Here is a 49,158-nt window from a genome sequence, read left to right on the forward strand (position 1 = left end):
TCGACCAACCCGGCGCGGCGCGCACTCGCCCGGGCGCTGGCCCGGGCGCTGGCCCGGGCGATTCCGGTACGGGCACCGGGCGGCGGCCCCTCGTGGTTCGCCGGGCCGCCGGACGGCCTGCGGCCCGGCGGCCGCGGGCGACCGACGCCACGCGCGTGCTGTTCGACGGCGACTGCCCCGGCACCCGGCCGGTCGCGCACGGGTGGCGGCCGCTGCCGCCGCCCTGGCCGCCGGCGTCCGCCTCCGGACTCGCCCCGGGCGGCGCGGCCCCCGGCTGCCCCCGCGGGACGCTGCCGGGGACCACGCACCGTCCCCGGCACGGCCCCGCGCCGTCACGGCTGCAGACGGACCGCGCTCCAGCCGTCCGCAGTACGGTCGTAGCGCAGCCTCTCGTGCAGCCGCTGGGTGCCGTTGGCCCAGAACTCGACGGATTCGCAAGCGATTTCGAAGCCGACGTAGGCGGCGGGGCGCGGTTGGGGGCCCTGGCTGCCGACCGTCTCGGCACGGGCCCGCAGCCGCGCCACGTCCGTCGGATCACCGAGCGGCTCGCTCTGCCGGGAGGAGACGGTCATGGCGTGGGTGAACACGGGGCGGGCGGCCCACAGGGCGTCGCACTCGGGATCGGGGAGCCTGCGGACGGGGCCCGCCAGGCTGATCTGCTGTCCGGTCTCACGCCAGTACAGCAGGCCGGAGGCCCAGGGGTTGGCCCGGAGTTCGCGGCCCTTGCGGCTGCCCTCGTGGGTGGCGACGACGACACCGGTGGCGGTCACCCGGTTCAGGACGACGGTCCGCAGCGAGGAGCGGCCCCGGGCGTCGGCGGTGGCCAGCGCCAGGGCCCGCGGTTCGCGTACGCCGTGCGCCTCCGCGGACTCCAGCCAGCCGCGCAGAAGCCCCAGCGGCTCGGCGGGCGGCGAGAGGTACTCGGGAAAGGTGACGTCGATTCCCGCGGTCAGGGTCTCCGACCGGCCGGTGTCCATGCGGTTCCTCTTCCGTGTCCGCCGCGCGGTCGTCGCGCGGATGTCGTCGGGGCGGGCTGTCTCCGCGCCGCGGTCATACATGGAGGCTGCCCTCCGCCACCAGCACCCCGGCGCCGCCCACTTCCACCGACTCGGGGGAGCCGGCGGACTCCGCCGGCTCCTCGGCCCGGGCCAGCATCAGCGAGGGGCGGCCCATTTCGACGCCCTGGGTGATCCGGATCCGCCGGCCGTACGGGGCCATGCCGTGCCGGGCCAGATGGACGGCCAACGGGCCGGCGGCGGACCCGGTGGCGGCGTCCTCGGTGACGCCGTAGGCGGGCGAGAACATCCGGGTGCGCCAGGAACTCGCGCCCTCCTCGTCCGGCGCCGGAGTCCTCTTCTCCGTGTCCGGCGCGGGGGCGAAGCAGTTGGCGGCCAGGTCCTCGAAACCGGCCAGGGCGCGGTGGTCGGGGTGGAGGGCGGACAGCGCGGCGACGCTCTCCAGACCGACGAAGACGTGCCGGGGGCCGTTGTGGTAGATCTCCACGGGCAGTGTGGACTTCTCCACGCCGAGTGCGGCCAGCAGCTCTCCGGCACGCTCGAAGGGGCGCCAGGTCGGGACCGGTTGCCGCATCCGGGCGGCGACCACCCTGCCCTGCTCCCTTGTGAGGTCGAACGGGACGACCCCCATGGCCGTCTCCAGCCGCAGCCGGTCCCCGGGACCGCGGGCGCCCAGGGCGATGGCTGTGCCCAGCAGCGGGTGTCCGGCGAAAGGCAGCTCGTTGACCGGGGTGAAGATCCGGATCCGGGCGTCGCCGCCGTGCCGGGGCCGGAGCACGAAGGTGGTCTCCGACAGGTTCATCTCCCGCGCGATGCGCTGCATCGTGCGGGGGGAGAGATCGTCGCTGCCGAAGAACACGGCCACGGGGTTGCCGAGCAGCGGCCGGTGGGCGAACGCGTCCACGACGACGTACGTGTGCATCGGGGCCTCCGAGTGGTGGGCGAAGAGGAGTGGCGCGGGCCGTGTCGCCCGGGCTCCGGGCCGGAAGCCGAGGTGATGGCCCCGGCCGGAAGCCGAGTGCCGGATCCCGGCCGGACCGTGGTGCCGGATCACCGCCCGAGTGCGGCCTGCAGGGCGCGGCCCACGATGCGCGGACCGTTCCGGGTGAGCACCGACTCGGCGTGGAACTGCATCGACGCGAACCGCGGCCCGCGCAGCGCGTGGATCTCCTGCGTCCCGGGATCCCGCGCCGCCTCCACCACGCCCACACCGTCGACATCCGTCTTGTCGTGCCGGGCGTGGGCGGCGAACGTGTTGTAGAAGCCGACCCGCTCTCGGACCCCGAACAGGTCGATCTCCCGCTGCACCCCCTGGTCGGGAGCGTCCCGGCGGAAGAGCGGGAATCCGAGCCGGCGGCAGAGGGCCTGGTGGCTGAGGCAGACGGCGACGAACGGACGCTGCCGCTCGAGCAGGAAGTCGATCGCCGCATGCAGACGGGCCATCCTGGGGCACGCCAGATCCCGGGGGTCGCCGGGGCCCGGTCCCATCACCACCAGGTCGCAGGCGTCGAACGCGATCTCCTCGTCGTAGCGGCGCACCCTCACCCGCAGGCCGAGAGCGCGCAGCTGAAGGGCGATCATCGCCGTGAAGGTGTCCTCCATGTCGACGACCAGGACGCTCCGGCCGGCCAGCTCGGCAGCACCCTCGAAGCCGTGGGCGTCGGCGAGACCCGCGGCTCCGGGGGCTGCGGGGAGACCGGGGACGCCCGCGGAGCGACGGACGCCGTCCGGTCCAGACGGGTGCGGCCCGCGCACCGGTGTCGGGCCGGCTGCCGCCGCGTCCAGCCAGAAGGCCGCGAGCGGCTCGTTGCGCCGGGCCAGCGCACCGCGCACGCTCGGATGGGCGGCGAAGGAGCCGGAAGAACCAGGCTCCAGGGCCGCGAGGAGGCCCGCCGCCTTGGCACGGGTCTCGGCCGCCTCGGACGCCGGATCCGAGTGGCGGACGAGTGTGGCACCGACGCCGATGCGGACCTCCCCGGTGGCGTCGATGTCGGCCGTCCGGATGAGGATCGCGGAGTCCAGCGTCCTGCCGCCGCGCGCGTCCCGGCCGATCAGGGCCGCGACGCCGCCGTAGTAGCCGCGGCCCTGCCGCTCGTACTGGGAGATGACCCGGGCCGCGCTCTCCAGGGGACTCCCGGTCACGGTCGGCGCGAACAGCGTCTCGCGCAGGATCTCGCGCACGCCCCGCGCCGTGTGCCCCTCGATGAAGTACTCGGTGTGGGCCAGCCGGGCCATCTCCTTCAGGTACGGTCCGGCGAGGCGACCGCCCTCTTCGCAGACCCGCGCCATCATCTTCAGCTCTTCGTCGACGACCATGTACAGCTCCTCGGCCTCCTTGCGGTCGGCGAGGAAGTCCAGGACCCCGGTGAGTTCCGGGCCGCCGGCCGGATAACGGTAGGTGCCGCTGATCGGGTTCATCACCGCTGTGCCGTCGCGCAGGCTGATGTGCCGCTCCGGACTCGACCCCACCAGCGTGCGCTCCCCGGTGTGCACCAGGAAGGTCCAGTAGGCCCCCGACTCGCTCTCCAGGAGCCGGCGGAAGAAGGCCAGGGCGAGCTCGCCGGAGTAGTCGGTGAGGTCGGCGACGAAGTCGCGCCTGACGACGAAGTTGGCCCCTTCTCCGCGCCCGATCACCTCGGTGACGATGCGGCGCACGGTGTCCGCGTACTCGGCGTCTCCGGGGACGAAGTGCTGGTTGACCAGTGTGGTCGCCGTGCGCGGCAGTCGGGGCAGCGCCTCGGCGAGGGGAAGCGATTCCTGGCCGGTGACCGTCAGCGCGACGAGCGGAGTGGCGTCGTCGACGCAGGCGTAGCCGCGTTCGGTGAGCTGGCGGTAGGGGATGAGTACGAGCGTCTCGTGGCGGTGTCCTCCGCTCCCGGGTGCCGTGGCGGCCGCGGTGTCGCCGGACCGCCCGGCGCTGGGGCTCTCTTGGTCCGGGGGTTCGGCAAGCGGGATCTGCGCCAGCGTCGGGTGCGTGGAGACCGGCCCGGCGAGGACCTCAAGGCGGTCGGCGCCGGTGCCGGGCACACGGTGCGGCCGGTGGAGGAGAGCGAACGGCGCGGACGGGTCGTCGAGCACCCGCTCGAGCAGCCGGCCGCTCATGGCGCGACCTCCGCGAGCAGCCGGTCGGCGGAGACGACCATGGCGCAGCGCTCCGCCGCGTAGGTGAGGGCCATCCGGTGCCGGTCCTGCGAGAAGTCGGCGACGGCGTCGCCGACCAGGAACGTCCGGATGTCGTTCGCGTACGCCTCCAGTGCCGTCGCCAGCACACCCACGTGCGCGTACACGCCGCACAGGATGAGCTGGTCGCGACCGGCCTCGCGCATCCGCCGCAGCAGGGGCGAGCGGAAGAACGCGCTGTAGCGCCATTTGGTGAGCAGCCAGTCGCCCTCGGTGGGGGCCAGTTCCTCGGCCACCTGGCGCTCGTCGGCCGAAGCGGGCATCCCGGGGCCCCAGAAGTCCCTCAGCAGGCCGCGGTCCCTGGCGCTCATCGCGCCGGGCTGGACGGAGTAGGCGACGGGCACGCCGCGGGCGGCGCAGCGTGCGCGCAACCGTCCGGCGTTGCCGAGGAGTTCCGCGCGCACGGCGCCGGGGAACGGCGCCAGGAAGTACCGCTGCATGTCGTGCACGAGCAGCACTGCCCGGTCCGGGTCCACGCTCCAGTCGACCGTGTTGGCCGGCAGCTCGTGGGAGGAGGGAAGCGGGTAGGACGCGATGGGCGGGATGCCTGGCATGGGCGCGGTGCCTTTCTGTCGTGCGGTGGAACTCCCCGGGGCTGCCGGGCCGGGGCGCCGGGCGGCGTTGCCCGCGGTGGACCGGTGGCGCTCAAGCGGCCTGTGGGGGCGGGCGGACGTGCAGGATCACGTCGGCGTGGGTGGGGTATGGGCAGAAGCCCCGAGGGACTCTTGGCGAGTTCACGGGGGGCTCCCGAGCGGGCGGGACGGTCAGGTGGGGATGCCGTCCCGCCGGACCGTCGGCACCGGGATGCCGAGCGCGCGCAGTTGCTCGAACGGGTTCATGAACTCCCGGTTCTGCAGGATCTTCCCCTGGTCGTCGAAGCGGAAGGAGTGGAGGAAGTGGTTCTCGTAGTACCCCTCCGGATAGCCCGGGAAGTTGATCTTCCCGTGCCCGTCGCACTCGACCCAGAAGAAGCGCGGGTCCTGCGTCTCGAAGACCTGGATGTTGTACCACTCCCAGTCCGGGAAGCACTTCAGCGACCAGACGGCGTGCTCGGCCAGGCGGGCGCGTCCCGTGATCTCGATGGGGGCGCCGGTGTCGTTGGTCCACAGCCCCCCGCTGCCGTCCTCGGCGAACAGTTCGTGGCGGCGCAGCCGGTTCTGGCCCTTGGTGTACTCCAGATACGTCTCGACTGTGGCGCGGTTGGCGCGGCGCTGCTCGGCCGCGTCGGCGAAGCCCTGTGCCGCAGTACGGGCGGATGCGTCGGCCATGGAATGCCTCCTTGCGGAACCCGTGGGAGTGAAGCGGTTACGGAGTGGCCGATCGTCCGCGAACGGACTCGTCCGATGCTTGACGTAAGCATGACGAGCAGTCGACGACGAGCGGGGCCCGATCCGCCGCGGTGCCCCTCATGTGCCCCTCGACCACCGCACGACCCACCCTCCGCACACTGGCCCGAACCGTGCGAGGACCGACCGCACCACGTCGAGAGGCCGCACCTCACACGTCACACCACACACGCCGCACCACGGCCGAGCAGCGCTCGGCCTACGGCCACTCCGCCCGCAGCGGTCGCGGCATTCCCGGAAGGACGAACCGTCGAGACGGCATCGCGCGAGCACGAGCAGACATGCGACCCGCGCGACGAGAGGGGATCCAGCTGATGACCAGTGCCGCCCGTCCGGACGCCCAGCACACCCCGGCGGCTTCAGCGGACCCGGCCGGCCAGTTGCTGGAGCTGTCCTTCGGCTACCTCTACTCGGCCGCCCTCCACACGGCGGCCCGCCTGGGAATCGCCGACCACCTGGCCGACGGCCCGCGCACCGCGGAGCAGCTCGCCCAGTCGGCGCAGGCGCACGGCCCGCACCTGCGGCGGCTGTTGCGCTTCCTCGCGACGAAGGGCGTCTTCCGCCAGGACGGGGCCGGCCGCTTCCACCTCACCCCGCTCGCCGAACCGTTGCGCACCGGGATCGACGGGTCGCTGCGCGACTACGTCATGATGCGCGGAGAGGACATCTTCTGGCTCCCGGCGGCCCGGCTGCCGGACGCGGTACGTACCGGTGGCACCGCGTTCGAGCAGGTCTACGGCGTCCCCTTCTACGACCATCTCGCCGCGCACCCCGAGGTGGGGGCGGCCTTCCACGCCAGCATGGCGGCGTTCTCGCAGACGCTGAGCGACGATGTCGCCGACGCCTGCGACTTCTCCTCCGTGCGCAGCGTGGTCGATGTGGGCGGCGGGCGCGGCGGGCTGCTGAAGGCGATCCTGCTGCGCAACCCCACCGTGACGGGCGTCCTGTTCGACCGGGAGCCGGTGGTCGCCTCGCACGTGCTCGACGTCCCGGAACTGGCCGGACGGTGGCAGGCGGAGGCCGGCGACTTCTTCTCCTCGGTCCCGGCCGGCGCGGATGTCTATCTGCTGAAGCATGTGCTGGCCAGCTGGCCGGACGAGGAGTGCGTGCGGATCCTGCGCGCATGCGGCCGCGCGGCTCCGGCCGGCGGCCGGCTGCTGGTCGTCAACGGTCTGATCCCGGAAGGGAACGAGCCGCATCCCGGCAAGACCCACGACATGCTGATGATGACCGTACTCAACGGAAAAGGGCGCACGCGCCGGGAGTACGAGGACCTTCTGGCGCGGGCAGGACTGACCGTGCGCCGGGTGGACACCCTCTCCGCGCACGCGTCGGTCATCGAGGCCGTAGCCGACGGCTGTTGACCGGGCCGTCGCCGACGGCACCGGAAATCGGCAGCCGGCAGCCGGCAGCCGGAAAGGACGTCATGACCGAGACGATGGACGCGGTGGGACGCACAGCGCTGCTGACCGCCGCCATGCGTGCGCTGGAGAGCCAACGCCCGGACCGGCTCTACACGGACCCGTACGCGCAGGATCTGTGCGGCGACGAGGGGCCGAAACTGCTGGACGAGGTGTGGGGCGCGACCTTCCCCCCGCACCGGCGGCGCGCGATGCCCGACAGCCTCGATGTCAACGCCATCCGCACCCGCTTCTTCGACGACCTCCTGCAACGCGTCTCCCGGGGCCGTCACTCCCAGATCGTGTCCGCCGCGTCCGGGGTCGACTCCCGTCCCTTCCGGCTGGAGTGGGCACAGGAGGTGCGCTACTTCGAGATCGACCGCCCGTCGGTGCTGGACTACAAGCAGCGCCGGCTCGCCGGAGCGCGCCCCCGGGCGGCGCATCGGATGATCGCCGCCGATCTGACCGCTCCCGGCTGGGAGCGCCGTCTGGAAGAGGCCGGTTACGACGCGACGGCGCCTTCCGTGTGGCTCCTGGAGGGCGTGCTTCCCTACCTGCACGAGGACGAGGTGCATCGGTTGCTGCAACGCATCCGCACCGTCACCGCCACCGGCAGTCTGGTCGCGGGGGATCTGGTCAACGCCGAGGCGCTGACCTCGGCCCACGCGCGCGGTCAGCTGGATGTCTTCGCACGGTGGGGCTGCCCCTGGCGGTTCGGCACCGACGATCCGGAAGCCCTCTTCGAGAGGCACCGCTTCACCGCCGAGGTCGTCCAGCCCGGGGACGAGGGCGCCCACTACGGCCGCTGGCAGGACCCGGTCTCCCCGCGGGGTGTCCCCGGCGTCCGCAGGATCTTCCTCGTGTGCGCCGAGCGGCGCTGAGCCCGCGGTTCCCCGGTGCGACAGCGGGGGCACCGCGCCGAGGCGCGGCTCTCCCGCGCCTCGGCCCCACCCGGAACGGGCGGGTGCCCCCGGACAGCCGGGCCCTCCGCGCCGTCCCCGGCCCGGAGGGCGGCCCCGGACCGGAGGGCGGCCCCGGACCGGCGGCAGGCGCGGACGCCCGCCGCAGCCGTCACCCGAAGGGCGTCAGCGTGAGCGTCAGCTCGGTCGCGGCACCGTCCTCGATGTAGGAGGCGAAACCGCCCACGTCGTCGAAGGCGAAGCCGTACGCCTTGCCGTCCTCCGTGGCTGCGTGCATGGCCTTGGCGTAGTGGTGCGTGAGGTCGCCCTGATAGAAGGCGGCGGGGTCGGTGGTGGGCTGGTGGGCGGCGGAGAGCAGGGTGGTGCGGTTGAAGGCGGCGCCGAGGATGGCGGCGACGGGCCCGGTGGTGCCGTCGTTGGGTGCGGCGAGCGCACCGTCGCAGAAGAGGACGTCCTTGGTGGAGGGCTTGCCGAAGGACACCTCGGCCGGGCCGGAGAAGGACAGCCGGTCGCCGGCGACCCGGCCGGTGAACATTCCGGCGTTGGTGGTGACCTTCAGGTCCTTGCTCTGGTAGGCGGCCCAGACCTGGTCGATGTACGGCGCGAAGTAGTCCTCCGCGAAGCGGCCGGCGCCCAGGCCGTGGCCCGGGGCTATGACGCGCTTGTCGTCGATGACGAGTTGCGAGAACGCCTCCACGGAACGCACCGAGTCGAAGATCCGGTCGCGGGCGCCGGGCTTGAGCGTGCCGGTGGTCTGCTGCTTGGCGCCCTTGAGCCCGATGGCCAGCGGCACACTGAACATGTCGACCATGGTGGTGTTGCAGTACATCGCGCCGCCCTTGTACGTGAACTCCGCACAGTCGTGCACGACCGGGTAGTTGGGGTCGGACTCGACCCAGGCGGCGGGGTACGCGAGGGCAGCGCCGGTGTCGGCCTCGACGGCCTTGAACTTGAGCTTCTCGCCGCAGGCGACATAGATGCGGCCGGACATCTCGGGCAGCGAGACCGTGGTCTCGGTGCCGGTGAGGGGGATGGCGTAGTCGGTGTAGCCGTCCGGGCCGTTGTCGGACAGCTGCACCGGCTTGAGTTCGCCTTCGGGAGTGACGTGGCACTGGTTCGTGCCGTCGTTGCCCACGATGTAGAGGTGGATCGACCCGTTGTCGTAGGCGCCGCTGTTGTTGACGATCTTCAACGACAGTCCGGCGGCGGCGGTCGGCCGGAAGAGGCTGCCGGCGGTCGCCTGCTGTGCGACGAGCCCGGCGGCGGGGACGGTGACGGCGGCGGCTGCGGCGCCGCGGAACAGCGCGCGGCGGCTGACGGGACTCATCGGACAGAACCTCCGTTGACGGCTGCGGTGGGGGGAACAGCGGGGCCGACATCGTTGTCGGCCAGCGGTGCGGCGCCGTGCGCGGCACTCGTGGACGCGGCCGGGGCCCCGGCGGGAGAGGGGCTTCGCCGACGGCTGCTTTGTGCGGAGCGGTTCCGCACAGGCGTGATCGACGGACTCATGATGCGCTCCTTCAGTGTGGGGGGTGGGTGAGCGCTCTCACGTCACGGCAGAGAACGGTGCCGAAGGTATGGACCTTCGTCAAGGGTTCGCGGAAACCGGTCGCTCCCCAGACGTGCGGCGACCACCACCCGGCGTGCCGAGGGGATGTGACGTCCTCACAGGTCACCACGGGAGGAGCGGGAGCCCGGTTCACCGCGGGGCCGGCCTGGAGCGCTATTTTGCCTGTGAGGCAAAACTTTTGCCTCACAGGCGAAGGGTGTCTTTAATCGGAGCATGAGTCCGAACCCTCCCCATGATGGGGCACCCGGGCCGGAGGCGGGAGAAGCGCCCGCGTTCGCACCCCGCATGCGCCTGCTGAGACGGCGCAGCGGGCTGAGCCTGGAGGCGTCGGCGCGCAGGGCGGGCCTCTCCCCCGCGCACCTCTCCCGGCTGGAGACCGGAAAGCGGCAACCCTCGCTGCCGCTTCTGCTCACCCTCGCCCGCGTCTACGGCACGACCGTCGGTGAGCTGCTGGGCGAGACGACCACGGCCGCCGAAGCGATCGTCCGGAGCGACGAGACACCGACCGTCGACGCCGGGGGATGGCACTACCGGCAGGCGGGACAGGCCGGACGGGCGATGCAGGCCCTCCAGGTCCACGTGCCGCGCGGACCGCAGCGGGACCTCGTCCGCGTCCATCCGGGCGAGGAGTGGATCCATGTGCGCCGCGGCGCGCTGCGGCTGACGCTCGGCCAGGTCACCGAGACGCTGACGGCGGGGGACTCGGCGCACTTCGACTCGCTCACTCCGCACCGCCTGGAGGCCGTCTCGGCCGACGGCGCGGACCTGCTCTTCGTCCACACTCTCCTGCAGTCCCCGACCGCCGAGCTGTGTGTGACCGGTCCCGCCGGTCCCGCCGCGCCCGGCGGCACCCCTCGGCACTGAGCCGCGGACCGTCCGGTCCCGCCGCCGGGTGGGCGCCCGGCACACCAGCCGCCCCGTACCACCGCAGCACACCGCAGCACCCTCCCCGTTCCCGCGTGCGCACAGAAGGGCCCGCCATGACCTCCTCCCAGCAGGCACCGGAACCGCAGTCCCCCGCGTCCGCGCCGGCCTCCCGGCAGTCGCCTCCCCGGCGCGAGCGCCGCTACGAACCGGGCGAGGAGCGCGGCGACGGCCGCTTCCCGCGCGGTCTGGCGCTGCGGCTGTTCGTGTACGTGGTGGCCGGTCATCTGCTGGCGGGGTTCCTGTTCCTCCTCTTCGAGCTGGGCGGCAGCAAGTAGCCGCCCAGCGCCCGCGCGGCGTCACACCAGCGGCACCTCCGACGGCGCGCCGTCCAGCGACAGCTCGGCCCAGATGGTCTTCCCCTCTGCGGTGTAGCGGGTCCCCCAGTGCTGGGCGAGCTGCGCGATCAGGAACAGCCCCCGGCCGCCCTCGTCCACGGTGGTGGCGCGCCGAAGGTGCGGTGCGGTACTGCTGCTGTCCGAGACCTCGCAGGTCAGATAGCGGTCGCAGAGGAGCCGCACCGTGACGGGGGGCGCGCCGTAGCGGATGGCGTTGGTGATCAGCTCGCTGAGGATGAGCTCCGCGGTGAAGGCCGTCTCCTCCAGGCCCCACTCGACCAGCCGGGCCGCGCAGGCGGCCCGCACCGGGGCGACGGCCTCCGGGTCGCTGGGTACCTCCCACCGGGCGATCCGGGAGGACGGCAGCAGCCGGGTCTCGGCGACGAGCAGCGCGATGTCGTCGCGGTCCTCGCTGGTCCGGTCGGGCAGCATGGCCTCCAGCACGGCACCGCACGTCTCCTCGGGCCCCTGTCCGGGGCCCGCGAGCGCGGCGCGCAACATCTCCAGCCGCTCGTCGAGATCGCGGCTGCGGACCTGGACCAGCCCGTTGGTGTACAGCGCCAGCCGGCTGCCTTCGGGCAACGTCAGGGTGCGGGTCTCGAACGGCGAGGTGCCCAGTCCGAGCGGCAGGTTCTCGGGGGCTTCCAGGACGGCGGTGGTGCCATCCGGGTAGGCCAGCGCGGGTGGTGGATGGCCCGCCCCGGAGAACTGGCAGCGGCCGGAGGCGGGGTCGTAGATGGCGTACAGCACGGTCGCTCCGGTGACCGCCGCGGTGTCCGGGCTGAGCGTGGGGTCCTGGTCGATGCGCGTGACCAACTCGTCCAGATGGGCGAGCAGTTCCTCCGGGGGAAGATCCAGGGAGGAGAAGTTGTGCACCGCGGTGCGCAGCCGCCCCATGGTGGCGGCCGCGTGCAGCCCGTGGCCCACCACGTCCCCCACCACCAGCGCCACCCGGGCACCGGGCAGCGGAATGACGTCGAACCAGTCCCCACCCACCCCAGCCCGCGCCGGCAGATAGCGGTAGGCGGCGGAGACGGCGTTCTGTTCGGGCAGTCCGCCGGGCAGCAGGCTGCGCTGGAGTGTGACGGCGAGACCGTGCTCGCGTGCGTAGCGCCGGGCGTTGTCGACGCAGACCGCGGTGCGCGTGACCAGTTCCTCGGCCGAGGCCAGGTCCTCGGCCTGGAACGCGCGCTGGTCCCGGCGCCAGAAACAGGCCCGGCCCAGCACGGTGCCGCGGGCCCGCAGCGGCACCATGATCAACGAGTGGAAGCCCTCGCGGAGCATGCGCTCGGCACGCTCGGGATCGGCGGCACGCCAGTCGGTCGCGGCGGCCAGATCCGGCTCCAGAACCGACTCGGCCAGGTCTCCGGCGGCTCCGGCGTCCCCGTCGCCCCCACCGCCCCCGGTGTCCTCCCCGTCCCCGTCACCCCCACCGCTTCCGTCGGCCCCCCGGGGGCCCGAGAGGGGCGGGCCCGAGGGGCTGCTGTCCACCGGTTGCAGCGGCGGGACGGCGCCGCCCTCGAAGCGCAGCGCGACCCGGCGGACGGCGGCGGCGGACGGACCGGGCAGCGGCTCCTGCCCGCCGATGACCGGTTCGAGCAGGTCGACCGTGGCCGCGTCCGCGAACCGGGGGACCGCGACCTCGGTCAGTTCCTCGGCGGTGCGCACCACATCGAGCGTGGTCCCGATCCGCAGGCCCGCGGTGTAGAGCAGCTCCAGGCGCTGCGCGGCGACCTGGGCCTGTCCGGCGACCTCGCGCAGTTCGGTGGTGTCCCGCAGGGTCGCCACGCTCCCGGCCGGGCCGCCGTCGGAACCGGTGGGGCGCTGGTTGACGGCGAGCATCCGGTCGCCGACCGCGTACACCTCGTCGCTGGCGGAGCGGCCGGAGGTCAGCAGCCCTGCGATGCCCGGTTCCAGCCGCAGGTCGTCGATGTGCTGCCCCTGCGCGTGGTCCGGCAGCCGCAGGAGCCGGTGCGCCTCGTCGTTGGCGAGCACCAGCCGGCCGGCGCCGTCCAGGACGAGCACACCCTCCCGTACGGCGTGCAGCACCGCGTCGTGGTGCTCGTACATGCGGGTCACCTCCGCCGGGCCCAGGCCGCGGGTCTGGCGGTTGAGCCGCCTGCTGACCAGACCGGCGCCCAGGGTCGCGAGGAGGAGGGCGCCCGCGGCGCCGGCTCCCACCCAGGGCAGCTCGCGGTCCAGCTTGGCCGAGACGGTTGCCAGGTCGACGCCCGCCGTGACCAGCCCGACCACCGTGCCGTCCCGGTCCTGCACGGGTGCGACCGCGCGGACCGAGTCCTGGGGGCGGCCTTCGAACTGCTCGGTGTAGGAGTGGCCGGCCAGCGCCCGACTGAAGTCGCCCGAGGCCCGTTTGCCGATCAGCTTCGGTAGGGGGTCGCTGAGCCGGACGCCCCCGCGGTCGAGGACCGCGACGAAGTCGATCCCGCACTCGCGGCCGGCCCGTACACTCACCGGCTGCAGCTTCCCGGTCGGACGGGACGAGCGCAGGGCCGCGGCGGTCGAGGGAGAGAGAGCCAGCGTGGCGGCGCACGTCCGGGAGCGCTCCCGGGCGCTGCGGACGTCCGCCAGGCGGGCCTGCCAGGCCAGGCCCGCGGCGGCGGCGAGCACCAGCAGCAGCACGATCGCCAGCTGCAGTACGAAAACCTGCCCGGCAACACTCCGCACCGCAATCCGGGAACCACGCTCCCCGCCGCCAGGACGCTTTTGAGTCATGCAGCATGGTCTACCGCCCTTTGCCCTGAATTGTGCGGACGCACAACCCGGCCGTGGGCACCGCAACACCTGCGAGGCATACCGGAGCGGCCAAGCGCACGGAACCGCCGAGGCGGGGAGCGGCACAGGGCACCGGGGATCCGCCGGAGGGCGCATCCGCCGGAAGAGGCGGCTCCGTCCGGCGGCGCTGGTCACCGTGCCGTGCCGCCGGGCCCCTGCTGCCTCCGGTGGGGCACGGCTGGGGCGGCATGCCGGGGCATGGCGGACGGGCGACACCACGGTCCCGAACCGGAGGACGCACCGCGGAGGTGCCGACCCGGCGACTTCGGCCGGGGCGGCCCCGATCCCGCGGGCCGCACCTCAGGGCGCGTGGGCCCCGGGCAGCGGAACGGAGCCGTTCGTCCGACTATGCGAACGGCATGTGCGTACGAAGATCAGAAAGGGCTATCCTGCGAAAGGTTCTGCGAGTTGACGCCACAACGACCAGGCCGCGGCCAGAGTCCTTGCCCCGCAACGGGGTTCCGCGTACGGCGGGTCGGCAGTCGTGCCGCCTGGTGCCACGCGTCGCTGGTCGGGATGTCGATCTTATGCTGTTGAGAGGGTGCTGATGGTCCGTCGCGAAGTGTCGTCCGGAAGTCGAAAGCCCGCTTCCAGAACGATGTGGTGGGTTCCCACCGTCCTCGTGGTCCTGGCCACCGTGCTCGGCGCGGCACTCGTCCCGCCCGCCTCCCGCGTCGCGGTCCTGGTGTGCGGCGCCGTGGCGACCGCAGTTCTCGCGGGCGTGACGGCGGAACTCGTCCGGCGCGGGGCCGAGTCGGAACGTTTCCGCGCCGAGGCCGCAGCACGCGAGGCGGATCTGCGCAGGTACCTGGAGGAGCAGGAGGCCGCCACCGTACGGCTGGCCGAGGAGGTGCTGCCGCGCGCCGTGGCGAGGCTGGAGGAGGGCGAGTTCTCCCAGGACGTACTGCGCTCCTACCCCGTCGACGGCGGACTCGGCCCCCGGTTCCGCGCGGCCCACGAGGCCCTGCTGCGCTCCGTCGTGGAAGCCGTGCAGTCCGAGGAGACGATGCGCGACTCTGCACAGCGCGGTGTCGTCAACGTCGCCCGCCGCGTCCAGGCCATCGTGCACCAGCAGGCGACCGACCTGCGCACCATGGAGGACCGGCACGGCAACGAGCCCAAGTTCTTCACCGACCTCCTCCGGCTCGACCACGGCACCGCGCTCATCGGCCGTCTCGCCGACAGCATCGCCGTACTCGGCGGGGCCCGGCCCGGCCGCCAGTGGAACCGGGCCGTCCCGCTGTACAGCGTGCTGCGCGGCGCGATGTCCCGGATCCTCGAGTACCAGCGGGTGGAGCTGCACTCCGTCGCGGAGGTGGCCGTCGTCGGCCCCGCCGTCGAACCGCTGATCCACGCGCTGGCCGAACTCCTCGACAACGCCACCCGCTACTCGCCCCCCAAGACCCGCGTCCATCTCACCGCCGTCGAGGTGCACATGGGCATCGCGGTCGAGATCGAGGACGGCGGGGTCGGACTGAGCGAGGAGGCCCGCGCCCGCGCCGAGCGCATGCTGAAGGAGGCTCGGGCCGGTATCGACCTGAACGACCTGGGTGAGTCGCCGCGGCTGGGGCTGGCCGTGGTCGGCCGGCTGGCGCAGGCCTGCGACTTCCAGGTCTCGCTGCCGCCCTCCGCCTACGGGGGCGTCCGCGCGGTGCTGACCGTGCCGCAGCGCCTCATCACCACCGCCCCGGCCGAGGGCCGCGCACACGGCATCGGCGCCGCCTCCGGACTCCGGCCGCTGTCCTCCGACGGACCGCGGTCGGAGCCGGGAGAACACCACGCTGCGGCCGACACGGTTCCGCGCCGGGAGGCGGCAGCCCCCGCCCCTGCCCCCGCCGGTACCGGAACCGCTCCCGCGGGGCATCCGGCGGCACCGGAGCCGGACGGCACCGCCGCCGCGGCGGGCCCGGGTGCCGGAGCCGCGGCCGACGGACAGCAGGACGAGGTGCCCGAGCGGACGCCGAGCGGCCTGCCGCAGCGCAGGCGCCGCCGGCCGCGCGGAGACGGACGACCAGCAGCACCCCCGCGCCCGGCGCGCCCGGGCCCCGCTGCCACCGCACACGAGGAACCCGCACCCGGCGTATGGATGGCCGAACTCCACAGCGGGCTGCACGGCGACAGACCGGCGCCGGACCCGGCTCGCGGCAACAGCGACACGTCAGACAAGGATGAGTAGCCGATGGATCACCGCGCGGACATGGACTGGATGCTTAAGGACCTTGCCGAGAGCGTCCCGCAGACCCGTCACATAGTGGTGCTGTCCTCGGACGGCCTGTGCATGGCCCGGTACGACACCGACGTCGACACCGCGGACCGGATCGCGGCGATCGGCTCGGGTCTGCAGAGCCTCTCCGGCGCGGTGGCCGCCGAGTTCCCGCAGAGCGACGGTCGGATGCGGATGGTGGTGATCGAGGTGAGCGGCGGCTTCATGTACCTGATGGCCGCCGGCTCCGGCGCACACCTCGCCGTACTCGCGGACGAGGGGGTGGACGCCGGGCTGGTCGGCCAGTGCATGCGCGATCTGGTGGCCCGCATCGGTGCTCATCTGACCAGCCCGCCACGGACCGACGGGCAGGTGCCGTGAGCGGAAACGGCCATGACTGGGAGGAGAGCGGCCCGGAGCGGCTGTATGTGATCACCGGGGGGCGGGAGGCGGACTCCGCGCGGTCCCGGCTCGACCTGGTGACGCTGATCGTCTCGCGGGAGGAGCCCGGGGTGGGGATGCAGCCGGAACTGGCCGCCATTCTGCGGATCTGCCGCTCACCGCTCTCCGTCGCCGAGATCTCCGCGTATCTGGCCCTGCCCTCCAGTGCGACCGGTGTGCTGCTCGACGACTTGCTGGCCGACGGGCGGGTCGAGGCACGCGAACCCGCCAGCTCTCTTCCCGACATCGCATTGATTGAGGCGGTAATCGATGGACTCCAAAAGCTCTGACACGGTCATGGAGCCACGGGAGGCCGACCGGCTCCCCTCCTCCGCTTCGTCCGCGGTAAAGATCGTCATCGTCGGCGGATTCGGCGTCGGCAAGACGACGCTGGTCCGCTCGGTCAGCGAGATCAGGCCGCTGACGACCGAGGAGACGATGACCCGGGCGAGCACCGGCATCGACGACCTCGCCGGGGTCGAACACAAGTCCGCGACGACCGTGGCGATGGACTTCGGCCGGATCAGCCTCAACGAGGAACTGGTGCTCTACCTCTTCGGCACGCCGGGGCAGCAGCGCTTCTGGTTCCTGTGGAACGGGCTGTTCGAAGGCGCGCTGGGTGCCGTGGTGCTGGTCGACACCCGGCGGCTGGAGGTCAGCTTCGACGTGATCGGAAGGCTGGAGGAGGCGGGGGTGCCGTTCGTCATCGCCGTCAACGCCTTCCCGGACGCGGCCAGTTACCAGACCGAGGAGCTGCGGTCCGCACTCGACCTGCCGACGAGTGTGCCGATCGTGGTCTGCGACGCCCGGCGCCGCGAATCCAGCCGGGATGTCCTCATCTCGCTGATGCACCACCTGCGCGACCACACCCTGACAGCGGAACCGGGCTGACGGCGCAGCCGAGTCCGCGGGCCCCGTCCCCGGTGAGCCCCGCGCCGGTCGTGCGCCGCCCCGCACCGACACCCGGCGCGGGGCGTCCGCGAGCGGATCAGGCCGAGCGGTCGTCGATCTCCCGCACGGCGGTGAGCCGGGCGAGCGGGGCCGTGCCCTCGGCCGCCTCCCGGAACGCCCTGAGCCCTTCGTAGAGCACGGTGCGCGCCGTGGGCGGCATCGCCTCCAGCGTCGCCGTCAGCGCTTCCTCGCGGCGGAGCCGCAGATCGCTGAGGTACGTGCGGCCCTGGTGGGTCAGATGCAGTTCCAGCTCCCGTCGGCTGATCTGACTGGGCAGCCGCTCCAGGAAGCCGAGCGCCTGGAGACGGTCGCACAGCCGGCTGACCGACGAGGGAGCCGATCCCAGCATCTCCCCCAACATGCGCAGATTCATCCCCTCCTCCCGGTCCAGGCAGTAGAGGACCCGCAGTTGGGAGGCGGAGACCGGGGAGGAGGAGACCGCGTCGCGGCCGTGCTCCCACAGGACTTCCAGCAGCTCGATGACCTCCCCCACCGTCCCGGCCGTCCCGGCGCGCGCCGACCTGCTGCGGCCACCGGGAGGCTCACCCGTCACTGCGCCGCTCCGCACCGGCGCAACCGGTCTGGGGCGGGGGTCGAAGCCACGTTTCACTCCACAAGTTCGGCACTCTTACCGCCCGGCTCCGCGAGGCTCGCTCGCCGCCGTCAAGGGCCGGTACGAGTTTATCCTTCCCCACCCGCCCCGGACAGACCCGCCTCACCCGCCCCGCGCGGTGCGGGCACGCCGGAACCCGCCACACGCGGCGCCGGAGCGGCACTCACAGCCGCCGCACAGGTCCAGCACAGGTGGATGACAGGGCCGTTCGCGAGGTTCGGACCCATGCTCGCCGAGACCCGACCGCTCGCGCCGCCGGACACGCGGCCCGGCTCGCCGCCGACGGGACGGTGGCCCTTCCGGCCCGCGGCCCGGCGCGGAGCCGAGCGGCCGTGCCTCTCGTCCCGAGCCGCACGGGCAGCAGCGGCCACGCGCCCCTCGCGTCACAACGGAACTGAAAGAAGGCGGACTCCAGTATGACCACCCTCCATCCTTCCGGCAGCGCGGCGGAGGCGCCGCGCCCCGGCCCCGGCTCCACCGCCGGGCGCCGGGGCGGCCTCGGCGAGCGGATCCGGGCCCGGGCACGGCACCGGCGGGCCGGGCGGCCGCGCTGGGAGTCCCCCGCGTTCTGGGCGCTGCTGACGGTCACCGCCGTGCTGTATCTGTACGGCCTCGGCTCCTCGGGCTACGCCAACTCCTTCTACTCGGCCGCCGCCCAGGCGGGCGGCGCGAGCTGGAAGGCGTTCCTGTTCGGTTCGCTCGACGCGGGCAACGCCATCACCGTCGACAAACCACCGGCCGCGCTGTGGCCGATGGGCCTCTCCGTCCGGCTCTTCGGCCTGGGGTCCTGGCAGATCCTGGTACCGCAGGCGCTGCTGGGCGTCGCCTCCGTCGGCGTGCTGTACTCGGCCGTGCGCCGCCGCACCGGGCCCGCCTCCGGTCTGCTCGCCGGGGCGCTGCTGGCCCTCACCCCGGTGGCGGCGCTGATGTTCCGCTTCAACAATCCGGACGCGCTGCTGTGCCTGCTCATGGTGGCAGCACTGTGGTGCATGGGCCGGGCCGTGGAGGACGGCCGCACCAGGTGGCTGGTCCTGGCCGGAGCCTGCTTCGGAGCGGGCTTCCTGGCCAAGGCGCTGCAGGCGTGGCTGATCCTGCCGGTCGCGGCGCTGGTCTACCTGGTCTGCGGACCGACCCGGCTGCGGAACCGGATCGGACAGCTGCTGTGCAGCGGGCTGACCACCCTGGTCACCGCGGGCTGGTGGGTCGCCCTCGTGGAGCTGTGGCCCGCCTCCTCCCGGCCCTACATCGGCGGCTCGCAGGAGAACAGCTTCCTGGAGCTGACCTTCGGCTACAACGGCTTCGGCCGGCTGACCGGCGACGAGACGGGCAGCGTCGGAGGCGGAGGCGGCGGTCGCGGCGGCGGTGCCTGGGGGCAGACGGGCCTGGGGCGGCTGTTCGCCGACACCGCGGGCGGTCAGATCTCGTGGCTGCTGCCGGCCGCCCTGCTGTTCCTGGTCGCGGGGCTGGTGCTGGCGGGCAGGGCGTCCCGCACGGATCCGCTGCGGGCCTCGTTCCTGCTGTGGGGCGGATCGCTGCTGAGCACGGCTGCGACCTTCAGCTTCATGTCCGGGATCTTCCACGAGTACTACACCGTCGCGCTGGCGCCCTATCTCGCAGCCGTGGTGGCCATGGGGGCCGCCGCGCTGTGGCGGGTGCCGAGCCGGCCGCTGCGGAACGCGGTCCTGGCGGCGGCGGTCGCGGGGACGGCGGGCTGGTCGTTCGTCCTGCTGGGCCGGGCGCCGGACTGGTTCCCGTGGCTGCGCTGGGCAGTGCTGGCCGCGGGTGCAGCGGCGGCCTGCGGACTGCTGGCGGCCGCCGTGCTGCCCCGCACCCTGGGCGCCGCGGTCGCGGCGCTGGGGCTGCTCGCCGCGGTCGCCGGACCGGTGGCCTACACGGTGAGCACCGTCGGTACGCCGCATGCCGGCTCGATCGTCACGGCGGGCCCCGCGGTGAGCCGGGGCGGGCCACCCGGCATGCGGGGCGGTGGCAGGGGCATGCCGGGCCCGGGCAGGGAGCGCCCCATCCCGGGAGCGGGCCAAGGGCAAGTCCAGGGCGCAGGACCGGGCCGCGGGCAGGGACGCAGGCAGGGACCCGGCGGGCAGCAGGGCTCCCCGGGCGATGGAAAGAGCAATCGGCAGGGCGCCAACGCCGGGCGCGGTGTACCGCCCGGTCCTGGCGGCCCCGGGCAGGGAACCGGCCGGGGCGGCGGCAAGGGCGGCGGCCGGGGCGGCCCCGGCGGCGGGATGGGCGGGCTGCTCAACGGCAGCCGGGTCTCGGCGCAGGCGGCGGCGCTGCTGCGTGCGGACTCCGGGTCCTACACCTGGGCGGCGGCCGCCGTCGGCTCACAGAACGCGGCGAGCTACCAGCTCTCCACCGAGCTGCCGGTGATGGCGATCGGCGGCTTCAACGGAACCGACCCCTCCCCCACGCTCGCGCAGTTCGAGAAGTACGTGGAGCAGGGACGGATCCACTACTTCATCGCCGGTTCCCGGGGCGGCCCCGGAGGGGACCGGGGCACCTCCGCGCAGATCAGCTCGTGGGTGGCGGAGAGGTACACCGAGGTGCAGGCAGGCGACGCCACCTTCTACGACCTCACCCGGCCGAAGGAGGCGGCAGCGGAGTGACCACGGCCGCGGGCGGCAGGTCCGGCGCCGGAACCGACCCGCCGCTCGCGACTGTCCGGCAGCACCCGGCGTCGCGGCGAGGGCACGGTCGGCGGCAGGGCACGGTCGGGGCAGGGCACGGAGCCCCGGCCGGCCCCGCGTGCCCGGGCCGTGGGCCGGAGCCGCCGAGCGGCGCGCACGCCCCGACCCGTCCGGCCCGCGGCTTCCGCGAACCGCGGACGGCATTCGTGACCGGCCCATTGACCGGGCGGTTGCGGGAGTCCTAGATTCCCGGAATCGACAGGAAACTTTCCTAACCGTTCTCGGCCCTCCGCGCGGTCCCGTGGGACGGCCGACCGGACAGACAGGGCACCGCCATGGCCGCACCGACCGTTCGCAGCGGTACCGGTACTCCGGGCACCCCACGCGTGCTGCGCGCCATGAACGACCGCGCCGCACTCGACCTGCTCGTGGCACACGGCCCGCTCACCCGCACCCGGATCAGCGAACTGACCGGCCTGTCCAAACCGACCGCCTCCCAGCTCCTGGGCCGGCTGGCGGAGACGGGTCTGGTGCGCACCCGCAGCAAGGAGCGCGGCAGGCCCGGCCCCGACGCGCTGCTGTACGAGATCGACCCGACGGCCGCCCGGGTGGCCGCGCTCGCGGCGGACCCCCGAGGCGTCTCCGCGGTGGTCGCCGACATCGCGGGCACCGTCGTCGGCCGGGCCCGGGTGGCGGCGGATCCGGGGGCCGAAGGGACCCGCGACCGGACCGCGCGGCTGGTCGGGGAAGCCGTCGACCGCGCGCTGCGGGAGGCCGGCTCGGAGCGGTCCCGCCCGCACACCACCGTCATCGGGACCCCCGGCGCGATCGACCCCCGCTCGGGCGAGCTGCGCTACGCACCGCACCTGCCCGGCTGGCACTCCCGCACCCTGCACACCGAGCTCGCCGAGGTGCTGGGCGCCCCGGTGGCCATCGAGAACGACGTGAATCTCGCGGCGGTGGCGGAACGGCACACGGGCGCGGCCCGGGGCCATGACGACTTCGTCCTGGTGTGGGTCGACGACGGCATCGGCGCCGCCGTCTTCGTCGACGGCGTCCTGCTGCGCGGGGCGACGGGCGGGGCTGGCGAGGTCGGCTACATGCCGCTGCCCGGTGCTCCGCTCGCCCGGGGCGGCCCGGACGCGTACGCGGGTGCCGACGCCGGGGGCGGCTTCCAGAGCCTGGTCTCGGTGCCCGCGGTGCGCCGCCTCGCGGAGGGCGCGCCGCTGGCCGAAGCGCTGGCCGACCCGCGGGTGCGGGCCGAGACCGGGCGCCGGCTGGCCGACGGGATCGCCGCCCTGGCCGCGGTCCTCGACCCGCGTCTGGTCGTGCTGTCCGGCGCCGTGCCGCGCACCGGAGGGGAGGAGCTCCGCGCACTGGTGGAGCGCGAACTGACCGGCCTCGCGCTGCCCCGTCCGCTGCTGCGGCTGAGCGAGCTGGAGGACGACCCGATCCTGGGCGGGGCGCTGCTGTCCGCCCTGGCGCGGGCCCGTGACGACGTGTTCGACACCGGCTAGTGAGCGTGCGGCGGCCGCACCGGCCCGCCCCCACCGCCTTCTTTCGCGCGGACCTCTACCGAGGCGTCACCCGCACCGGAGCACAGGACGGAGAGACATGAAACTGGCCGTGGTCGGCGGAGGCTCGACCTACACGCCCGAACTCGTCGACGGCTTCGCACAGCTGCGCGAGGTGCTGCCGGTCGACGAGTTGGCCCTGATCGATCCGGCGGCCGACCGGCTGACCCGCGTCGGCGGTCTGGCCCGGCGCATCTTCGCCCGGCAGGGCCACCCCGGCACCGTCACCGCGACGGACGACCTGGAGGCCGGTGTGGAGGGCGCGGACGCCGTGCTGCTCCAGCTGCGGGTGGGCGGCCAGGCCGCCAGGGAGCGTGACGAGACCTGGCCGCTGGAGTGCGGCTGCGTCGGCCAGGAGACCACCGGCGCCGGAGGACTGGCCAAGGCACTGCGTACCGTGCCGGTCGTGCTGGACATCGCCGACCGGGTACGGCGCAGCAACCCCGACGCATGGATCATCGACTTCACCAACCCCGTCGGCATCGTCACCCGCGCGCTGCTCGGCGCCGGGCACAAGGCGGTCGGGCTGTGCAACGTGGCCATCGGCTTCCAGCGGAAGTTCGCGCGGCTGCTGGAGACCGCACCCTCCCAGGTGCATCTGGAGCACGTCGGACTCAACCACCTCACCTGGGAGCTGGGCGTCCGCCTCGGCGGCCCGGACGGCACCGACGTGCTGCCCCGCCTGCTGGCCGAGCACGGCGCGGCCGTCGCCGAGGACGTGCGGCTGCCCCGCGCGCTGGTCGAGCGCCTGGGTGCCGTGCCGTCCTACTACCTGCGCTACTACTACGCACACGACGAGGTGGTGCGCACCCAGCGGGAGGGACCCACCCGGGCCGCGGAAGTGGCCGCGCTGGAGCGGAAGCTGCTGGAGATGTACGCCGACCCGGCCCTGGACACCAAGCCCGGACTGCTGGCCCGCCGCGGCGGTGCCTACTACTCGGAGGCAGCCGTCGACCTGGCCGCGTCCCTGCTGCGCGCAGGCGGCAGCACCCACCAGGCGGTCAACACCCTCAACCGGGGAACACTGCCCTTCCTGCCGGACGACGCGGTGATCGAGACCCAGGCCCGGATCGACCGGGAAGGCGCCCATCCCCTGCCGGTGCCACCGCTCGACCCGCAGTTCACCGGGCTCGTCTCGCACACGGCCGCGTACGAGGAACTGGCCCTGCGCGCCGCGCTGCACGGCGGCCGCGACCGGGTCTTCGCCGCACTGCTCGCGCACCCCCTCGTCGGCCAGTTCGACCGGGCCGAGCAGCTGACCGACCAGCTTCTCGCGCACAACAAGGAGCACCTCGCGTGGGCCTGAGCCGAGCCCGTTCCGCGCCACCTGCCGCCGGACCGCCTTCCGCGGCGTCCGGCGCCGCGGGCCCTGCCGGATCCCCGGACCCCGCGCCGGGCGCCCTCGACCCCTCCCCCGCCCTCCTGGCCGTGGACGCGGGCAACAGCAAGACCGACGTGGCACTGCTCGGTGCCGACGGCAGCGTGCTGGGCACCGCGCGCGGCGGCGGCTTCCGCCCGCCCGCCGTGGGGGTCGACGCCGCCGTGGACGTCCTCGCCGAGGCCGTCGACCGGGCGCACGCCGCGGGCGGGCCGGGCGGCGCGGCCGCCCCCGTGCGTCAGGTGACGGCCTGCCTGGCCAACGCCGACCTGCCCGTCGAGGAGGAGGCCCTGACCGCGGCGCTCACCGCGCGCGGCTGGGGGCGGCGGGTGACCGTGCACAACGACACGTTCGCCGTGCTGCGCGCCGGACTCACCGCGCAGGACGGCGACGGCGAGGCGGCACCGCGCGGGGTGGCCGTGGTGTGCGGCGCCGGGATCAACTGCGTCGGCGTCCGGTCCGACGGGCGCACCGCGCGCTTCCCCGCCCTCGGTCGGCTCTCCGGGGACTGGGGCGGCGGCGGAGGGCTGGGCGAGGAGGCGCTGTGGCACGCAGCGCGCGCCGAGGACGGCCGGGGTGAGCCCACCCTGCTGCGTACGGCCCTGCCCGCGCACTTCGGTCTGGAGTCGGTGTACGCGCTGATCGAGGCCGTGCATCTGGGGCGCATCCCCTGGGAGCGGCGGCTGGAACTGGTACCGGTGCTCTTCGCGGCGGCCGACCGGGGGGACGCCGTCGCGGACGGGCTGGTCGCACGAATGGCCGAAGAAGTGGTCACGATGGCGGTGGTGGCCCTGCGCACGCTGGACCTGCTGGCGGAGGAGGTCCCGGTACTGCTCGGCGGGGGCGTCCTCGCCGCGGGCCACGCCCTGCTGGACGACCGGGTCACCCGGCTGCTGGCGGAGCGTGCCCCGCGTGCCCTCCCCCGTGTCGTGCGGGCCCGCCCGGTGCTCGGGGCCGCCCTGCTGGGCCTGGACGCGCTCGGCGCACCGGTCGCGGCCCATGACCGCGCGCGCCGGCACTTCGAGCCTCCCCGGACCTCGGACGGCGCACCGGCACCGGGCCCGGGCGCGGCCCGGGGCTGACCGCGCCCGGCGGCGGAATCCCGGCCCCGCCGGGGGGCACGACGGCGGTCCAGGAGGGAGGATGGGAGGGTACGGCCCCGTCCAGGGAGGTAGCCGGCGTCGTGACGAACCGCGAGGAGCCGCCCGAGGGTGACACCGGCGGGGTGCCGGGGGTCAGCCTCTCCCCGCCCGGTGGGCTCCTGGATGTGCTGGCGGTCGGCGCCGTGCTGCTGGACGCGCAGGGGCGCATCGTCCTGTGGAGCCCGCAGGCGGAGCAGTTGTTCGGATACTCGGCGGCGGAGGCTCTGGGGCGGTACGCGGCTCCGCTGCTGGTGCCGGAGCAGAGCAACGCGCTCGTCCTCCGCCTCTTCGACGAGGTGATCCGGGAGGGCAGGAGCTGGGCGGGCGTCTTCCCCGTCGTCTGCAAGGACGGCCGGACTCGCCAGCTGGAGTTCCGCAACATGCGGCTGCACGACGACCAGGGCGCCCGCTACGCGCTGGCGCTGGTCACGGACCGGGCCGCGCTCCGCGAGGTCGAGCGCGACCTGGCCTTCTCCACGCTGCTCATCCGGCAGTCCCCGATGGGCATCGCGGTCATGGACACCGACCTGCGCTATGTCTCGGTCAACCCCGCCCTCACCCGCCTCGACGGGGTCGACGAGGAGGGGCACCTGGGCAGGACGGTGCGCGACGTCCTGCCCCCGACCCACGCGCGGGAAGCGGACACGGTGCTGCGCCGGGTCCTGGAGACGGGCGAGCCGGTCATCGACCGGGAAGTGCTGGGCAGCGAGACCCCGGGGGGACGCGGCCACGCCTGGTCCGTCTCCGTCTACCGGCTCGACGACTCCGGCGGGCGCCCGCTGGGCCTCTCCATCTCCGTCACCGACATCACCGCCCGGCACCAGGCCGCGCTCCAGGCCGAGCTGGCCCGGGAGCGCCTCTCGCACCTGGCCGAGGCGTCCGTACGGATCGGTACCACGCTCGACCTGGAGCAGACGGCGCGCGAACTCGCCGAGATCACCGTCCCCGAACTGGCCGACGTCGCCGCCGTCGACGTACTGGACGCGGCCGTACGGGACCGGCCCGCGGGCATCTCCGCGGAGGGGACCGCCACCTTCCGCGCCCTCGCGCTGGTCGCCGGCTACCCCACGGTCGCGGTCGAGGCGGCCGACCCGACCGGGCAGGTGGCGCGGTACGGCGCCGAACGGCTCGTGACCCGCTGCGTCGCCACGGGGCAGCCGGTCGCCGTACCGGCCGTCCAGGAGGAGGATCTGAGCAGGATCGCCCGCGACGAGCACGCCGCCGGGCTCCTCGCCAAGGCGGGCGTCCACTCCTATCTCGCGGTTCCGCTGATCGCCCGCGGCGAGGTGCTGGGGGCGCTCGATCTCAAGCGCACCCGCAACCCGAAGCCCTTCGACCACGACGACACGATCCTGGCCTGCGAACTGGCCGGGCGGGCCGCCGTCTGCATCGACAACGCCCGCCTCTACCGGCAGCAGCGCAGTATCGCCCTGATGCTGCAGCGCAGCCTGCTGCCGACGCCCGCCACCGCCTCCACCCGGCTGCGGATCGCCTCCCGGTACCAGCCGGCCGGAGCGCACAGCGAGATCGGGGGCGACTGGTTCGACATCCTCGAACTGGCGGAGGACCGCACCGCGCTGGTGGTCGGCGATGTGATGGGCAGCGGGATCAACGCCGCCGCCACCATGGGCCGGCTGCGCACCGCGACGCAGACCCTCGCCCGGCTGGCGCTGCAGCCGACCGAGGTGCTCCACCACCTCGACCAGATCACCACCGGCCTCGATCCGTACTTCGCCACCTGCCTCTACGCCGTCTACGATCCGCGCGACAACCGCTGCCGGATCGCGTCGGCGGGGCACCTGCCGCCCGTGCTGGTCCCGGCGCGGGGCGAGCCGCGGCTGGTGGAGGTGGAGCCCGGAACCCCGCTGGGCATCGGCGGCGGCACCCACAGCACGGTCTCCGTCGACCTGTACCCGGGCGACTTGCTCGTGCTCTACACCGACGGCCTGATCGAGACGCGGCACGACGACATCGAGGACCGGCTGGAGGTGCTGCTGGGCCTGCTGCGCCCGGTCGCCGGGGCCGGCGACTCCCTGGAGCAGACCTGCGACCTCCTCCTCGAAGCGCTGCGCAACCCCGAGAACCACGACGACGTGGCGCTGCTCCTCGTCAGCCCCACGGAGTAGCGCGCCGACCCAGCGCGGCGGGCACCGGGGCCGGAAGGGGGTCCGCCCCGCGACGGACGTAGGCTCGGACGGAAGCAGGGCCGTGACCGGATGCGGCCCGTCATGGCTGGAAGGCGACCGTGCCCGCGAACCCCGAGCACCCGTCCCTGCTGGATCTGCCGCCGCTGAGCGCGGAGCGCTTCGCCGCCGTCGAGGACAAGGTGGCCTCGTTGCTGCGGACCCGGTGCGACGTCGTGGCGATGCAGGGGGAGGCGCTGCTCCCGCTGGAGGCGTGCATCCGTGCGGCGGCGCCGCACGGCAGTACGGCGCTGAACGTGGTCACCGGGCCCTACGGCGAGACGTTCGGCGGCTGGCTGCGGTCGTGCGGCGCGGAGGTCGTCACCCTGACCGCGCCGTTCACCGGCGCCGTCGGCGCGGACGAGGTGGCCAGGGCGCTGCGCGAGCACCCGGAGACCGGCCTGGTGAGCCTGGTCCACGCGGAGGCGGCGACCGGCAACACCAACCCGGTCGCCGAGATCGGCGCCGTCGTGCGCGAGCACGGGGCGCTGCTGATGCTGGACGCGGTCGCCTCGGTGGGAGCCGAGCCGCTGCTGACCGACGCCTGGGGCGTGGACCTGTGCGTCATCGGCGGCCAGAAGGCGCTGGCCGGCCCGGCCGGGGTGTCCGCCGTGTCGGTGAGCGCCCGCGCGTGGGACCGGATCGCCGCGAACGAGAGCGCACCCCGCCGCTCCTATCTGTCGCTGCTGGACTGGAAGGAGCGGTGGCTGGACGGCGGCCGGAAGGCACTGCCGCACGCCCCGGCGCAGTTGGAGATGCTGGCCCTGGAAGCGGCCGTCGACCGCGTGCTCGAGGAGGGCCTGGACTCCTCGATCGCCCGGCACCGGGCGGCGTCGGCCGCGACACGCGCCGGTGTGCGGGAACTGCCGGGGCTGGCCGCGTATGTGACACGGGACCAGGACGCCGCCCCGGCCGCGACGACGCTCCGCGTTCCGGCGGACGACGTGGACGCACGCGAGGTGGTCGCCGCGGCGCTCACCGCTGACCCGGTGGTACCGCTGCAGGCCGCGGGCGGCGCTCTGGCCGCCGAGGTGCTGCGTGTCAACCACTACGGGCGCTCGGCCGACCGCGCGGTCGTGCAGGACGCGCTGACGGCGCTGGCCGGCGGCTTGGCCGTACTCGGTGTGCCGGGCGCAGCGGATGCCGGGGACCGGGCGTGCGAAGCCGCCGGTGCGGCGTGGGAGAGCGCGCTGCGGGCGTGACCCGCGGCAGGCGGCGGCATGGGCCGCGCTCACTCCGGCCAGGGTGACTCCAGGACGGCGCGAACGAAGTCGCCGCGCCGGAAGTGCGGGTCGTAGTGGGCGAGGACGTCCGCCTTGACGTTGCCGAACGTCGTCTCCGGCTTCGGCTGCACACCGTCCGCGAACGCCCGCAGAATGCCCTGTTTGAACGCCGGGCGCGGGTGCGCGGCGACCACGGCCTCGCGATCCGCGGCGGAGATCTCGCCGTACCCGGAGCCGAGCACGTCGTACTCCACCCCGGCGGCCACCAGCGCCACCTCGGGCTCCATGAACTCCGGGATGCCGGGCGTCGTGTGCAGGGCCACGGCGGTCCACACCCGCCGGATGCGGTCCTCGGGGACCTGGCGGCCCGTCAGGAAGCGGCGGGCCTCCTGGGCGCCGTCCACCTCGAAGCGCCGTCCGCTGTCGTGGAAGGGCTCGCCGAGACCGACATCGTGGAAGAGCGCCGCGATGTAGAGGAGTTCCGCGTCGTGGCCGATCCCGCGCACGCCCCCCAGGAGGCTGCCGAAGAAGTACACCCGCCGCGAGTGGTCGTAGATCAGGTCGCTGCTGGTGTCGCGCACCAGTTCGGTGGCCTCCGCGGCCAGCCGGGAGTCCGGCACGCGCACGCCTGCCGGGCCGTGCTGTTCTTCCATGGCCTCCTGGCCTCCTTCTCCCCCGCGTCGTCCGCCGGGTGTGCGGCGGGGGTCAGTGCCCTTCGGGGGCGGGTTCCAGGACGAGGACCGGGATCTCCCGGTCGGTCCTGCGCTGGTAGTCGGCGTAGTCGGGGTACGCCTCCACGGCACGCGCCCACCACACGGCCTTCTCCTCACCGGTGACCTCACGCGCCGTCATGTCCCGCCGCACCGGGCCGTCCTGGAGCTCGACCCGCGGGTCGGCGAGCACGTTGCGGTACCAGACCGGGTGCGAGGGCGCCCCGCCCAGCGACGCCACCGCCGCGTACCGCCCCTCGTGCTCCACCCGCATCAGCGGCGTCTTGCGGACCTTGCCGCTCTTCGCCCCCCTGGTGGTGAGGACGATGACGGGCATGCCCCGTATCGTGGCGCCCTCCCGGCCGCCGGAGCGCTCGTACAGGTCCACCTGGTCGCGCACCCACTGCTCGGGGCTCGGCGCGTACTCACCTTCGACAGGCACGCTGTGTCCGCCCTTTCGTCGTACCGTCCGGGTCCGTCCCGGAACCGCCGGGCGTTCGGCCCGCGGCCCTCTCGGCTTACCACGGCCAGCGGGGGCGTACACGTACCGGGGTGCGGAGCAGGGGCGGCCGAGGCCCGTGCGCACGGCGGGGATAGCGTGGCGGGGCACGTGCCGACGGGCACGTGGTCGATACACTCACTCGGAGGTAGGGGCTCTCGTGGCCGGTATAGAGGACGCACGCAAGACCTTTGACAAGTTCGACCGGAACGGCGACGGGTTCGTCACCCCGGTCGAGTTCCAGCAGGCGATGGTGGAGCTGGGAGACCTGCACTACACCGTGGGCCTTGCGGAGGCCATCGTGAACACCCGGGACGCCAACGGTGACGGCGTCCTGACCTTCGAGGAGTTCTTCGACAAGGCCAAGGGCCTCTGACGGCGGGTCGTCCCCCGCGGGGTTCGCCCCCCGCACACCGGGCGGCCGCCCGCTCGGGCGGCCGCCTCCCGTCGTCCTGACGGCAGGCCGGGGAGGTGTTCCGGGCGCGGGCACCGGCCCCGGGCGAGGGCGGCGCGCCGCCCGCCCGAACCGGACACCACCCGCGCTCCGCGGCAACCCGGCCCGCGCACAGGGCGGTTGACGGCCGGAGCCGACCGCCCGGAGCCGCCCTCGGCGCACCGGGCGCCCCGTGAACGGCCGTAGAGTGGCACCCACGAGATCGTTGCCCCGGCAGACCACCGGGGCGGAATATCTGGGGCGCACCAATGACGGAAACCGGGGACGGACAGCGGCCGCTCAACACGGGCACGGCACATTCGGCACGGGTCTACGACTACATCCTGGGCGGCAAGAACCACTACGAGGCGGATGTGGCCGCCGGTGAGGCCATGATCGAGGTCTGGCCCGCACTGCCGGTCCACATGCGGGCCAACCGGGCGTTCATGCTCCGGGCGAGCCGCTACCTGGCACGCGAGTGCGGGATCCGGCAGTTCCTGGACATCGGCACCGGGCTGCCCACCTCGCCCAACCTGCACGAGGTCGTCCAAGCGGTCGAGCCGGGCGCCCGGGTCGTCTACGTCGACAACGACCCGATCGTGCTGAACTACGCGCAGGCGCTGCTCACCAGCACCCCCCAGGGTCGCACCACCTACGTCCACGCGGACATGCGGGACCCGGACGCGATCCTCGGCTCGCCCGAGTTCCGCGCGACGCTGGACCTCGGCGAGCCGATCGCACTGCTGGTCATCGGGATGCTGCACTTCATCCACCCCTCCGACGACGACCACGGGCTGCTGCGCAGGCTGCTGGACCCGCTGCCGCCCGGCAGCTACCTGGCCGCGACCATCGGCACCGCGGACTTCGCGCCGCAGGAGGTGGGCCGGGTCGCGGAGCAGTACGCGTCGGAGGGGATGCCGATGGCCCTGCGCACCCACCCGGAGGCGACCGCCTTCTTCACCGGGCTCGACCTCGTGGCGCCCGGTCTGGTGCAGGTCCACAAGTGGCGGCCCGACGCGGAGGACGAGCAGGTACGGGACGAGGACATCGCCATGTACGGCGCCCTGGCCCGCAAGCCCCGCTGACGCCTCCGCGGACCTCCCCGCCGGGCGCTCCGCTCACTGGTCGGAGTACCGCAGCTCCCCCACCGTCCAGGCGCTCACGTCCCGGATGGCGATCCGGTACATTCCGCCCGTCTCGGGGATGCCCACCGAGCCCTGCAGGATCCGGGCGACATGGAAGTGCAGGTAGGAGGGCGCCTCGGCCTCGGTGGTCGCGGCGTCCTCAAGAACCGGGACGAAGGAGCCCGCGAACGGGCCGAGCCGGTCGGAATCCCGCAGGACCTCGGCCACTCGCTGCCTCCACACCGACTCGGGGGCCAGCCGCCCGGTGATGACGGCTCCGTGGACCACGACGGTGAGGGACATCTGGTTGGTCTGCTCCGACTCCACCGTGGCGGCGATGTCGACGAGCAGCTCGTCAGCGTTCGGCATGGCTGGTGATGCTATAGGGCCGGGCAGCACGTCCGCGACAGGCCGGCGTCCCGCGGTTCCGCCGCCGCCCGCGGTCACTCGCGCCGCCCGGCGCACCGGGCCGCGGCAGCTCCGCGGGCTACCATCACCCGTGTGGTGAACAGAACGACCTCGGCCCAGCAGCTGCGCGACCTGGCACGGCTGCGCCGGGTGCGCGACCGGATCGACCGGGAGTACGCGCAACCGCTGGACGTCGAGGCCCTCGCCCGTGGCGTGAACATGTCGGCCGGACACCTCAGCCGCCAGTTCCGGCAGGCCTACGGCGAGTCCCCGTACTCCTACCTGATGACACGGCGTATCGAACGCGCGATGGCGCTGTTGCGGCGCGGAGACCTCAGCGTCACCGAGGTCTGCTTCGCCGTCGGCTGCTCGTCGCTGGGCACCTTCAGTACCCGCTTCACCGAACTGGTCGGCATGCCGCCCAGCACCTACCGCCGGCGCACCGCGGACGATCCGGCGGGGCTGCCGCCGTGCGTCGCCAAGCAGGTGACCAGGCCGGTCAGGAACCAACCGGAGAGCCGTCCGGCCGGGGAACCAACAGGTCAGGAATCGAGAAGCACCGCCCACGGGCCGCGGCTAGCGTGAGCCCCATGGACATCAGCATTCACACCACCGTTCTCCCGCACGACGATCCGGACGCCTCGCTGGCCTTCTACCGCGACACCCTCGGCTTCGAGGTCCGCACCGACGTGGGCTCCGGGACGATGCGCTGGATCACCGTCGGACCCGCCGACCAGCCGGGCACCTCCATCCTCCTGGCACCTCCGGCCGCCGACCCCGGCATCACCGACGACGAGCGCCGCACCATCGCCGAGATGATGGCCAAGGGCACCTACGGCTGGATCCTGCTGGCCACCCGGGACCTGGACGGCACCTTCCAGAAGCTGCAGGAAGGCGACGCCGAGGTCGTCCAGGAGCCGACCGAACAGCCCTACGGCGTCCGCGACTGCGCCTTCCGCGATCCGGCGGGCAACCAGATCCGCATCAGGGAAGTGCGCTGAGCCGCGCGCCGGCCGCGGGCGGCACCCGGCCGGCGCGCGGCGGTGACACCGGACCGGCCGGGAGTCACCGCGCCGGTCCGACCGCACCGGGCGAGGAAGCCGCGGGCCGCAGGGCACCGCGTGAAGAACGGGAGACAGGATGAACAGGACCGGTGAAGCGGACGGGCAGTCGCCCGCGCGGCACGCCGCCGACAGCCACGACCTGATCCGCGTGCACGGGGCGCGCGAGAACAACCTCAGGGACGTCAGCATCGAGCTGCCGAAGCGGCGGCTGACGGTGTTCACCGGCGTCTCCGGCTCCGGCAAGAGCTCACTGGTGTTCCACACCATCGCCGCGGAGTCGCAGCGGCTGATCAACGAGACCTACAGCGCCTTCGTGCAGGGCTTCATGCCGAACCAGGCGCGGCCCGAGGTGGACGTCCTCGACGGACTGACCACCGCGATCATCGTCGACCAGCAGCGGATGGGCGCCGACCCCCGCTCCACGGTCGGCACCGCCACCGACGCCAACGCGATGCTGCGCATCCTCTTCAGCAGGCTCGGGCAGCCGCACATCGGCTCCCCCAACGCGTTCGCCTTCAACGTCCCCTCGGTCCGGGCCAGCGGCGCGCTCACCGTCGAGCGCGGCCCCGGCAGGAACAAAACGGTCAAGCAGACCTTCTCCCGCACCGGCGGCATGTGCACCCGCTGCGAGGGTCGCGGCGCGGTCTCCGACATCGACCTCACCCAGCTCTACGACGACTCCAAGTCCCTGGCCGAGGGCGCGTTCACCATCCCCGGCTGGAAGTCGGACAGCTTCTGGACCGTGCGGGTCTACGCCGAGTCGGGCTTCCTCGACCCGGACAAGCCGATCCGCGACTACACCGAGCAGGAGATGCGGGACTTCCTCCACCGGGAGCCGACCAAGGTGAAGGTCGAGGGGGTGAACCTCACCTACGAGGGCCTGCTCCCCAAGATCCGGAAATCCTTCCTGGCCAAGGACAAGGAGGCCCTGCAGCCGCACATCCGGGAGTTCGTGGACCGCGCGGTCACCTTCACCACCTGCCCTGAGTGCGACGGCACCCGGCTGTCCGAGGCGGCCCGCTCCTCGCGGATCGGCGGGATCAGCATCGCCGACGCCTGCGCGATGCAGATCAGCGACCTGGCCGCCTGGGTCCGCGGGGTGACCGAACCGTCGGTGGCCCCGCTGCTGGGCACGCTGGGCAGGACGCTCGACTCGTTCGTCGAGATCGGCCTCGGCTACCTCTCCCTCGACCGGCCCTCGGGCACCCTCTCGGGCGGTGAGGCACAGCGCGTCAAGATGGTGCGCCAACTGGGCTCCTCGCTCACCGACGCCACCTACATCTTCGACGAGCCCACCGCCGGCCTGCACCCCCACGACATCGGGCGGATGAACGACCTGCTGCTGCGGCTGCGGGACAAGGGCAACACCGTGCTCGTCGTGGAGCACGAACCGCAGACGATCGCGGTCGCCGACCACGTCGTCGACCTCGGCCCCGGCGCCGGCACCGCCGGAGGCACCGTCTGCTTCGAGGGCACCGTCGAGGGCCTGCGCGCGGGCGGCACGCTCACCGGGCGCCATCTCGACGACCGCGCACGGCTCAAGGAGACCCCGCGCAGCCCGGCCGGCGCGCTGGAGATCCGCGGCGCCGGGACGCACAACCTGCGGGACGTCGACGTCGACATCCCCCTCGGGGTGCTGACCGTGGTCACCGGCGTCGCCGGTTCCGGCAAGAGCTCGCTCGTCCACGGCGCACTGCCCCGGCAGGCCGCCGCGGCCGGAACCGAAGTGGTCGCCATCGACCAGGGCGCCGTCCGCGGGTCGCGGCGGAGCAACCCGGCGACCTTCAGCGGGCTGCTGGACCCGGTCCGCAAGGCGTTCGCCAAGGCCAACGGCGTCAAACCGGCCCTCTTCAGCGCCAACTCCGCGGGCGCCTGCCCGGACTGCAAGGGGACCGGGGTCGTCTACACCGACCTGGCGATGATGGCCGGCACCGCCACGACCTGCGAGGAGTGCGACGGGAAGCGGTTCCAGCCGGAGGTGCTGGAGTACCGGCTCGGCGGCCGCAACATCAGCGAGGTACTGGCGATGCCGGTGGCCGACGCCGCGGAGTTCTTCGCGGCCGGGGAGGCCCGTACCCCGGCCGCGCACCGCGTCCTGGAGCGCCTCGCCGATGTCGGGCTCGACTACCTCCGGCTGGGCCAGCCGCTGACCACACTGTCCGGCGGCGAGTTGCAGCGGCTGAAACTGGCGACCCGGATGGCCGGCAAGGACGGCGTCTACGTCCTGGACGAGCCGACCGCCGGGCTGCACCCCGCCGATGTCGAGCAGTTGCTGGGCCTGCTCGACCGGCTCGTGGACTCCGGCACCTCGGTCGTCGTCGTCGAGCACCACCAGGCGGTGATGGCGCACGCCGACTGGATCATCGACCTGGGTCCGGGAGCCGGCCACGACGGCGGCCGGATCGTCTTCGAAGGCACGCCCGCCGACCTGGTCGCCGCGCGCTCCACACTCACCGGTGAGCACCTCGCGGACTACGTCGGCGCCTGACAGGAGCGCGTCCGAAGGGCGGACCGGCACCCTCCCGGCCGGCTCCCGGACCCGGGCGCCCGAGCGGTGTCCGGTGCCGGTCCGGTGCCGCGACAGGCACGCCGCCGGTGCCGGGCGGTGCCCGCCGCTGCCCTGGACGGCGCGGAGGCCACACCGCCGCACGCTCGTCAGCCGGCCGCCGGACCGGTTCCGCTGGACGAGGGCACGGGGGCACGGTCGTCCTCGCGCAGCGCCTCGGCGGTGGCGGTGCCGGTGATCCCGGCGACCGGCCCCTGGTAGAGGAGCCGCCCGCCGTGCCGTCCGGGGCCGGGACCGAGATCGATCAGCCAGTCGGCACGCCGGACGACATCGAGGTTGTGCTCGATCAGTACGACGGTGTGCCCCTGGTCCACCAGGTCGTCGAGGAGGGCCAGCAAGGTGTCGATGTCCCGCAGATGCAGTCCGGTGGTGGGCTCGTCGAGGACATAGAGGGCCGGTCCGGCGGCGTCCCGGAGCTCCTTGGCGATCTTCACCCGCTGGCACTCGCCGCCCGAGAGGGTCGTCAGCGGCTGGCCGAGCCGCAGATATCCCAGTCCGACATCGTCGAGATGGCGCAGGGCCCTTGCGATCGCGCGGTCCTGGAGCCGTTCGACGGCCTCGTGGACCGTGAGGTCACCGATGTCGGCGATGGTCAGGCCGTCGACCGTGTACGCCAGCGCCTCGGGCGTGAACCGGCGCCCTTCGCAGATCTCGCAGACCGTCTCCTGGTCCTCCAGGAAGGCGAGGTCGCTGGAGACGGTCCCCAGGCCGTTGCAGCCGGGGCAGCCGCCTCGGGAGTTGGAGCTGAACAGCGCTGCGTCGACCCCGTTGCGGCGGGCGAAGAGCGTACGGACGGCGGTGGCGATCCCGGTGTAGGTGAGGGGCGTGGAGCGCCGGTTGCCGACGACCGGCCGCTGGTCGATCACGACGGCGTCGTGCTGGGCGACGAGTTCGTCCGCGAAGCTGGTCTTCCCCGAACCCGCCACGCCGGTGAGCACCGTCAGCACGCCGGTGGGGATGTCCGCCGTCACATGGCGGAGGTTGTTGCGCGAGGCGCCGGCCACCGTGAGGTGACCGCGCGGCGTCCGCGGCGCGTCCTTGACCGGCCGGCGCCGCGCCAGTGCGGCCGCCGTCGCGGTACCGGCCCGGCGCAGCTCCTCGAAGCCGCCCTGGTGCACGAGTGTCCCGCCCCGCTCCCCCGCGCCAGGACCGATCTCGACGACCTGGTCGGCCACGGCCATGACCGCGGGGTCGTGCTCGACGACCAGGACGCAGTTGCCCTTGTCCCGCAGCCGCCGGAGCAGCCCGGTCATGGCGGAGACGTCGTGGGGGTGCAGCCCGACGGTCGGCTCGTCGAAGACGTAGATCATCTCGGTGAGGCTGCTGCCCAGGTGCCTGAGGGTCTTGATCCGCTGGGCCTCGCCCCCGGAGAGCGTCGCGGTGCCGCGGCCCAGATGCAGATAGCCGAGGCCGATGGCGACCATCGCCCGGAGCCGGTCGGTGAGGGCGGAGACGACCGGTGCCACCCACGCCTCGGTCACCTCTCCCACCAGCTCCGCGAGTTCGGCGACCTCCATCCGGGCCATCTCCCCGATGGTGCGGCCGAGCACCGTGGCCGACCGGCTCGCCTCGCACAGCCGGTCGCCGCGGCAGTCCGGACACGCCTCGGAGCGGGTGAACCGGGCGAGCGTCTGCTTCTTGCGCTCGGACATCTCCTCGGAGCCGCGCAGATGGATCCGCTCGAAGCGCTGCACCACGCCCTCGTAACCCTCGGGCAGCCGGTCGGCGGGCGGGCCCGCGGCCGCCGTGCCGTACAGCAGCGCGTCCCGCGCCTCCCGGTCCCAGTGGCGCAGCGGCGTATCGAGGGGGAACACCCCGATGTCGGCGAAGTGGGAGTACCAGTATCCGCCGGGGGCGAATCCGGGCAGCAGCACGGCGCCCCCGCGCAGCGACCGGTCCGGATCCACGAACCGGTCGACGGCGCTGGCCACGACGTCCCCCAGGCCGGAGCAGGTGGGGCACATCCCGGCCGGGTCGTTGAAGGAGAAGGCGGAGGACTCGCCGACGTGCGGTGTGCTCGTCCGCGAGAACAGCAGACGCAGAAAGGTCCAGATGTCGGTGACCGTGCCGACCGTGGAGCGGGCGTTCCCGCCCAGCCGCCGCTGGTCGATCACCACGACGGGCGACAGCCCCTCGATGTGCGCGACCTCGGGACGGTGCCACTTCGGCAGGCGGCTGCGGGTGTAGGGCGGGTAGGTCTCGTTGAGCTGGTATCCGGCCTCTGCCGCGAGGGTGTCGAACACCAGCGACGACTTGCCCGAACCCGACACCCCCGCGAAGACCACGAGCTGCCCGCGGGGCACGTCGATGTCGAGGTTCCGCAGGTTGTGGGTACGGGCTCCGCGGATCCGGATGGCGTTCTGCGTCATGAGCGGGACCCTAGGACAGGATGCGGCCGGGATCCGGCCGCGAATTCTGCGAGACTGCCGCCGTGGCCGACGTCATGCACCGGGTCCTCGCGCTGCTCGCGGTCCTGCAGTCGGGCCGGAGCTTCAGCGGTGCGGAACTGTCGGCGCGGCTGGACGTCCCGCCGCGCACCCTGCGGCGCGACATCGGCCGCCTCCGCGGTTACGGGTATCCGGTCGAGACCCGGCCGGGCCCGGGCGGCCACTACCGGCTCGCGGCCGGGCGGGCCATGCCTCCGCTGCTGCTCGACGACGACGAGGCCGTCGCCACCCTGCTGGGCCTGGCGGCCCTCGGCTCGACCGGCAGCGCGAGCGAGGGCAGCATCGACCAGGCCGCAGTCCGCGCCTACGGAAAGGTGGACCAGTACCTGCCCAAGCGGCTGCGCCCCCGCGCGGCGGCGCTGCGCGCGAGCCTGGAGACCGCGCCCACTCCCGCGCCGAGCACCAGCGCGGAGACGGTCAGCAGGATCGCCGAGGCAATCGCGCAGGAGCGCGCGGTCGCCTTCCGCTATGCGGGGGCGGGCGGAGCGGCCACCACGCGCCTGGTCGAGCCGCACCGTCACCTCCACCTGCACCAGCGCTGGTATCTGCTGGGGTGGGATGTCGACAAGCGAGACTGGCGGACCTTCCGCCTCGACCGGCTCACCGAACTCCGGGTGACCGGCCGGACCTTCTCCCCCCGCCCGCTGCCGGCCGGGACGGGCATCGACCGGCTCCGTGCGGGCATCAACCGGCACCGGCGGCGCGTGGTGCTGACCGTCGAGGCTCCGGTACCGGCGGTGGCCGACGCGTTCCACCGCCAGGACGTCGTGCTCAGCGCGCTCGCCGGGGGTGCCACCCGCGCCGAACTCGCCCTCGACTCCTGGCAATGGCTGCTGCCCGGACTCGCCTTCCTCGACGCCGACTTCACCGTCGAGGAGCCCGAGGACTTCCGCACCGCGCTGCGGAACTTCGCCGCCCGCCTCGGCCGCGCCGCACCCGGGCCGCCGCCCCACGGCCGGGAGGAGCCCGGGCCCGGCAGCACGCCCGGCGCGGGGAGCGCGGGGCCGGGCGGGTAGTCGACGTCCTCGCCGGATTCCATGAGAACACCGGGCGCCCGGATGTCGGGGCGCTTCCTCGCGCTGCCGCAGCGGCCGACCGGAGAGCACCGAAGGTCTTCTGAGGCGGCGAACGGGCAGGCCGACACGAGGCCCCGGGCGGGGAATCCGTCCCCCGATTCCCCGAAAGGCCCGGGCAGCGTCGGATATCTGCCGCTCATTCCGTCCACGACAATCGCGCCCGGCCGGGAGTCATACCCGGGATTCCGGCGCACCGACGCCTCCCGGACCGACTGTCCGCGGGGCAGGTAGCCACACAGGAACTCTTCCGCCGGGCAGAGCGGGGCACATCGGTCGTGCTTCGACCCTGCCCGCATTCGGGCGTTCGGGAATCGCTCCCGAGGCTTCCTGCGGCCCGGTACCGGCTGCGTGCGGCGGCCGATACCGGACCGTGGGGTCAGCGAGGAGCGGGCACGGAAGCGGACTCGGCGGCGCCGTCGTTGTCGCCGCGCACCCACACGGTCCGCTGCGGAAAGGGGATGTCGACCCCGGCGGCCTCCAGCGCCTCCTTGACCCGGCGGCGCAGCTCGCGGGTGACGCCCCACTGCTTGAGCGGGGCCGTCTTGACGGCGATGCGCACGAGCACACCGTCGGCGTCCAGGGACTGCACACCCCAGACGGACGGGTCCTCCAGGAGCATGCCCTCGAAGCGGGGGTCCTCCCGCATCTCCCGACCGGCCGCCTCCAGGACGCCGCAGACGGTGTCGAGGTTGGACTCGTAGGCCACGGAGACGTCCAGGACCGCGCGGGCCCACTCCTGGCTGTCGTTGCGGACCCGCAGGATCTCACCGTTGCGGATGTGCCACAGGCCGCCGTTGAGGTCGCGGATCTGGGTGAGCCGCAGGCCGACGTGCTCGACCTCACCGATGGCCTCGCCCAGGTCCACCGAGTCGCCCACTCCGTACTGGTCCTCCAGCATGATGAGCATGCCGGACAGGTAGTCGGCCACCAGGCTCTGCGCGCCGAAACCGATGGCCAGACCCACCACACCGGCACTGGCCAGCAGCGGGCCGAGCGCGATGCCGACCTGGTCGAGCACCATCGCCGCGCCCATGACGCCGACGACGACGGTGACGATGCTGCTCAGTACCGACCCGATGGTCCTGGCCCGCTGCTCGCGCCGCTCCTGGGCCCGGGACCGGTCGCGCTGCAGCACCGCCGGGCCCCGGCCGGACGGGCGCGGTCCGGTCTCCCGCTCCTCGGACGGCTCCAGGATGCGCTTCACCACATGCTTGATGCCCTTCTTGGCCAGCATGCGGACGATTGCCATGCCTATGACGATGAGCAGGATGCGCAACGGCACGCCGATGAGAGTGTCCACGTTGTCGCGCAGCCAGTCCGGGGCGGTCATGGCCTGTTGCATGTCACCACTGGGCAAGGAGGACGGCGACGCGTCGGTAAGTGACACGAGAGAGACTGCTCCGCTCTTCATCGACAGCTGGATTTTTCGCGCCAGCGACCGTAGCCGGGGTCCGGCAACCGGGTCAAAATCGTGAAGACCGGACGTGAGCGGCGTGAACGTCAGGCACGGAAAAAGGAATGGGAATCGAACTCGGGGCCGGTGCACGGAAGTGCACCTCACCACCCGGGGCGACGTCCCGCCCCTTCCCGCCCCTTCCCGTCCTTTTCTGCCGGCTTGCGCATGCGGGGCTTTCGATCCGCCTTCCACGCGGAAAGCGCGAATTCCGCACCGAATCCCTGCCCGGTGTCCGGTGACCGGCGGGCCACGGCCGGTTCGGATACCACCCGATCGCGCAGCGGTTCCCCTGCGCCGCGAATCCGCTTCAGCGCGGCGGGGCCGGCGGGCGGGCGGCGACGACGCGGCGGAAGAGCCTCTGCACGGCGGCGGTGATGTCGGTGTCGGGCGCGGTGTGGTGGCAGGGCCCGGTGTAGGCGTGGGTCAGGAAATCGGCGGTGAGTTCGGGGTCGGGGACGTCGAACTCGCCCGCCGCACTGCCCTGCGTGAGGAGGCTGACGAGCAGGTCGCGGGCCGCGGTCATGGGTTCCTCACCGACTGCGCCGCCGGGTTCGTGGAAGAGGCGGTGGTAGAGCTCGTGGTGGTCCTGTTCCGCTGTGATCCAGGCGGCGACGAGCCCGTCGAGCCGTTCGGTCCAGGTCAGGCCGGGCTGTTCCAGGAGAGCGGTGGGTTGCTGGAGCATGCGGTCCCACATCTCGGCCTGGAGGGCTGCCAGGAGTTCGTGCTTGGAGTCGAAGTAGAGGTAGACCGTGCCCTTGGCGACCCCGGCGCGGGCGGCGACCTTGCTGACGGTCAGCGTCTCGTAGCCGTCGTCAAGGAGCAGGGCGGCCGTTGCGTCGAGGATCTGCCGGCGGCGCACGTCCGGGGGCTGGAAGCGGCCGGCGGGCTGGGCGGGGGCGGACTGGTCCGCGGGCACGGTCCCTCCTTCGTCGTCAGGTGAACCGGCTTGCCGACCCGTGGTCGGTCAGCCGGTGGCCCCCAGGGTGTCACGGGGTTTGCGGGCGACGACGATGACCGCGTGGTCCTCGCCGGGGTACTGGATGCGCGGTACGGCCTGCCGGGTGGCGCGCACGATCTCCAGGCCGAGGCCGGTGAAGGCTTCGGTCAGTTCGGCGAGGGTGGCCAGATCGCCGGGTTCGGCCCAGTCGCAGACCTCCTCGTCCCATTCGCCGAGGGCCAGGATCCCGTCCGGGGCGAGCGCGGCGGCCAGAGTGGCCAGGGTGGCGGTGCGGCCTGGGCCGCGGGGCGGCAGCGCGTAGGAGCTGAGGGCGAAGTCGTAGGCGGTCCCGGGCCGCCAGGTGGCGCTGTCGGCGACGGCGAGTTCGATCCGGTCCACGAGGCCGCGGGCGCAGGCGCCGGCACGGGTGGAGGCGATGGCGCGGGGCGCGAGGTCCACACCGGTGACGCGCCAGCCGCGTTCGGCGAGCGCCAGGGCGTTGCCGCCGGCCCCGCAGCCCAGGTCCAGGGCCCTTCCCGGCGGGAGGTCGCGGGCGGGGGCGAGGAGCATCGGGTCGGGATCGGCGGTGTCGCTGCCGTCCCCGGTGTAGAGGTCGTCCCACGCGAGGTCCGGGTAGGCGGCGGCCCCGGGCCCGTGGGCGTGATCAGTGGCAGGAGTGTCGTGGGTCACAGTTCCTCCGGTGGGAATGAGAGCACTTGAATGACCGTTGGTCAGTAGTATGACCAACGGTCATTCGCCGTCAAGCTCTTCCGGAGGCACCCCGTGCACCACGACCGCAGCGCCCAGTACGACACCGTGATCATCGGCGGCGGCCCCGCAGGTCTGACCGCAGCGCAGACCCTCACCCGCTACCGCCACCGCACCCTGGTCGTCGAGTCCCCCGCCCCGCCTCGCAACGCCGCCTCCCGCGGCGTGCACGGACTGATCGGCATGGAGGGTGCCACCCCCGACGAGCTGCGCTCCCGCGCCTGGGAAGAGCTGGACCGATACGGACTGGCCCGGCGGCTCCCCGCCACGGTCAGCGAGCTCATCCCCCTGGGCGACGACGGATTCACCGTGCGCGCGGACGACGGGACCACCGCCTGGGCCCGGAACGCCGTCCTGGCCACCGGCGTCGTCGACCGGCACCCCGACGGCGTGGAGGGCTTCGCCGCGTGCTGGGGCCGCACGGTGATCCACTGCCCGTTCTGCATCGGCGAGGAGAACGCCGACCGCACCTGGGCCCTGGTCTCCGACGAACCCCGCTACCTCCGCATGGCCGCCACCGCCTTCCGCGCCTGGACCGGCGACACCGTCGCCGTCGCCCCGCCCGCACTGCCCGGCGCCGAAGAACTGCGCCGGGCCCTTCGCGAGCAGGGCAGCGACCTCGTCCAGGGCGAGATCACCCGCCTGCACCACAGCGACGGCGACCTGCACGCCGTTGAGCTGGCCGACGGAACCCTCCTGGAGCGCCAGACCCTGCTGTGGCCCCGGCCCCAGCGCCAGGTCCCGCTCGTCGAGCACCTGGCAGCCGAGCACGGCCTCGCCCTGAGCGGCGGCTGCGTCACCGTGGACGACGGCCACCGGACCAGCATCCCCGGCCTCTACGCCGCCGGCGACCTGACCGGCAGGACCTGGGAACAGGGAGTCGTCCCCGCCGTCACCGCCGGAAGCGCAGCCGCCGACGCCATCCACTTCGCCCACCTGGCCTGACGGCCCCGACACCCCACAGGAACACCCCGTGCCCGAGCAGAACTTCACCGCCTACCTCGACCGACGCGACCACCTCGGCGACCGCACCTCCCTCTACCGGGCCGTTGCAGCCCACACCGGAGCCCGCCGCGTCCTCTACCCCGGCAGCTACCTCGACCTCGCCCCCTCCGCCGTCTGGCCCGACGTCACCTACCTCGACGCCGACGCCCGCGCCCGCAGGGCCTTCCAGGGCTCCGATGCCACCGCGCTCGCCGCCCGGCACAAGGAGTACCCCGAACACCCCCGCATCACCTTCGTACCCGGCGACTACACCCGCACCCTGGCGGAGCTGCCCGAAGCCGAATGGGACCTGGTGCTGTCCCTGTACGCGGGCCCCGTCTCCGAGCACGCCACCCGCTGCCTGCGCCCAGGGGGCTGGCTCCTGGCCAACAACAGCCACGCCGACGCCGGTCTCGCCCACCTCGACCCCCGCTACCGGCTCGCCGCCGTCCTCCACCTCGGCCCCGGCCGCGACCCCGGCCGCCATCGCCTCACCACCGACGACCTCGACCGCTGCCTGCAACCCAAGCGTCCGCCCCACCCCACCCGCGAACAACTCCACGCCGCAGGCAGCGGAACCGCCTACTCCCACCCGGCCACCGCCTACCTCTTCCGCCTCCACTCCCCCGCGCACGACCGGTAGACAGGCCCCGTACCTGGAGCGGCCGGGGCAGGGGACCCGGGGCGTGCCGCGGCGGGCGCGCCCCGTCGGATCTATGCGCTCCAGGCATGCTCCAGCAGGGTGCGGAAGGAGGTGGGCTCCCGGCCGATCAGTTCGGCCAGCGTCGGGTCGACTGCGGTGAACTCGTCTTCCCGCGCCGCCGCGAAGATGCTCAGCATCAGGTCGGCGACGGGCGCGGGGGCGCCGTGCGCCCGTGACTGCTCGCGGAAGGCGCTGTCGGGGACGGGGGTTCGGCTGAAGGCCCGTCCGGTGATCTGGGCCGCGATCTCGCCGACGGCGGCGAAGTCCAGGGCCGCAGGGCCGGTGAGCGGCGGGGTCGGACCCTCGAAGCGGCCCTCGTCGGAGAGGATCGCCGCGGCGGCCTCGGCGAGGTCGTCGTGGCCGGTCCAGGCGACGGGGCCGTCGACGGGGAGGGCGATGTCCCCGGTGTGCCGGGCGGGTTCGAGGAAGTGCAGGGCGCTGGCGGCGTAGAAGCCGTTGCGCAGTGCGGTCCAGGGCAGGCCGGTGGCCCGCAGGAGGTCTTCCGTCCGAGCGTGGTCGCGGCAGGGCTGGAAGAGGGAGTCGTGGGCGGCGCCCATCTGACTGGTGTACAGGAGGCGGCCGACGCCGGTCTGCACGGCGGCGTCGATGGCGGCACGGTGGCCGGTGACGCACTCCTCGCCCGCGCGGTCGAGGGAGACGAGGAGCAGCTGCTCGGCTCCCTCGAAGGCGTGCGCGAGCGAGGCAGGGTCGTCGAAGTCGCCCCGCCGGACGCGGACGCCCCGTTCGGCGAGGTCATGGGCCTTGCGCGGGTCGCGGACACTGACGCCGACACGGGCGGCGGGGACGCGCTCCAGGAGGCGCTCGACGGTGCGGCGGCCGAGCTTTCCGGTGGCTCCGGTCACGATGATCACGAGTGGGGTCTCCCGATGTTTCCGATGGAATCGCGAGAACGATAACACCGGAACTAACAGTGGAAGCAAGTTTTCGATACCATCGATTCATGCGCCACGACACCTCCACCAGTCCCCGCCGCCGCATCGTCGAGGCGGCCGTCGAACTACTGGAGAGCGGCGGACCCGAAGCGGTGAGCACCCGTGCGGTCGCCACCGCAGCCGGGATGCAGCCTCCGGCGATCTACCGCCTCTTCGGCGACAAGGAGGGGCTGCTGGAGGCGGTCGCCGAGCACGGTTACACGCAGTTCCTGGAGCGCAAGCGCGCGCAGCTCGACCCCGCACCGGAGGACCCGGTGGAGGAGCTGCGCCGCGGCTGGGACGTGGTGGTGGAGTTCGGCGTCTCGCACCCCGAACTGTTCGCGGTGATGAACAGGGCCACCAGCCGGGGATCGGACGCGGCCCATCACGCGGGCCTGGAGATCCTCCGCGGGCGGGTGCGCCGGCTGGCGGCCGGAGGATGGCTGCGGGTCGACGAGGAGCTCGCCGCCCAGATCATCCGGGCGACCGGTCAGGGCGCGGTCACCACCTGGAACTCCACCCCCGCGGAGTGCCGCAGCCCGGCGCTGCTGACCGTCCTGCGCGAGTCCATGATCGGCGCCGTCACCCGCACCGAACCGACCGTCCCGGCCGGGGAGTCCGGACCCGCCCCGGCAGCCCGCGCGCTGCGGGCCGCGCTCCCCGACGACACCGGCTCCCTGAGCGACGCCGAACAGCGCCTGCTGCACGAATGGCTCGACCGCCTGGCGTCGGACGGCGGCGTGCCACATGCCTGATCGCCGGGACGGCGCGCGGACGACCGCGTCGTCCCCCTGACGGGGGTCCCGGTCCCCACGTGGTGTCAGATGGGTGCGACCTGGTGCCGCGGTGCGGGCTTCACCCTGTCCCCGCGGCCGGCTCCCGAAAAGCTCCGGTCCCGTCGCGTCGCCGCCCACCAAGCGGCGTGGGCCCGCCTCAGCAATCCACCGGCCGCCCGGAGGCATCACGGACCCCGGGCATCACGACCGCATCAGGTACGTGACGACCCGCGATCAACGCGAGAGACTGTCCGGGATGGACGTTACCGATCAGAGGTTCGACTGATACGCCGAGACGAGCCTCGCCGGCAATTCGGCGCCGGCCCCGGAAACCCGCGCCCCGCGGTGCCGCGAAGCGCCGGGACCAGGACGCCCCCGATCCCGCACAACCTGCTGTCACCAGCAACGAAGCCCGCACAAGCGACAGCTGCCGAACTCGCGTGGAGGCACACATGAGGATGCTCATCAACGTTCCCGAGTCCGTGGTTCCCGACGCACTGCGCGGGATGGCCGCCGCCCACCCCGAGCTGGCCGTGGATGTGGACCGGCGGGTGGTCGTGCGACGGGACGCACCCGTGGCGGGGAAGGTCGCGCTGGTCTCCGGTGGCGGTTCGGGACACGAACCGCTGCACGGCGGATTCGTGGGGCCCGGGATGCTGGATGCCGCATGCCCCGGCGAGATCTTCACCTCTCCCGTCCCCGACCAGATGGTCGCCGCGGCCGCTGCCGTGGACAGCGGGGAGGGCGTGCTCTTCGTCGTCAAGAACTACACCGGCGACGTACTGAACTTCGACATGGCCGCCGAGCTGGCCGAGGACGAAGGGGTCCGCATCGGGAAGGTGCTGGTCGAGGACGATGTGGCGGTGTCCGACAGTACGCACACGGCCGGACGCCGGGGTACGGGCGCCACGCTGTTCGTGGAGAAGATCGCGGGGGCGCTCGCCGCCGAGGGGGCGCCGCTGGAGCGGGTGGAGGCAGTCGCGCGCCAGGTGGCCGACTCCTCGCGGAGCTTCGGGGTGGCCCTCAGCCCGTGCAGCACCCCGTCCAAGGGCGGTCCGATGTTCGAGCTGCCCGCGGGTGAACTCGAACTGGGGATCGGCATCCACGGGGAACCGGGCCGGGAGCGGCGCCCGATGATGACCTCCGGGGAGATCGCGGACTTCGCCGTCGACGCGGTGTTGGAGGACCTGCGGCCCGAGGAGCCGGTGCTCGCACTGGTCAACGGGATGGGAGCGACGCCGCTGCTGGAACTCTACGGGTTCTGCGGTGAGGTGCACCGGGTCCTGGCCGAGCGGCGGATCCCGGTCGCCCGTACCCTCGTCGGCAACTATGTGACCTCGCTGGACATGGCGGGCGCCTCCGTGACCCTGTGCCGGGCCGACGAGGAGCTGCTGCGACTGTGGGACGCACCCGTGCAGACCGCCGGACTGCGGTGGGGCGCCTGAGGACCCGCCCGACGCGAGGGCGGCGGGACGGCCGCACGACCGCGCAGCGGTGCGGCACGCACTGCGGTGCCGCACGCCTCGCACGACGGTGACGTACGCGGTGGTCCTGCCGGAGCGAGCAGCACCACGACCGGGACAGCGGTGAAGGAGCAGGAGTGAGCGGCAAGGTGACGAACGAGGCCGGCGGGTCCGGCGAGGGCGGGACGGGCGGCCGGAAGCTGGACGCCGCCTTCGTCGCCCGTTGGATGACGGCCACCGCCGACGCGGTGGCACGTGAGGCGGACCGGCTGACGGAGCTGGACTCGGCGATCGGCGACGCCGACCACGGCGGCAACATGCGCCGCGGTTTCGAGGCGGTGCGCGGGGAGCTGGCCGAGGACGTCCCCGCGACGCCGGGGGCTGTGCTGATGACGGCGGGCAGGAAGCTGGTCTCCACGGTGGGCGGCGCCTCGGGCCCGCTGTACGGCACCCTGCTGCGCCGTACGGGCAAGGCGCTCGGCAGCGCGGAGCGGGTCAGCGGCGCGGAGCTGGCCGACGCGCTGCGCACCGGGATCGACGCGGTGGCGCAGTTGGGCGGTGCCACCGCGGGTGACAAGACGATGCTCGACGCGCTGCTCCCGGCCGCGGAGGCGCTGGCGGACAGCGGCGGCGAGGACTTCGGCGCCGCGCGCGACGCGGCCGAGCGGGGTGCGGAGGAGACGGTGCCGCTGCAGGCCCGCAAGGGCCGGGCCAGCTATCTGGGAGAGCGCAGCATCGGGCACCGGGATCCCGGTGCGACCTCGGCGGCGCTGCTGGTGGCGGCGCTGGCGGTGGCGGACGGGGCCGAAGGCGGGACGGCAGGGTCCCAGGAGAGCGACAGCGCGGGGAGTGAGTGACGTGGCCGAGGCCGACGGCAGCAAGCGGGTAGGGATCGTCCTGGTCTCGCACAGCAAGGAGGTCGCCGACTCGGTGGCCCGGCTGGCCGCGGGGCTCGCGGGGGTGCCGGACGCCCGGGTGGCCGGTGCGGGCGGACTGCCCGACGGCGGGCTCGGCACCAGCGAGGAACTGATCGTCGAGGCCGCGCACCGGATGGACGAGGGTGCGGGTGTCGCGCTCCTGGTCGACCTGGGCAGCGCGGTCCTGACGGTCAAGACGCTGCTGGCCGAGGGCGACGAACTGCCGGATCCGGCGCGGTTGGTGGACGCGCCCTTGGTGGAGGGTGCGGTCGCCGCCGTCGTGACGGCTGCGGGCGGCGGCGACCTGGCTGCGGTGGCATCGGCTGCCGAGGAGGCCTACACCTACCGCAAGCTCTGAGCAGCGGTCAGGTACGGGCGCGGCGGTCCGCTGTCCGCACCCCCGTCAGTTCCGGACGCGGCGACGGGCGGTGCCACCGGTTCGGCGGGTGGCACCGGCCCGGTCAGGGCCCCGGGCCGAGCCGGGCCCCCGGGCGCGGCCGGACCGGCTCTTCGGCGGAAATCCCGTCCGTTCGCGGGATCCGACCCCGGCCGGGGACCGCAGTCGAGGCCGCGGCCGGCCGGCGGTTCGGTGCGCAGCCCCGGGTCGACGGAGGCCGCCGCAGCGGCGGCCACGGCATGCGGCCACCGACTCTCGGCGGCACGCCGGGTCGCAACCGCCGTCCTGGCGCGGTGCGCGGCGCCGTCGGCCACCGCGCAGGCCGCCGTTCCCGCCAGCGCGTAGCGCCCGTAGCCGGTGCGGTGCACCAGTCCGTGCTCCGCGGCCTGCGCGAGGAGCTTGTTCGCCTGGGAGGCGCTGAGTCCGGCGCGCCGGGCTATCGCCCCCAGCCGGAGCGGCGAGCCGGGGTTCTCCCGCTCCAGCGCCGTCATGGCCGCCAATAACGCGAACCCGGTGGCGGCGCTCACCGGGCGCGCCCGGAACGGAGAATGCCCCGGTACCGGTCACCGGCGCGATACCGCGCCGGGAAGCAGGTCAACGATTTCATCATTGGTTTACACCTTCGAAGTCGTTTGATTCGCCGGATTCCGCACGGCCGGGTCGCTCCCGCCGTCCGCCGTCGTTTCGGATGCCCCGCTCCGGTCGTCCGCATTCGCTGCCGCCCGCAGAACCTGGCATACCGCCCCGGAATGTGACGTCCACTTTTCCGCCGGTGGAAAAGTAGACGTTCCCAACCCGCCACCCTCTTGCGCCGAGCGCACCGGCTGTCGGAAGGTGACCACGGCCGACTTCAGGCCCCCCAGCGGGCAACAGGGAAGGTGGGACGTGGGTATTCCTTTCGCATCCATGGCACCGCCCCGAACCCCGCGTTCGATTTACAGGAGCGCAACCACCCGCATTCGTCGGTGGAGCGCACCCCTCGACCGCACTTTGCCAGGCCGGATTTCGTGCCGGTCGCGCCCGGAAGCTCGCCGTCCGCGCGCTGTGACGGCGGCCCCCTCGAACCCACGCAGAAGGGAGAGCGCCATGCGTTACATCTACTGATGAGTCCAGTTGTCGCGGCCACGCGTATTCACGCGTGGCCGCGAACAGTGCCGACCTCTTTTCACACCATTCCCATCGGATCCGAGAAAGGCTGGCCATGGCGGGAGCGGCAGCACACACACAGCGGGACCCCCTCTACGACCCACTGGCTCCTGAGGTCATCGCCGCTCCGCACGACACCTACCGGCGGCTGCGCGAGCACCGCAGGATCTACTGGCACGCGCAGCTCGACTCCTGGGTGCTCACCGGACACGCCGAATGCCGGAAGGTGCTCGGTGACACGACCGCCTTCGGCTCCGACTTCCGCAGGGTGGGCGAGGAGGTCCCCGATGCCCAACTGAGCGTGCAGTCACTGGACCCGCCCGAGCACTCCGCGGTTCGCCACCTGCTCGTCTCCGCGCTGCACGTACGCTCGCACACGGCCATGACCGACACAGCGGCGGGGGGGGGGGGGGGGGGGGGGGGGGGGGGGGGGGGGGGGGGGCGCGGCGGCGCCGGCGGCGGGGGGGGGGGGCGGCGCGCCCCCCCCCCCCCGCCGCCGGGGCGGGGGGGGG

General features: G+C 73.5%; 43 protein-coding genes. 26 read left to right on the plus strand and 17 right to left on the minus strand.

Annotated elements, in window-relative coordinates:
* Window positions 1-332: 332 nt before the first annotated feature.
* The 5 genes from phzG to ACFYNS_RS01570 form a co-directional block, all read right to left on the minus strand.
* On the minus strand, window positions 333-977 hold the full coding sequence (phzG, locus tag ACFYNS_RS01550) for a phenazine biosynthesis FMN-dependent oxidase PhzG (protein WP_388600021.1): 645 nt from the start codon (window positions 975-977) through the stop codon (window positions 333-335).
* A gap of 73 nt (window positions 978-1,050) precedes the next feature.
* Window positions 1,051-1,938 carry a PhzF family phenazine biosynthesis protein gene (locus ACFYNS_RS01555; RefSeq protein ID WP_360298092.1) on the minus strand — a complete coding sequence of 296 codons (888 nt, stop codon included), beginning with the start codon at window positions 1,936-1,938 and terminating at the stop codon, window positions 1,051-1,053.
* 128 nt (window positions 1,939-2,066) lie between these two features.
* Entirely contained in the window at window positions 2,067-4,118 is a 2,052-nt protein-coding gene (locus ACFYNS_RS01560) for an anthranilate synthase family protein (protein WP_388600024.1), read from the minus strand.
* Complete coding sequence (locus ACFYNS_RS01565; RefSeq protein ID WP_388600026.1) at window positions 4,115-4,750, minus strand: isochorismatase family protein; 636 nt, start codon at window positions 4,748-4,750, stop codon at window positions 4,115-4,117. Before ACFYNS_RS01565 ends, ACFYNS_RS01560 begins: the two co-directional genes overlap by 4 nt.
* A gap of 210 nt (window positions 4,751-4,960) precedes the next feature.
* Entirely contained in the window at window positions 4,961-5,464 is a 504-nt protein-coding gene (locus ACFYNS_RS01570; RefSeq protein WP_360298100.1) for a PhzA/PhzB family protein, read from the minus strand.
* A 392-nt stretch (window positions 5,465-5,856) separates the two neighbouring features.
* Here ACFYNS_RS01570 and ACFYNS_RS01575 point away from each other — a divergent pair, with 392 nt between their 5' ends.
* Together ACFYNS_RS01575 and ACFYNS_RS01580 are read left to right on the plus strand one after the other, a co-directional pair.
* On the plus strand, window positions 5,857-6,906 hold the full coding sequence (locus tag ACFYNS_RS01575) for a methyltransferase (RefSeq protein ID WP_360298103.1): 1,050 nt from the start codon (window positions 5,857-5,859) through the stop codon (window positions 6,904-6,906).
* 62 nt (window positions 6,907-6,968) lie between these two features.
* Window positions 6,969-7,823 carry a class I SAM-dependent methyltransferase gene (locus ACFYNS_RS01580; RefSeq protein ID WP_388600029.1) on the plus strand — a complete coding sequence of 285 codons (855 nt, stop codon included), beginning with the start codon at window positions 6,969-6,971 and terminating at the stop codon, window positions 7,821-7,823.
* A 190-nt stretch (window positions 7,824-8,013) separates the two neighbouring features.
* Here ACFYNS_RS01580 and ACFYNS_RS01585 read toward each other — a convergent pair whose 3' ends face one another.
* Window positions 8,014-9,189, minus strand: a complete 1,176-nt coding sequence (locus ACFYNS_RS01585; protein ID WP_360303832.1) for a beta-1,3-glucanase family protein — start codon at window positions 9,187-9,189, stop codon at window positions 8,014-8,016.
* 528 nt (window positions 9,190-9,717) lie between these two features.
* Here ACFYNS_RS01585 and ACFYNS_RS01590 point away from each other — a divergent pair.
* Together ACFYNS_RS01590 and ACFYNS_RS01595 are read left to right on the plus strand one after the other, a co-directional pair.
* Window positions 9,718-10,296, plus strand: a complete 579-nt coding sequence (locus ACFYNS_RS01590) for a helix-turn-helix domain-containing protein (RefSeq protein ID WP_388600031.1) — start codon at window positions 9,718-9,720, stop codon at window positions 10,294-10,296.
* A gap of 116 nt (window positions 10,297-10,412) precedes the next feature.
* Window positions 10,413-10,634 (plus strand): DUF6126 family protein, encoded by a 222-nt coding sequence (locus ACFYNS_RS01595; RefSeq protein ID WP_360303190.1) that lies wholly within the window; start codon window positions 10,413-10,415, stop codon window positions 10,632-10,634.
* A gap of 21 nt (window positions 10,635-10,655) precedes the next feature.
* On the opposite strand, the gene ACFYNS_RS01600 is transcribed toward ACFYNS_RS01595, so the two are convergent.
* The gene (locus tag ACFYNS_RS01600; protein WP_360303188.1) at window positions 10,656-13,427 is read right to left on the minus strand and encodes a SpoIIE family protein phosphatase; all 2,772 of its coding nucleotides are present in this window, start codon (window positions 13,425-13,427) and stop codon (window positions 10,656-10,658) included.
* Window positions 13,428-14,034: 607 nt separating this feature from the next.
* Between ACFYNS_RS01600 and ACFYNS_RS01605 the strand changes: the two genes are divergently transcribed.
* From ACFYNS_RS01605 to ACFYNS_RS01620, 4 genes are read left to right on the plus strand one after another with little or no spacing between them, the layout of a single operon-like run.
* Window positions 14,035-15,663, plus strand: a complete 1,629-nt coding sequence (locus tag ACFYNS_RS01605) for a sensor histidine kinase (RefSeq protein WP_388600285.1) — start codon at window positions 14,035-14,037, stop codon at window positions 15,661-15,663.
* Window positions 15,664-15,666: 3 nt separating this feature from the next.
* Window positions 15,667-16,071 (plus strand): roadblock/LC7 domain-containing protein, encoded by a 405-nt coding sequence (locus ACFYNS_RS01610; RefSeq protein ID WP_360299816.1) that lies wholly within the window; start codon window positions 15,667-15,669, stop codon window positions 16,069-16,071.
* A complete protein-coding gene (locus ACFYNS_RS01615; protein ID WP_388600034.1) occupies window positions 16,068-16,421 on the plus strand; it encodes a DUF742 domain-containing protein in 354 nt (117 codons plus the stop codon). Before ACFYNS_RS01610 ends, ACFYNS_RS01615 begins: the two co-directional genes overlap by 4 nt.
* Entirely contained in the window at window positions 16,402-17,022 is a 621-nt protein-coding gene (locus ACFYNS_RS01620; RefSeq protein ID WP_388600037.1) for an ATP/GTP-binding protein, read from the plus strand. Before ACFYNS_RS01615 ends, ACFYNS_RS01620 begins: the two co-directional genes overlap by 20 nt.
* Before the next feature lie 97 nt (window positions 17,023-17,119).
* On the opposite strand, the gene ACFYNS_RS01625 is transcribed toward ACFYNS_RS01620, so the two are convergent.
* Complete coding sequence (locus ACFYNS_RS01625; protein ID WP_388600039.1) at window positions 17,120-17,635, minus strand: MarR family winged helix-turn-helix transcriptional regulator; 516 nt, start codon at window positions 17,633-17,635, stop codon at window positions 17,120-17,122.
* Window positions 17,636-18,111: 476 nt separating this feature from the next.
* On the opposite strand from ACFYNS_RS01625, the gene ACFYNS_RS01630 reads away from it, so the two are divergent.
* The 6 genes from ACFYNS_RS01630 (at window position 18,112) to ACFYNS_RS01655 (ending at window position 27,819) form a co-directional block, all read left to right on the plus strand.
* The gene (locus ACFYNS_RS01630; RefSeq protein WP_388600042.1) at window positions 18,112-20,319 is read left to right on the plus strand and encodes an ArnT family glycosyltransferase; all 2,208 of its coding nucleotides are present in this window, start codon (window positions 18,112-18,114) and stop codon (window positions 20,317-20,319) included.
* A gap of 356 nt (window positions 20,320-20,675) precedes the next feature.
* Window positions 20,676-21,857: an ROK family transcriptional regulator gene (locus tag ACFYNS_RS01635; RefSeq protein WP_360299828.1), complete on the plus strand. Its 1,182-nt coding sequence runs from the start codon at window positions 20,676-20,678 to the stop codon at window positions 21,855-21,857.
* Between the two features lie 97 nt (window positions 21,858-21,954).
* On the plus strand, window positions 21,955-23,220 hold the full coding sequence (locus ACFYNS_RS01640; RefSeq protein WP_360299831.1) for a 6-phospho-beta-glucosidase: 1,266 nt from the start codon (window positions 21,955-21,957) through the stop codon (window positions 23,218-23,220).
* Window positions 23,211-24,374, plus strand: a complete 1,164-nt coding sequence (locus ACFYNS_RS01645; protein WP_388600045.1) for an N-acetylglucosamine kinase — start codon at window positions 23,211-23,213, stop codon at window positions 24,372-24,374. Before ACFYNS_RS01640 ends, ACFYNS_RS01645 begins: the two co-directional genes overlap by 10 nt.
* Window positions 24,375-24,475: 101 nt before the next feature.
* Window positions 24,476-26,560, plus strand: coding sequence for a SpoIIE family protein phosphatase (locus ACFYNS_RS01650; RefSeq protein ID WP_360299835.1), 2,085 nt, complete (start codon window positions 24,476-24,478; stop codon window positions 26,558-26,560).
* A gap of 119 nt (window positions 26,561-26,679) precedes the next feature.
* Window positions 26,680-27,819, plus strand: a complete 1,140-nt coding sequence (locus ACFYNS_RS01655) for a pyridoxal-phosphate-dependent aminotransferase family protein (RefSeq protein WP_388600047.1) — start codon at window positions 26,680-26,682, stop codon at window positions 27,817-27,819.
* Window positions 27,820-27,848: 29 nt separating this feature from the next.
* On the opposite strand, the gene ACFYNS_RS01660 is transcribed toward ACFYNS_RS01655, so the two are convergent.
* On the minus strand, window positions 27,849-28,493 hold the full coding sequence (locus ACFYNS_RS01660) for an HD domain-containing protein (protein WP_360299841.1): 645 nt from the start codon (window positions 28,491-28,493) through the stop codon (window positions 27,849-27,851).
* A 52-nt stretch (window positions 28,494-28,545) separates the two neighbouring features.
* Window positions 28,546-28,992, minus strand: a complete 447-nt coding sequence (locus tag ACFYNS_RS01665) for a nitroreductase family deazaflavin-dependent oxidoreductase (protein ID WP_388600050.1) — start codon at window positions 28,990-28,992, stop codon at window positions 28,546-28,548.
* 217 nt (window positions 28,993-29,209) lie between these two features.
* Between ACFYNS_RS01665 and ACFYNS_RS01670 the strand changes: the two genes are divergently transcribed.
* Window positions 29,210-29,425: an EF-hand domain-containing protein gene (locus tag ACFYNS_RS01670; RefSeq protein WP_360299844.1), complete on the plus strand. Its 216-nt coding sequence runs from the start codon at window positions 29,210-29,212 to the stop codon at window positions 29,423-29,425.
* 326 nt (window positions 29,426-29,751) lie between these two features.
* On the plus strand, window positions 29,752-30,567 hold the full coding sequence (locus ACFYNS_RS01675; RefSeq protein ID WP_360303294.1) for an SAM-dependent methyltransferase: 816 nt from the start codon (window positions 29,752-29,754) through the stop codon (window positions 30,565-30,567).
* Window positions 30,568-30,600: 33 nt separating this feature from the next.
* On the opposite strand, the gene ACFYNS_RS01680 is transcribed toward ACFYNS_RS01675, so the two are convergent.
* Complete coding sequence (locus ACFYNS_RS01680; RefSeq protein WP_360303292.1) at window positions 30,601-30,975, minus strand: hypothetical protein; 375 nt, start codon at window positions 30,973-30,975, stop codon at window positions 30,601-30,603.
* 132 nt (window positions 30,976-31,107) lie between these two features.
* Between ACFYNS_RS01680 and ACFYNS_RS01685 the strand changes: the two genes are divergently transcribed.
* The 3 genes from ACFYNS_RS01685 to ACFYNS_RS01695 all read left to right on the plus strand — a co-directional run bounded on the left by ACFYNS_RS01685 (window position 31,108) and on the right by ACFYNS_RS01695 (window position 34,566).
* Window positions 31,108-31,599, plus strand: a complete 492-nt coding sequence (locus ACFYNS_RS01685) for a helix-turn-helix transcriptional regulator (RefSeq protein WP_360303290.1) — start codon at window positions 31,108-31,110, stop codon at window positions 31,597-31,599.
* Window positions 31,600-31,604: 5 nt separating this feature from the next.
* Entirely contained in the window at window positions 31,605-32,015 is a 411-nt protein-coding gene (locus tag ACFYNS_RS01690; RefSeq protein WP_360303288.1) for a VOC family protein, read from the plus strand.
* Between the two features lie 139 nt (window positions 32,016-32,154).
* A complete protein-coding gene (locus ACFYNS_RS01695; protein WP_388600055.1) occupies window positions 32,155-34,566 on the plus strand; it encodes an ATP-binding cassette domain-containing protein in 2,412 nt (803 codons plus the stop codon).
* Between the two features lie 167 nt (window positions 34,567-34,733).
* On the opposite strand, the gene ACFYNS_RS01700 is transcribed toward ACFYNS_RS01695, so the two are convergent.
* A complete protein-coding gene (locus ACFYNS_RS01700) occupies window positions 34,734-37,013 on the minus strand; it encodes an ATP-binding cassette domain-containing protein (RefSeq protein ID WP_360298289.1) in 2,280 nt (759 codons plus the stop codon).
* Window positions 37,014-37,075: 62 nt separating this feature from the next.
* Between ACFYNS_RS01700 and ACFYNS_RS01705 the strand changes: the two genes are divergently transcribed.
* Window positions 37,076-38,107 (plus strand): YafY family protein, encoded by a 1,032-nt coding sequence (locus ACFYNS_RS01705; RefSeq protein WP_360298286.1) that lies wholly within the window; start codon window positions 37,076-37,078, stop codon window positions 38,105-38,107.
* Window positions 38,108-38,543: 436 nt separating this feature from the next.
* Here ACFYNS_RS01705 and ACFYNS_RS01710 read toward each other — a convergent pair whose 3' ends face one another.
* The 3 genes from ACFYNS_RS01710 to ACFYNS_RS01720 all read right to left on the minus strand — a co-directional run bounded on the left by ACFYNS_RS01710 (window position 38,544) and on the right by ACFYNS_RS01720 (window position 41,250).
* Complete coding sequence (locus ACFYNS_RS01710; protein WP_360298283.1) at window positions 38,544-39,497, minus strand: mechanosensitive ion channel family protein; 954 nt, start codon at window positions 39,495-39,497, stop codon at window positions 38,544-38,546.
* Window positions 39,498-39,930: 433 nt separating this feature from the next.
* Window positions 39,931-40,539, minus strand: coding sequence for a TetR/AcrR family transcriptional regulator (locus ACFYNS_RS01715; RefSeq protein ID WP_388600057.1), 609 nt, complete (start codon window positions 40,537-40,539; stop codon window positions 39,931-39,933).
* A 48-nt stretch (window positions 40,540-40,587) separates the two neighbouring features.
* A complete protein-coding gene (locus ACFYNS_RS01720) occupies window positions 40,588-41,250 on the minus strand; it encodes an SAM-dependent methyltransferase (protein ID WP_388600059.1) in 663 nt (220 codons plus the stop codon).
* A gap of 93 nt (window positions 41,251-41,343) precedes the next feature.
* Here ACFYNS_RS01720 and ACFYNS_RS01725 point away from each other — a divergent pair, with 93 nt between their 5' ends.
* Together ACFYNS_RS01725 and ACFYNS_RS01730 are read left to right on the plus strand one after the other, a co-directional pair.
* Complete coding sequence (locus tag ACFYNS_RS01725) at window positions 41,344-42,273, plus strand: NAD(P)/FAD-dependent oxidoreductase (protein WP_360298274.1); 930 nt, start codon at window positions 41,344-41,346, stop codon at window positions 42,271-42,273.
* A 28-nt stretch (window positions 42,274-42,301) separates the two neighbouring features.
* Entirely contained in the window at window positions 42,302-42,955 is a 654-nt protein-coding gene (locus tag ACFYNS_RS01730) for a class I SAM-dependent methyltransferase (RefSeq protein ID WP_360298272.1), read from the plus strand.
* A gap of 71 nt (window positions 42,956-43,026) precedes the next feature.
* Here the strand turns inward: ACFYNS_RS01730 and ACFYNS_RS01735 are convergent, their stop codons facing one another.
* On the minus strand, window positions 43,027-43,887 hold the full coding sequence (locus tag ACFYNS_RS01735) for an SDR family oxidoreductase (RefSeq protein WP_388600062.1): 861 nt from the start codon (window positions 43,885-43,887) through the stop codon (window positions 43,027-43,029).
* 89 nt (window positions 43,888-43,976) lie between these two features.
* Here ACFYNS_RS01735 and ACFYNS_RS01740 point away from each other — a divergent pair, with 89 nt between their 5' ends.
* From ACFYNS_RS01740 to dhaM, 4 genes are all read left to right on the plus strand, one after another.
* On the plus strand, window positions 43,977-44,702 hold the full coding sequence (locus ACFYNS_RS01740) for a TetR/AcrR family transcriptional regulator (RefSeq protein ID WP_360298266.1): 726 nt from the start codon (window positions 43,977-43,979) through the stop codon (window positions 44,700-44,702).
* A 473-nt stretch (window positions 44,703-45,175) separates the two neighbouring features.
* Complete coding sequence (gene dhaK, locus ACFYNS_RS01745) at window positions 45,176-46,168, plus strand: dihydroxyacetone kinase subunit DhaK (RefSeq protein WP_360298263.1); 993 nt, start codon at window positions 45,176-45,178, stop codon at window positions 46,166-46,168.
* Between the two features lie 245 nt (window positions 46,169-46,413).
* Window positions 46,414-47,043, plus strand: a complete 630-nt coding sequence (gene dhaL / locus ACFYNS_RS01750) for a dihydroxyacetone kinase subunit DhaL (RefSeq protein ID WP_360298294.1) — start codon at window positions 46,414-46,416, stop codon at window positions 47,041-47,043.
* Window positions 47,036-47,461, plus strand: coding sequence for a dihydroxyacetone kinase phosphoryl donor subunit DhaM (gene dhaM / locus ACFYNS_RS01755; RefSeq protein WP_388600066.1), 426 nt, complete (start codon window positions 47,036-47,038; stop codon window positions 47,459-47,461). The genes dhaL and dhaM overlap by 8 nt, the downstream gene beginning before the upstream one ends.
* On the opposite strand, the gene ACFYNS_RS01760 is transcribed toward dhaM, so the two are convergent.
* The gene (locus ACFYNS_RS01760; RefSeq protein ID WP_360298261.1) at window positions 47,446-48,027 is read right to left on the minus strand and encodes a helix-turn-helix domain-containing protein; all 582 of its coding nucleotides are present in this window, start codon (window positions 48,025-48,027) and stop codon (window positions 47,446-47,448) included. The genes dhaM and ACFYNS_RS01760 overlap by 16 nt on opposite strands.
* Window positions 48,028-49,158: the final 1,131 nt, after the last annotated feature.

This window comes from Streptomyces sp. NPDC006925, from assembly GCF_042869575.1.
Classification (GTDB): domain Bacteria; phylum Actinomycetota; class Actinomycetes; order Streptomycetales; family Streptomycetaceae; genus Streptomyces.

Bases quoted from the DNA above. Each gene is read 5' to 3' on its own strand.
- phzG (WP_388600021.1), bottom strand. From the start codon at position 977: ATGGACACCGGCCGGTCGGAGACCCTGACCGCGGGAATCGACGTCACC.
- ACFYNS_RS01555 (WP_360298092.1), bottom strand. From the start codon at position 1,938: ATGCACACGTACGTCGTCGTGGACGCGTTCGCCCACCGGCCGCTGCTC.
- ACFYNS_RS01560 (WP_388600024.1), bottom strand. From the start codon at position 4,118: ATGAGCGGCCGGCTGCTCGAGCGGGTGCTCGACGACCCGTCCGCGCCG.
- ACFYNS_RS01565 (WP_388600026.1), bottom strand. From the start codon at position 4,750: ATGCCAGGCATCCCGCCCATCGCGTCCTACCCGCTTCCCTCCTCCCAC.
- ACFYNS_RS01570 (WP_360298100.1), bottom strand. From the start codon at position 5,464: ATGGCCGACGCATCCGCCCGTACTGCGGCACAGGGCTTCGCCGACGCG.
- ACFYNS_RS01575 (WP_360298103.1), top strand. From the start codon at position 5,857: ATGACCAGTGCCGCCCGTCCGGACGCCCAGCACACCCCGGCGGCTTCA.
- ACFYNS_RS01580 (WP_388600029.1), top strand. From the start codon at position 6,969: ATGACCGAGACGATGGACGCGGTGGGACGCACAGCGCTGCTGACCGCC.
- ACFYNS_RS01585 (WP_360303832.1), bottom strand. From the start codon at position 9,189: ATGAGTCCCGTCAGCCGCCGCGCGCTGTTCCGCGGCGCCGCAGCCGCC.
- ACFYNS_RS01590 (WP_388600031.1), top strand. From the start codon at position 9,718: ATGCGCCTGCTGAGACGGCGCAGCGGGCTGAGCCTGGAGGCGTCGGCG.
- ACFYNS_RS01595 (WP_360303190.1), top strand. From the start codon at position 10,413: ATGACCTCCTCCCAGCAGGCACCGGAACCGCAGTCCCCCGCGTCCGCG.
- ACFYNS_RS01600 (WP_360303188.1), bottom strand. From the start codon at position 13,427: ATGACTCAAAAGCGTCCTGGCGGCGGGGAGCGTGGTTCCCGGATTGCG.
- ACFYNS_RS01605 (WP_388600285.1), top strand. From the start codon at position 14,035: ATGGTCCGTCGCGAAGTGTCGTCCGGAAGTCGAAAGCCCGCTTCCAGA.
- ACFYNS_RS01610 (WP_360299816.1), top strand. From the start codon at position 15,667: ATGGATCACCGCGCGGACATGGACTGGATGCTTAAGGACCTTGCCGAG.
- ACFYNS_RS01620 (WP_388600037.1), top strand. From the start codon at position 16,402: ATGGACTCCAAAAGCTCTGACACGGTCATGGAGCCACGGGAGGCCGAC.
- ACFYNS_RS01630 (WP_388600042.1), top strand. From the start codon at position 18,112: ATGACCACCCTCCATCCTTCCGGCAGCGCGGCGGAGGCGCCGCGCCCC.
- ACFYNS_RS01635 (WP_360299828.1), top strand. From the start codon at position 20,676: ATGGCCGCACCGACCGTTCGCAGCGGTACCGGTACTCCGGGCACCCCA.
- ACFYNS_RS01640 (WP_360299831.1), top strand. From the start codon at position 21,955: ATGAAACTGGCCGTGGTCGGCGGAGGCTCGACCTACACGCCCGAACTC.
- ACFYNS_RS01660 (WP_360299841.1), bottom strand. From the start codon at position 28,493: ATGGAAGAACAGCACGGCCCGGCAGGCGTGCGCGTGCCGGACTCCCGG.
- ACFYNS_RS01675 (WP_360303294.1), top strand. From the start codon at position 29,752: ATGACGGAAACCGGGGACGGACAGCGGCCGCTCAACACGGGCACGGCA.
- ACFYNS_RS01680 (WP_360303292.1), bottom strand. From the start codon at position 30,975: ATGCCGAACGCTGACGAGCTGCTCGTCGACATCGCCGCCACGGTGGAG.
- ACFYNS_RS01690 (WP_360303288.1), top strand. From the start codon at position 31,605: ATGGACATCAGCATTCACACCACCGTTCTCCCGCACGACGATCCGGAC.
- ACFYNS_RS01695 (WP_388600055.1), top strand. From the start codon at position 32,155: ATGAACAGGACCGGTGAAGCGGACGGGCAGTCGCCCGCGCGGCACGCC.
- ACFYNS_RS01700 (WP_360298289.1), bottom strand. From the start codon at position 37,013: ATGACGCAGAACGCCATCCGGATCCGCGGAGCCCGTACCCACAACCTG.
- ACFYNS_RS01710 (WP_360298283.1), bottom strand. From the start codon at position 39,497: ATGACCGCCCCGGACTGGCTGCGCGACAACGTGGACACTCTCATCGGC.
- ACFYNS_RS01740 (WP_360298266.1), top strand. From the start codon at position 43,977: ATGCGCCACGACACCTCCACCAGTCCCCGCCGCCGCATCGTCGAGGCG.
- dhaK (WP_360298263.1), top strand. From the start codon at position 45,176: ATGAGGATGCTCATCAACGTTCCCGAGTCCGTGGTTCCCGACGCACTG.
- dhaL (WP_360298294.1), top strand. From the start codon at position 46,414: ATGACGGCCACCGCCGACGCGGTGGCACGTGAGGCGGACCGGCTGACG.